The organism is Methylobacterium soli (assembly GCF_008806385.1).
Lineage (GTDB): Bacteria > Pseudomonadota > Alphaproteobacteria > Rhizobiales > Beijerinckiaceae > Methylobacterium > Methylobacterium soli.
Genome location: NZ_VZZK01000010.1, coordinates 110,550 through 165,404, shown reverse-complemented (window position 1 = coordinate 165,404; position 54,855 = coordinate 110,550). Strand labels below are relative to the sequence as shown.

At 70.8% G+C, this 54,855-nt stretch carries 54 protein-coding genes (2 of these 54 running past the window's edge); 24 read left to right on the top strand and 30 right to left on the bottom strand.

The genetic code is table 11. The annotated features are described in order from the left end of the window. From F6X53_RS12350 to F6X53_RS33670, 3 genes are all read right to left on the bottom strand, one after another. Positions 1 to 1,516: the 5' end (the start) of an MdtB/MuxB family multidrug efflux RND transporter permease subunit gene (locus tag F6X53_RS12350; protein WP_151000315.1), read on the bottom strand. The gene continues 1,610 nt to the left of window position 1, outside the view; only the first 1,516 of its 3,126 coding nucleotides appear in the window; its start codon is at positions 1,514 to 1,516; its stop codon lies off the left edge, out of view. Positions 1,517 to 1,697: 181 nt separating this feature from the next. Then, entirely contained in the window at positions 1,698 to 3,125 is a 1,428-nt protein-coding gene (locus F6X53_RS12345) for an MdtA/MuxA family multidrug efflux RND transporter periplasmic adaptor subunit (RefSeq protein WP_151000314.1), read from the bottom strand. 356 nt (positions 3,126 to 3,481) lie between these two features. Beyond that, positions 3,482 to 3,616, bottom strand: coding sequence for a hypothetical protein (locus tag F6X53_RS33670; protein ID WP_280526024.1), 135 nt, complete (start codon positions 3,614 to 3,616; stop codon positions 3,482 to 3,484). Positions 3,617 to 3,995: 379 nt separating this feature from the next. On the opposite strand from F6X53_RS33670, the gene F6X53_RS12335 reads away from it, so the two are divergent. From F6X53_RS12335 to F6X53_RS12325, 3 genes are all read left to right on the top strand, one after another. Beyond that, positions 3,996 to 5,150 carry an aminotransferase gene (locus tag F6X53_RS12335; protein WP_151000313.1) on the top strand — a complete coding sequence of 385 codons (1,155 nt, stop codon included), beginning with the start codon at positions 3,996 to 3,998 and terminating at the stop codon, positions 5,148 to 5,150. Between the two features lie 171 nt (positions 5,151 to 5,321). Next, positions 5,322 to 5,777, top strand: coding sequence for a DUF4112 domain-containing protein (locus F6X53_RS12330; protein WP_151000312.1), 456 nt, complete (start codon positions 5,322 to 5,324; stop codon positions 5,775 to 5,777). A gap of 31 nt (positions 5,778 to 5,808) precedes the next feature. Further along, positions 5,809 to 6,996, top strand: a complete 1,188-nt coding sequence (locus F6X53_RS12325) for an ABC transporter permease (protein ID WP_151000311.1) — start codon at positions 5,809 to 5,811, stop codon at positions 6,994 to 6,996. Between the two features lie 63 nt (positions 6,997 to 7,059). On the opposite strand, the gene F6X53_RS32360 is transcribed toward F6X53_RS12325, so the two are convergent. Then, the gene (locus tag F6X53_RS32360) at positions 7,060 to 7,221 is read right to left on the bottom strand and encodes a hypothetical protein (RefSeq protein WP_191970811.1); all 162 of its coding nucleotides are present in this window, start codon (positions 7,219 to 7,221) and stop codon (positions 7,060 to 7,062) included. A 687-nt stretch (positions 7,222 to 7,908) separates the two neighbouring features. On the opposite strand from F6X53_RS32360, the gene F6X53_RS12320 reads away from it, so the two are divergent. Beyond that, positions 7,909 to 8,454 carry a Ros/MucR family transcriptional regulator gene (locus F6X53_RS12320; protein ID WP_151000310.1) on the top strand — a complete coding sequence of 182 codons (546 nt, stop codon included), beginning with the start codon at positions 7,909 to 7,911 and terminating at the stop codon, positions 8,452 to 8,454. Positions 8,455 to 8,653: 199 nt separating this feature from the next. Here the strand turns inward: F6X53_RS12320 and F6X53_RS12315 are convergent, their stop codons facing one another. From F6X53_RS12315 to pedF, 6 genes are all read right to left on the bottom strand, one after another. Beyond that, positions 8,654 to 8,983: a hypothetical protein gene (locus tag F6X53_RS12315; RefSeq protein WP_151000309.1), complete on the bottom strand. Its 330-nt coding sequence runs from the start codon at positions 8,981 to 8,983 to the stop codon at positions 8,654 to 8,656. Positions 8,984 to 9,077: 94 nt separating this feature from the next. Continuing rightward, positions 9,078 to 9,746, bottom strand: coding sequence for a transglutaminase-like cysteine peptidase (locus tag F6X53_RS12310; protein ID WP_151000308.1), 669 nt, complete (start codon positions 9,744 to 9,746; stop codon positions 9,078 to 9,080). Between the two features lie 276 nt (positions 9,747 to 10,022). Continuing rightward, positions 10,023 to 10,676: a response regulator gene (locus tag F6X53_RS12305; RefSeq protein WP_151000307.1), complete on the bottom strand. Its 654-nt coding sequence runs from the start codon at positions 10,674 to 10,676 to the stop codon at positions 10,023 to 10,025. Between the two features lie 317 nt (positions 10,677 to 10,993). Continuing rightward, positions 10,994 to 12,763: a PQQ-dependent methanol/ethanol family dehydrogenase gene (locus F6X53_RS12300; protein ID WP_151000306.1), complete on the bottom strand. Its 1,770-nt coding sequence runs from the start codon at positions 12,761 to 12,763 to the stop codon at positions 10,994 to 10,996. Positions 12,764 to 13,069: 306 nt separating this feature from the next. After that, entirely contained in the window at positions 13,070 to 13,948 is an 879-nt protein-coding gene (locus F6X53_RS12295; protein ID WP_151000305.1) for a substrate-binding periplasmic protein, read from the bottom strand. A 27-nt stretch (positions 13,949 to 13,975) separates the two neighbouring features. Beyond that, positions 13,976 to 14,404, bottom strand: a complete 429-nt coding sequence (pedF, locus tag F6X53_RS12290; protein ID WP_373875919.1) for a cytochrome c-550 PedF — start codon at positions 14,402 to 14,404, stop codon at positions 13,976 to 13,978. A gap of 204 nt (positions 14,405 to 14,608) precedes the next feature. On the opposite strand from pedF, the gene F6X53_RS12285 reads away from it, so the two are divergent. The 7 genes from F6X53_RS12285 (at position 14,609) to F6X53_RS12255 (ending at position 23,343) form a co-directional block, all read left to right on the top strand. Then, positions 14,609 to 15,925: an ABC transporter substrate-binding protein gene (locus tag F6X53_RS12285; protein WP_151000304.1), complete on the top strand. Its 1,317-nt coding sequence runs from the start codon at positions 14,609 to 14,611 to the stop codon at positions 15,923 to 15,925. A gap of 32 nt (positions 15,926 to 15,957) precedes the next feature. Continuing rightward, positions 15,958 to 16,962: a YVTN family beta-propeller repeat protein gene (locus F6X53_RS12280; RefSeq protein WP_151000303.1), complete on the top strand. Its 1,005-nt coding sequence runs from the start codon at positions 15,958 to 15,960 to the stop codon at positions 16,960 to 16,962. Continuing rightward, complete coding sequence (locus F6X53_RS12275; RefSeq protein WP_238296755.1) at positions 16,959 to 19,073, top strand: 4Fe-4S binding protein; 2,115 nt, start codon at positions 16,959 to 16,961, stop codon at positions 19,071 to 19,073. Before F6X53_RS12280 ends, F6X53_RS12275 begins: the two co-directional genes overlap by 4 nt. A gap of 17 nt (positions 19,074 to 19,090) precedes the next feature. Continuing rightward, the gene (locus F6X53_RS12270; protein WP_151000302.1) at positions 19,091 to 20,056 is read left to right on the top strand and encodes an FAD:protein FMN transferase; all 966 of its coding nucleotides are present in this window, start codon (positions 19,091 to 19,093) and stop codon (positions 20,054 to 20,056) included. Positions 20,057 to 20,235: 179 nt separating this feature from the next. After that, entirely contained in the window at positions 20,236 to 21,408 is a 1,173-nt protein-coding gene (locus F6X53_RS12265) for an FIST N-terminal domain-containing protein (protein WP_191970814.1), read from the top strand. 11 nt (positions 21,409 to 21,419) lie between these two features. Beyond that, positions 21,420 to 22,745, top strand: coding sequence for an ATP-binding response regulator (locus F6X53_RS12260; RefSeq protein ID WP_151000300.1), 1,326 nt, complete (start codon positions 21,420 to 21,422; stop codon positions 22,743 to 22,745). Between the two features lie 229 nt (positions 22,746 to 22,974). Further along, the gene (locus F6X53_RS12255; protein ID WP_373875920.1) at positions 22,975 to 23,343 is read left to right on the top strand and encodes a phospholipase A2 family protein; all 369 of its coding nucleotides are present in this window, start codon (positions 22,975 to 22,977) and stop codon (positions 23,341 to 23,343) included. A gap of 54 nt (positions 23,344 to 23,397) precedes the next feature. Here F6X53_RS12255 and grpE read toward each other — a convergent pair whose 3' ends face one another. Both grpE and F6X53_RS12245 read right to left on the bottom strand, forming a co-directional pair. Next, complete coding sequence (grpE, locus tag F6X53_RS12250) at positions 23,398 to 24,018, bottom strand: nucleotide exchange factor GrpE (RefSeq protein WP_151000299.1); 621 nt, start codon at positions 24,016 to 24,018, stop codon at positions 23,398 to 23,400. A gap of 158 nt (positions 24,019 to 24,176) precedes the next feature. Next, entirely contained in the window at positions 24,177 to 26,969 is a 2,793-nt protein-coding gene (locus tag F6X53_RS12245) for a [protein-PII] uridylyltransferase (RefSeq protein ID WP_151000298.1), read from the bottom strand. A 179-nt stretch (positions 26,970 to 27,148) separates the two neighbouring features. On the opposite strand from F6X53_RS12245, the gene F6X53_RS12240 reads away from it, so the two are divergent. Both F6X53_RS12240 and F6X53_RS12235 read left to right on the top strand, forming a co-directional pair. Then, on the top strand, positions 27,149 to 28,141 hold the full coding sequence (locus F6X53_RS12240) for an aliphatic sulfonate ABC transporter substrate-binding protein (protein ID WP_151000297.1): 993 nt from the start codon (positions 27,149 to 27,151) through the stop codon (positions 28,139 to 28,141). 49 nt (positions 28,142 to 28,190) lie between these two features. Further along, entirely contained in the window at positions 28,191 to 29,015 is an 825-nt protein-coding gene (locus tag F6X53_RS12235) for an ABC transporter permease (RefSeq protein ID WP_151000350.1), read from the top strand. 14 nt (positions 29,016 to 29,029) lie between these two features. Here F6X53_RS12235 and F6X53_RS32355 read toward each other — a convergent pair whose 3' ends face one another. After that, positions 29,030 to 29,206, bottom strand: coding sequence for a hypothetical protein (locus F6X53_RS32355; protein WP_191970810.1), 177 nt, complete (start codon positions 29,204 to 29,206; stop codon positions 29,030 to 29,032). Positions 29,207 to 29,354: 148 nt separating this feature from the next. Beyond that, on the bottom strand, positions 29,355 to 29,675 hold the full coding sequence (locus F6X53_RS12230) for a hypothetical protein (RefSeq protein ID WP_238296756.1): 321 nt from the start codon (positions 29,673 to 29,675) through the stop codon (positions 29,355 to 29,357). 95 nt (positions 29,676 to 29,770) lie between these two features. Here F6X53_RS12230 and F6X53_RS12225 point away from each other — a divergent pair, with 95 nt between their 5' ends. Next, entirely contained in the window at positions 29,771 to 30,538 is a 768-nt protein-coding gene (locus F6X53_RS12225) for an ABC transporter ATP-binding protein (RefSeq protein ID WP_151000296.1), read from the top strand. 6 nt (positions 30,539 to 30,544) lie between these two features. Here the strand turns inward: F6X53_RS12225 and F6X53_RS12220 are convergent, their stop codons facing one another. Further along, positions 30,545 to 31,048, bottom strand: a complete 504-nt coding sequence (locus F6X53_RS12220; RefSeq protein WP_244965558.1) for a hypothetical protein — start codon at positions 31,046 to 31,048, stop codon at positions 30,545 to 30,547. Between the two features lie 124 nt (positions 31,049 to 31,172). Then, the gene (locus F6X53_RS12215; RefSeq protein WP_151000295.1) at positions 31,173 to 31,979 is read right to left on the bottom strand and encodes a YfdX family protein; all 807 of its coding nucleotides are present in this window, start codon (positions 31,977 to 31,979) and stop codon (positions 31,173 to 31,175) included. 334 nt (positions 31,980 to 32,313) lie between these two features. On the opposite strand from F6X53_RS12215, the gene F6X53_RS12210 reads away from it, so the two are divergent. Then, positions 32,314 to 32,823 carry an OsmC family protein gene (locus F6X53_RS12210; RefSeq protein WP_151000294.1) on the top strand — a complete coding sequence of 170 codons (510 nt, stop codon included), beginning with the start codon at positions 32,314 to 32,316 and terminating at the stop codon, positions 32,821 to 32,823. Between the two features lie 100 nt (positions 32,824 to 32,923). Here F6X53_RS12210 and oxlT read toward each other — a convergent pair whose 3' ends face one another. Both oxlT and F6X53_RS12200 read right to left on the bottom strand, forming a co-directional pair. Then, positions 32,924 to 34,207, bottom strand: coding sequence for an oxalate/formate MFS antiporter (oxlT, locus tag F6X53_RS12205; protein ID WP_151000293.1), 1,284 nt, complete (start codon positions 34,205 to 34,207; stop codon positions 32,924 to 32,926). Between the two features lie 579 nt (positions 34,208 to 34,786). Then, positions 34,787 to 36,385, bottom strand: a complete 1,599-nt coding sequence (locus F6X53_RS12200; RefSeq protein WP_151000292.1) for a gamma-glutamyltransferase family protein — start codon at positions 36,383 to 36,385, stop codon at positions 34,787 to 34,789. Positions 36,386 to 36,637: 252 nt separating this feature from the next. Here F6X53_RS12200 and F6X53_RS12195 point away from each other — a divergent pair, with 252 nt between their 5' ends. Both F6X53_RS12195 and F6X53_RS12190 read left to right on the top strand, forming a co-directional pair. Beyond that, complete coding sequence (locus F6X53_RS12195) at positions 36,638 to 38,230, top strand: DNA methyltransferase (RefSeq protein ID WP_151000291.1); 1,593 nt, start codon at positions 36,638 to 36,640, stop codon at positions 38,228 to 38,230. A 50-nt stretch (positions 38,231 to 38,280) separates the two neighbouring features. Continuing rightward, entirely contained in the window at positions 38,281 to 39,888 is a 1,608-nt protein-coding gene (locus F6X53_RS12190) for a cation:proton antiporter (protein ID WP_151000290.1), read from the top strand. A gap of 7 nt (positions 39,889 to 39,895) precedes the next feature. Here F6X53_RS12190 and gshB read toward each other — a convergent pair whose 3' ends face one another. Both gshB and F6X53_RS12180 read right to left on the bottom strand, forming a co-directional pair. Next, positions 39,896 to 40,846: a glutathione synthase gene (gene gshB / locus F6X53_RS12185; RefSeq protein WP_151000347.1), complete on the bottom strand. Its 951-nt coding sequence runs from the start codon at positions 40,844 to 40,846 to the stop codon at positions 39,896 to 39,898. A 123-nt stretch (positions 40,847 to 40,969) separates the two neighbouring features. Then, the gene (locus F6X53_RS12180; RefSeq protein WP_151000289.1) at positions 40,970 to 41,269 is read right to left on the bottom strand and encodes a hypothetical protein; all 300 of its coding nucleotides are present in this window, start codon (positions 41,267 to 41,269) and stop codon (positions 40,970 to 40,972) included. Between the two features lie 445 nt (positions 41,270 to 41,714). Here F6X53_RS12180 and F6X53_RS12175 point away from each other — a divergent pair, with 445 nt between their 5' ends. Together F6X53_RS12175 and F6X53_RS12170 are read left to right on the top strand one after the other, a co-directional pair. Further along, the gene (locus F6X53_RS12175; protein WP_151000288.1) at positions 41,715 to 41,927 is read left to right on the top strand and encodes a hypothetical protein; all 213 of its coding nucleotides are present in this window, start codon (positions 41,715 to 41,717) and stop codon (positions 41,925 to 41,927) included. A gap of 121 nt (positions 41,928 to 42,048) precedes the next feature. Continuing rightward, positions 42,049 to 42,837, top strand: a complete 789-nt coding sequence (locus F6X53_RS12170; protein ID WP_151000287.1) for a hypothetical protein — start codon at positions 42,049 to 42,051, stop codon at positions 42,835 to 42,837. A gap of 27 nt (positions 42,838 to 42,864) precedes the next feature. Here the strand turns inward: F6X53_RS12170 and F6X53_RS12165 are convergent, their stop codons facing one another. The 3 genes from F6X53_RS12165 to F6X53_RS12155 all read right to left on the bottom strand — a co-directional run bounded on the left by F6X53_RS12165 (position 42,865) and on the right by F6X53_RS12155 (position 46,473). Beyond that, a complete protein-coding gene (locus F6X53_RS12165; protein ID WP_151000286.1) occupies positions 42,865 to 43,461 on the bottom strand; it encodes a DUF1254 domain-containing protein in 597 nt (198 codons plus the stop codon). Then, the gene (locus F6X53_RS12160; protein WP_191970813.1) at positions 43,458 to 44,087 is read right to left on the bottom strand and encodes a DUF1214 domain-containing protein; all 630 of its coding nucleotides are present in this window, start codon (positions 44,085 to 44,087) and stop codon (positions 43,458 to 43,460) included. Before F6X53_RS12160 ends, F6X53_RS12165 begins: the two co-directional genes overlap by 4 nt. Positions 44,088 to 44,199: 112 nt before the next feature. Continuing rightward, a complete protein-coding gene (locus F6X53_RS12155; protein WP_151000284.1) occupies positions 44,200 to 46,473 on the bottom strand; it encodes a transglycosylase domain-containing protein in 2,274 nt (757 codons plus the stop codon). Positions 46,474 to 46,820: 347 nt separating this feature from the next. Here F6X53_RS12155 and F6X53_RS12150 point away from each other — a divergent pair, with 347 nt between their 5' ends. After that, positions 46,821 to 47,315, top strand: coding sequence for a YcgN family cysteine cluster protein (locus tag F6X53_RS12150; protein ID WP_151000283.1), 495 nt, complete (start codon positions 46,821 to 46,823; stop codon positions 47,313 to 47,315). A gap of 168 nt (positions 47,316 to 47,483) precedes the next feature. Beyond that, positions 47,484 to 47,987, top strand: coding sequence for a YciE/YciF ferroxidase family protein (locus tag F6X53_RS12145; RefSeq protein WP_151000282.1), 504 nt, complete (start codon positions 47,484 to 47,486; stop codon positions 47,985 to 47,987). 129 nt (positions 47,988 to 48,116) lie between these two features. Here the strand turns inward: F6X53_RS12145 and F6X53_RS12140 are convergent, their stop codons facing one another. The 7 genes from F6X53_RS12140 to F6X53_RS12110 all read right to left on the bottom strand — a co-directional run bounded on the left by F6X53_RS12140 (position 48,117) and on the right by F6X53_RS12110 (position 52,317). Beyond that, entirely contained in the window at positions 48,117 to 48,806 is a 690-nt protein-coding gene (locus tag F6X53_RS12140; RefSeq protein WP_151000281.1) for an NrsF family protein, read from the bottom strand. Further along, entirely contained in the window at positions 48,793 to 49,332 is a 540-nt protein-coding gene (locus F6X53_RS12135; protein ID WP_151000346.1) for an RNA polymerase sigma factor, read from the bottom strand. The genes F6X53_RS12140 and F6X53_RS12135 overlap by 14 nt, the downstream gene beginning before the upstream one ends. 226 nt (positions 49,333 to 49,558) lie before the next feature. Then, on the bottom strand, positions 49,559 to 49,819 hold the full coding sequence (locus tag F6X53_RS12130) for a pentapeptide MXKDX repeat protein (protein WP_151000280.1): 261 nt from the start codon (positions 49,817 to 49,819) through the stop codon (positions 49,559 to 49,561). A 76-nt stretch (positions 49,820 to 49,895) separates the two neighbouring features. Further along, entirely contained in the window at positions 49,896 to 50,594 is a 699-nt protein-coding gene (locus tag F6X53_RS12125) for a DUF1223 domain-containing protein (protein WP_151000279.1), read from the bottom strand. A gap of 60 nt (positions 50,595 to 50,654) precedes the next feature. Then, positions 50,655 to 51,449 carry a creatininase family protein gene (locus F6X53_RS12120; RefSeq protein WP_151000278.1) on the bottom strand — a complete coding sequence of 265 codons (795 nt, stop codon included), beginning with the start codon at positions 51,447 to 51,449 and terminating at the stop codon, positions 50,655 to 50,657. A gap of 117 nt (positions 51,450 to 51,566) precedes the next feature. Next, positions 51,567 to 51,950 carry a CsbD family protein gene (locus F6X53_RS12115; protein WP_151000277.1) on the bottom strand — a complete coding sequence of 128 codons (384 nt, stop codon included), beginning with the start codon at positions 51,948 to 51,950 and terminating at the stop codon, positions 51,567 to 51,569. 154 nt (positions 51,951 to 52,104) lie between these two features. Then, positions 52,105 to 52,317, bottom strand: a complete 213-nt coding sequence (locus F6X53_RS12110) for a CsbD family protein (protein WP_151000276.1) — start codon at positions 52,315 to 52,317, stop codon at positions 52,105 to 52,107. Positions 52,318 to 52,647: 330 nt separating this feature from the next. Here F6X53_RS12110 and F6X53_RS12105 point away from each other — a divergent pair, with 330 nt between their 5' ends. The 3 genes from F6X53_RS12105 to F6X53_RS12095 form a co-directional block, all read left to right on the top strand. Further along, on the top strand, positions 52,648 to 53,115 hold the full coding sequence (locus F6X53_RS12105; protein ID WP_306426585.1) for a fumarylacetoacetate hydrolase family protein: 468 nt from the start codon (positions 52,648 to 52,650) through the stop codon (positions 53,113 to 53,115). Positions 53,116 to 53,204: 89 nt separating this feature from the next. Then, entirely contained in the window at positions 53,205 to 54,215 is a 1,011-nt protein-coding gene (locus F6X53_RS12100) for a 2-dehydropantoate 2-reductase (RefSeq protein WP_151000274.1), read from the top strand. A 125-nt stretch (positions 54,216 to 54,340) separates the two neighbouring features. Further along, a protein-coding gene (locus F6X53_RS12095; protein WP_151000273.1) for an acyl--CoA ligase crosses the window boundary here: on the top strand, positions 54,341 to 54,855 show its 5' end (the start). 1,021 nt of this gene lie beyond the right edge of the window; 515 of the gene's 1,536 nt are visible here — the first part of the coding sequence; it begins with the start codon at positions 54,341 to 54,343; its stop codon lies off the right edge, out of view.

Sequence of the window (54,855 nt, the reverse complement as noted above, 5' to 3'; positions counted from 1 at the left end):
ACAGGAAGCCCTCGCGGCTGCGGAGCTGATCCGCCGGCACGTGCTTGAGGAGGCGCGCGCACAGCATCGGCACTAGGGTGAGGGAGACCACCGCCGAGATCACGATCGTGGCCGCGAGCGTGATGGCGAATTCGTGGAACAGGCGCCCGACCACGTCGCCCATGAACAGGAGCGGGATCAGCACCGCGATCAGCGAGACGGTCAGCGAGATGATGGTGAACCCGATCTCGCGCGAGCCCTTGAGCGCCGCCTCCAGCGGGGCGTCGCCCTCCTCCACGTGGCGGGCGATGTTCTCGATCACCACGATGGCGTCGTCGACCACGAAGCCCGTCGCGATGGTGAGCGCCATCAGCGACAGGTTGTCGAGAGAGAAGCCGTAGAGGTCCATCACGGCGAGCGCGCCGATCAGGGAGAGCGGCACCGACAGGCTCGGGATCAGGGTCGCCGAGAGGCTGCGGAGGAACAGGAAGATCACCAGCACCACGAGGGCGATGGCGAGGCCGAGCTCGAACTGCACGTCCTCGACGGAGGCCCGGATCGTGGTGGTGCGGTCGGTGAGCGGCGTCACCGTGATGGCCGCCGGCAGGGTCGCCTGGAGCTGGGGCAGCAGCGCCTTGATCTTGTCGACGGTGGCGATGACGTTGGCGCCGGGCTGGCGCTGGATGTTCAGGATGACGGCGGGCGTCTCGTCCATCCAGGCGCCGAGCTTGGTGTTCTCCGGCCCGTCCACCACGTCGGCGACGTCCGAGAGCCGCACCGGGGCGCCGTTCTTGTAGGCGATGATCGCGTCGTTATAGGCGCGCGGGTCGCGGATCTGGTCGTTGGCGTTGATGGCGTAGGATTGCTTGGGGCCGTCGATATTGCCCTTGGGCGTGTTGACGTTGAGATTCGTGATCGTGGTGCGCAGGTCGTCGATGTTGAGGCCGTAGGCCGCGAGCGCGCGCGAATTGAAGCGCACCCGCACGGCCGGCCGCTGGCCGCCGCCCATGCTGACGAGGCCGACGCCGGCCACCTGGGAGATCTTCTGGGCGAGGCGCGTCTCGGCGAGGTCGCGCACCTGCGTCAGCGCGAGCGTCTTCGAGGTGAGCCCGAGCGTCAGGATCGGCGCGTCGGCCGGGTTCACCTTGGCGTAGATCGGGGGCGCCGGGAGGTCCGAGGGCAGGAGGTTGCCGGCCGCGTTGATCGCGGCCTGCACCTGCTGCTCGGCGATGTCGAGGGACAGGTCCAGGCTGAATTGCAGGGTGATGACGGAGGCCCCGGCCGAGCTCTGCGAGGTCATCTGGTTGAGGTTGGCGAGCTGGCCGAATTGCCGCTCCAGCGGCGCGGTGACGGCCGAGGTCATCACCTCCGGGCTGGCGCCCGGGTAGAAGGTCTGGACCTGGATCGTCGGGTAATCGACGGCCGGCAGCGCCGAGACCGGCAGGTTGAGATACGACACCATGCCGACGATCAGGATCGCCAGCATCAGGAGCGTCGTGGCCACCGGCCGCAGGATGAAGAGGCGCGACGGGTTCATGGGCTGAGCCTCGCCAAGACACCCACCAAGACCCCTGCCAAGAGCCCTGCCAAGACTTGGCCGCCGGCAAGCCCCGTCCGACCGGCTCCCTCATCCCGAGCGGCCGCCGCACGCGCTGCGAAGGCCGGCGCGCAGCTCCGCATGCGGTGGCCGGGTCGGAGCGGAAGCGGGCGGGGCGTGCTCACGGGGCCTGCTGCCGCTCGCGGCGGCCCTGCCTGCGCTCCCGGGGCGGCGCCTCGCCGGCCGCGGCCCTGTCAGCCGCCGTCTTGTCACCGGAAGCCTTGTCACCGGAAGCCTTGTCGCCCGAAGCCTTGTCGCCGGACGCCGTGTCGCCCGCCGGGGCCTCCGGGGAGGCCGCGGGTCCGCCGGTGATGCGCACGCTGGCGCCGTCGCGCAGGCGGTCGGTGCCGTCGGTCACGACGCGGTCGCCGACCTTGAGGCCCTCGGTGACGGCGGTGCGGGTTCCGTCGGTCTCGCCGACCTTGATCGGGCGCACCACGACCTTGTCGTTCCCGTCCATCAGGTAGACGTAGGTGCCCGGCGTGCCGCGCAGGATCGCGGCCGTCGGGACGACGGGGGCGTTGCGCACCGTGTCGACCGTGAGCTTGGCGTTGACGAACTGGTTCGGGAACAGCGCCTCGTCGTCGTTCTGGAAGATCGCGCGCAGCTTCACGGTGCCGGTCGTCGTGTCGATCTGGTTGTCGACGGTGTCGAGCACGCCGGTGGCGATCTCGTTGGCGTCGCCCCGGTCGTAGGCGCGCACCACCAGCTTCGCGCCCGCCCGCACCTGCCGCATCACCCGCGAGACGTCGTCCTCCGGGAGGGTGAACAGCACCGAGATCGGGTGAAGCTGCGTCACCACCACGATGCTGGTCGAGGCGGCCGTGATGTAGTTGCCGAGATCCACCTGCCGCAGGCCGACGCGGCCGTCGACCGGCGAGACGATGCGCGTGTAGGCGACGTTGAGCTTCTGCTGGTCGACGAGGGCCTGGTCGGCCGCGACCGTGCCCTCGTTCTGCTTCACCAGGGCCCCTTGTGTGTCGACGTTCTGCTTCGAGATCGAGTCCTGCTGCACCAGCCGCTGGAAGCGGGCGAGGTCGAGCTTCGAGTTCTGAAGCAGCGCCTGGTCGCGGGCGAGCTGGCCCTGGTACTGCGCCAGCAGCGCCTCGTAGGGCCGCGGGTCGATCTGGGCGAGGAAGTCGCCCTTCTTGACCATCTGGCCCTCCCGGTAGCCGATCTCGGTGAGATAGCCGCTGATCTGCGAGCGGATCGTCACGGTGGCGAGCGGCGTCACCGTGCCGAGGCCCTGGAGCACCACCGGGATGTCGCCCGCGGTCACGCTCGCGATGCCGACGGCCTGGGCCGGCTCGCCGCCGCCGCCCTGCCGCCCGCCGCGCCCGGCGCCCCGGCCCTTGGTGGCGCCGGGCTCGCCGGCCGTCTGGGTCTTCGAGCCGTCGTACCAGCGATGTCCGACAGCGCCCGCGCCCATGAGGAGGAGGAGCACCAGCAGCCAGCGGCCGAGGCGGCTGCGCCGCCGCGTGCGGGCAGGCGGGGGCGCCGCGTGAATCTCGCGCGCCGTCTCCGTCCGGATGGGTGAACTCTCGTTCATACCTGCTTAACCTGAACACCTGCCGGTGGACGATCCCGAAGCCTTGCCCGAAGCCTTGCCCAAAGCCTTGCGGAGGCTTGGCTGCGGTCCGCTCCGCATCAGCGCCCGCATCTCCGCAGCCCGGCCCCGGCCTTGTCCACCCCGCATCGGGAGCGGGGGCCGGTTGTCCGTCGAAATATCCTTCCGATCAGACGTCGTGAGCATTTCGTCCTGTACAAGGTTCCCCGTGCGAGCGCGCGTGCGGCATCTTCGTGAGGGAGCCCGGCGCGCGATTCCGCAGGGTCCGGCCAATGCCCGCGCAATGCGTCGTCAGTACGGCACCGACGTTTCCGGGGTGTTGCTGGTGCGAGGGCCTCTCAGGGGCGCTCAAGGGAGCGATAAAGCTGCAAGACCTCGCGAAACGACGCGTCCGCCGGCGCGACCGGGACGGCGAAGCGCAGGGCCACCCCGAGGGCGCCGAACGCGAGGGCGAGGGCGAGGCAGGTTCGCATGGGGAGGCAGAGGCTGCGCGCGGTGAGTTCAGGGTCGCGCGCCCCCCTCTAGCGGATTTCCGGTGGAGCGCACGCGAAAAGGGCCGCCAACGGGGTTGGCGGCCCTCTCCACGACCGGAACGGCACTGTCACTTGGATTGAACGAGGGGGCGGAGTTCCGTCCAGGCGAAGGCCGTTCCAGCCGTGTTCCCAAGAGTTATCTCACGAGTGATGAATGTCAACATTCGTCACTCGATCGGCGCCGGGCGGGGGGCTGCCCGCGTGCGCAAGCGCACGCTTCGCCGCGTGGGAGCGCCGTGATACTGGCAGGCGGGGCGATCCGCGGCACGGCGCCGGCGCTCATTTTCCAAACGCCTGATGCGGAAGTAGAATTCCAGACATGAACCCGGTCTTCGCCGATCTTCCGACCTCGGTGTTCGAGGTGATGTCGCGCCTCGCCCGCGAGACCGGGGCGATCAATCTCGGCCAGGGCTTCCCCGACGATCCGGGCCCCGCCGACATCCGGGCCCGGGGGGCGGAGGCCCTGCGCGACGGCTTCAACCAATACCCGCCGATGATGGGCCTGCCGGCCCTGCGCCGGGCCATCGCGGCGCATTACGCCCATCATCAGGGCCTCATCCTCGACCCCGAGACCGAGGTGATGGTGACCTCGGGCGCCACCGAGGCGCTCGCCGGCGCGCTGCTCGCCCTGATCGAGCCCGGCGACGAGGTCGTGCTGTTCGAGCCCCTCTACGACGCCTACCTGCCCCTGGTGCGCCGGGCCGGCGGCGTGCCGCGCATCGTCACCCTGCGCCCGCCCGCCTTCCGGCTCGACGCGGAGGCCCTGGCGGAGGCCTTCTCGGCGCGGACCCGGGTGGTCCTCCTCAACAATCCCCTGAATCCCAGCGCCACCCTGTTCGGTGCGGAGGATCTCGCGCTGCTGGCCGGGTTCTGCCAGCGCTTCGACGCGGTCGCGGTCTGCGACGAGGTCTGGGAGCACGTCGTCTTCGACGGAAGGCATCACCAATCCCTGATCGCCCTGCCGGGCATGCGCGAGCGCACGGTGAAGATCGGCTCGGCCGGCAAGATCTTCAGCCTGACGGGCTGGAAGGTCGGCTTCGTGATGGCGGAGGCGCGGCTGATGCGCGGGCTCGCCAAGGCGCACCAGTACCTCACCTTCACGACGCCCCCGAACCTGCAGGAGGCCGTCGCCTACGGGTTGGCCAGGGAGGACGCCTATTTCACCGGGATGCGCCGGGACTTCGCCCGCGCCCGCGACCGGCTCGCGGCAGGCTTGGGCGCCCTCGGGGTGACGGTGCTGCCCTCGCAGGCCACCTACTTCCTCAACATCGACATCGCGGATCTCGGCTGGGGCGACGACGTCGCGTTCTGCGAGGCCCTGGTCCGCCGCCACGGCGTCGCGGCGATCCCCGTGAGCGCCTTCTATGCCGCGAGCCCGGTGCGCAACCTCGTGCGCCTGTGCTTTGCCAAGGCGGATGCGACCCTCGACACGGCCTTGGAGCGGATGTCCGTCCTGGCCCGGAGGGCCGCGTGAGGGGGCCGGGCCATCCCGGCAGGCCGTGGCTCGATCGGGCAAGCCCGAATCGCGCGTCCCTCGATCGCGCGGGGTCTGATCGGGCAGGTCTGGATCGGGCAGGTCTGGATCAGGCAGGTCCTGATCGCGCGCGTCTTGCCGCGGCGCCGCGGCGGGGCCACATCCCTCCCCATGACCGCATACGAGTCCTTCCGCGCCGCCCCCCGGGACCCCGCGACGGCCTTCCGCGTGGCCGACACGAGCCGCGAGGCGAGCCTCGCGCGCCTCGAGAAGCTGGCCCATCTCCTGGATTCGGCCTTCCTGATCCCCGGCACCAACCGCCGCGTCGGCATCGACGCGGTGATCGGCCTCGTGCCGATCGTCGGCGATTTCGCCGGCATGCTGATGTCGTCCTACATCCTCTACGAGGCGCGCCGCCTCGGCGTGCCGCGCTGGCTCCTCGCCCGCATGGCGCTCAACGTCGCCTTCGACGGGATGGTCGGCGCGGTGCCGCTGGCGGGCGACCTGTTCGACGCGGCCTTCAAGGCCAACCGGCGCAACGTGCGCCTGTTGCGCCGCCACCTGGAGCGCCACGGCGGCTTGCGTCCGAGCGAGATCGAGGGCACGGCCATCCGCATCGACGGTTGAGCGCGTGGTCGGGGACCGGGGGGCGGAGACGATGAACGAGGTCGCCCGCCCCGCGGAGGCCGAGGCGGAGGCCCTCTCGGCGCCGATGCCGGGTGCCGCGCCGATCGTGCTGGCGCCCACGACCCGGCGCGGGCTCTCGCCCCTCAACCGGCGCCGGCTCGCCAATTTCCGGCGCAACCGGCTCGGCTTCTGGTCCTTCGTGATCTTCGTCGGGCTGTTCGGGCTCAGCCTGTTCGCGGAGTTCATCGCCAACGACAAGCCGATCATCGCCTCCTACAAGGGCGAGATCCTGTTTCCCGTCCTGATCGACTACCCGGACGAGAAGTTCGGCGGCTTCCTGGCGCGGACCGATTACCGCGCCGCGGAGACCCGCAAGGAGATCGCCGAGAACGGCTGGGCGATCTGGCCGCCGATCCCCTATTCCTACGACACCATCCTGACCGGGCTGCCGACGCCCTCCCCCTCTCCACCGACCTGGCTTCTCACCGACGCGCAGTGCAGGCCCGTCGCCGAGGCGACCGGGGGCACCGGGTGCCGCGACATCGAGTGGCACTGGCTCGGCACCGACAACACCACCCGCGACGTCCTCGCCCGCGTGATCTACGGCTTCCGGATCTCGGTGCTGTTCGGGCTGACCCTCGCGCTGATCTCGTCCGTCATCGGCGTCGTCGCGGGGGCGGTGCAGGGCTATTTCGGCGGCTGGGTCGACCTCGCCTTCCAGCGCTTCATCGAGGTCTGGAGCGGCATCCCGACCCTCTACCTCATCATCATCATCTCGGCCTTCATCGCGCCGGGCTTCTTCGTGCTGCTCGGCATCCTGCTGCTGTTCTCCTGGGTGGCGCTCGTCGGCGTGGTACGGGCGGAATTCCTGCGCGCGCGCAATTTCGAGTACGTGCGGGCGGCCCGCGCCCTCGGGCTGTCGAACATCCGCATCATGGCGGTGCACCTGCTGCCGAACGCCATGGTGGCGACGCTGACCTTCCTGCCCTTCATCCTGAACGGCTCGATCACGACCCTGACCTCGCTGGACTTCCTCGGCTTCGGGCTGCCGCCCGGCTCGCCGTCGCTGGGGGAGCTGCTCGCCCAGGGCAAGGACAACATCCAGGCGCCCTGGCTCGGGCTGACGGGCTTTGCCGTCGTCGCCACGATGCTCAGCCTGCTGATCTTCGCGGGCGAGGCGGTGCGGGACGCCTTCGACCCCCGCAAGACCTTCCGCTAGCCGGTCGACCGGAGGCCGGCCACGCCGAACCTTGGCGTGGCCCGCCGGTCCGGGCTTCGGCCCTTACCGGCCGCTGGCGCCGCCCCCCGCGCTGTTCGATTGCGGCTTGTTGTTCTGCTCGGCATTGCCGGCCGCGCCCGAGGAGCTGTGCGGGTCACGGCCCTGGGCCAGGACCGGTGTTGCCAGCAGAAGGGCGATCGCACTGGCGGCAGCAAGGATCTTCATGGAAGTTCTCCTCCGAACGGCCCCGCTCGCTCCGACCGAGCGAGACTGATGATGGGCGCGTGAACACAACCACTGATCGAATTGATGGGTTGCTTTCGAGCATCGGCTAAAAAATTCACAGCCGAATGCTGCCACGTCTCGGTCCGATACGCGGGTGGGCCGAACAGGAGCAGGAGCGTTATTGCGAGAAACGCGCGACTCCGCGCGAAGCGGAACCCAACGGTATCAGAATGCTCATCACGGTTCTATTTGAGCATTTTCTGTTCAGACGTCCTGATCCTGCCAAGACCGAAGACCAAGCCGGAGCGTCGATCATTGGATTGCAGGGGTGCCGCTGGCATCTTCTCGATCGAATGCTGTGGAAGCATCGGCCTCGGCAGGCTAGCGCGGATCAGAACAGGCTCCATCTCCGAGAGAGGCCTGTCTCCGCGTGCCGGCACGGGCGCCTGGGCACTATTGTGGCAGATCCATGGGTCCAAATTCATACATAGAACAACATTGCGGGCATTTTCTTCCAAGCTTTGCTGATACTTTTGAGGAATTTAAGACCGCCCAGCAGGCTGGAAAGCGAGCATTTCAGCGATCAATCCTGCCTTGCATCAAGCTGTTGTCGGTTCCGTGCTTGCATTCCTTCGACAGTGTCATAACTTCTCGCCGGAGGGGAAGTCAGGCAGAGGATGATGGAAAATGTCGGATAATGAACAAACACAGCATGACACGCATATCGAGCGCACGGTCGATGTCGTCTCGGCTTATGTTGCGAACAACTCGATTCCGACGGCCGATCTGCCGGCCCTGATCACCAGTGTCCACGAAGCGCTCCACGGACTTGCTGCCGGCACGGCGCGCCCCGAGGTCGACGCGGTCGAGAAGCCGTCGCCCGCCCAGGTCCGCAAGTCGATCCGGCCGGATGGACTGGTCAGCTTCATCGACGGCAAGTCCTACAAGACCCTCAAGCGCCACCTGACGAAGCACGGCCTCGATCCGCACAGCTACCGCGAGCGCTTCGGCCTGCCGAACGATTATCCGACGACCTCCGCGAACTACTCGGCCCAGCGCTCGGCCCTCGCCAAGAGCCTCGGCCTCGGCCAGCCCGGCCGCAGCGCCGCCGAGGCGGAGGAGCCGGAGGTCGCCCCCGAAGCGAAGGAGACGAGCGGCCGGCGCCGGAGCGGAACCAGCGGCGGCACGGCCGGCAAGGGACGCGGAAACCGCAAGACCGCAGCGGCCGCCTGATCCCGGCCCGTTCGGCCGCCGGCACGGCCCGGCGCGGGCCAGGCGGCCGATCAGATTCGCGTGACCCAGTGTCCCCGGTGCTGTCCCCGGTGGCCGCCGCGGGCCATTCCCGATCGCCTAGCCATCGGAAACGGCCCTGAGCCTTCGAGGTGACGCGCGCTCTTGGGCCGAACCGGGATCCCATCCGGCGGGGAGCGCTCTAGATCGGCGAGGTCCGACGGCCGAGAAGCCAGTCCTTGGCCCGCATCAGCAGGGCCGGACGCACCCGCCCGACATCCTCGGCGTCGAGGAGAGGCGAGGTCGACAGGGCGGCCAGATAGGCTTCCTCGGCCTCGCGGCACTGGCGCAGGGCCGCGTCGGCGGCGATCATGCGGCCAGAAAGGGAGGCCTGGAGGCCGAAGCTGCGATGCAGGCAGCCGCGCCACGTCCCGTGCAGCTCCGCGACCCCGGCGGCGGCGGGCAGGGGGACAAGGCCGGGCAGCGTGCCGGCCAGGACGAGGCCGGCCAGGGCCAGAGGACGGATCGTCATGCGCGGGCGGCTCCGGAAGAGCCGCATCCTCCCGCCCACAGGCCTAATATTCCCTGAATGACGCGCGCCCGGCCTCGTGCCGGAATGGGACGGCTCAGCGATTGGCCGTCGTCACCGGCGAGAGGCTGCGGCCGAGGGCGACCCAGGCCACGCTGTCCTGGCTCTCGCGCTTGATGAAGGTGTAGCCGGTGCGCCGCCAGGGCAGGATCGTGTTGGTCTTGTTGTCGAGGATCAGGTCGCCCCGGTCGGTGATCAGGGTGAGCACGGCGTGGCCCTCGCCCTTCTCGTCGATCACCACGGTCATCCGCATGGCGCGGCGCGGCAGGCCGGCCTCGGCCAGGAGATGGCGCTTCAGGAGCTGGAAATCCTCGCAATCGCCGATGCCGTCCTCGGCGAGGTCCCAGCGGTCCGGAACATGGAGGTGGTCCATGTCGGTCATGGCCTGCACGGCCTTGTTCACCCGCTTGTTCACCGCCACGATGGTGTTCCAGAGGGCGGGCGTCAGGGTGATGCTGGTCGGCTCGTTGCGGCCGATCGCGCACTCGGCCGCGTAGGCCTGGCAGAAGGTGACCCAGGCCGAGATCGGCTTGGCCTCGCCGGAGGCGGTGGCGGCGCTCGGCATGCTCGGCAGCGCCGCGAAGGTCTGGGCCCCGGCGGGGGCGGCCATGAGGCCGGCCGCGAGGGCGAGCCCGGCGACAACCTTGCGCAGGTGCGGGCCCAGGCCCGAAACCGCATCCCGACCTGTGGAAATCGCGAACCGCATCGCCGTGGCCCAACCCGTTAAGCTTTCGTTAACGAAGCTCTCACGGCCGGGCTCCCACCGCAATCGGGGTGATTCAGATTGGGTTAACGCTGTGCGCAACTGCCAAGGTTGTCCCGAGGTCGATGACCGGGCCTCCCCGTCACCGCTGGCCCGCGAAGGCCAGGGCCGGGGGAGCGCAGCCGTCGACGCGCCGGAAACATCATCCGGGCCGGCGGATGGCCGAGCGGGGGCGGGGTTCAGACGCGGGACGGACGGAGGGCGGCCGCGCGGCGGGCCTCAGCCCGCATGCGTGTTGTGGATCTGGTCGAAATCGAGGAGCGCGGTCTCGATGACGATCTGCGTACGGCTGATGACCTCGAGCTTGCGCAGGATCTCCGAGACATGGGCCTTCACGGTCGAGTCGCCGACCTGCAATTCGTGGGCGATCTGCTTGTTGAGCTTGCCCTGGCGGATCATCATCAAGACCCGCAATTGCTGCGGCGTCAGCCGCGCGACCCGTTCGGCGAGCGCCGATTTCTTGGAGGCTGCCGGGCCCGGCTGCGACAGCTCGGGCGGGATCGCGAGGGCGCCGCTGAGAACCACCGCGATGGCGCGCGTCAGGGTGGCCTTGTCGACGGCCTTGGGCACGAAGCCCGCCGCGCCGTGATGCAGGGCCTCGCGCATGATGCGCGGATCCTCGTGACCCGAGACGATCAGGATCGGCACGCGGGGAAAGCGCGTGCGGATGGTGACGAGGCCGTCGAAGCCGCTGACCCCCTGCATCGAGAGATCCAGGAGGGTGAGGTCGATGCCGCGATGGGCGGCCAGGACCCGGCAGGCGCCCTCGATGCCGTCGGCCTCGTGCAGGGTCGCGTCCGGGTAGGTGAGACGGATGGTGCTGGCGAGCGCGTCGCGGAACAGCGGGTGGTCGTCGACGATCAAGAGCTGCATGGCCGCTCCCAGGACCGCGCCGCGGGCGGCCTCCGCGCCCGAAGCCCCGACGCCCACCGGGGCGGATTCCTGTCGGGCGGAGCCTTGCCGGGCGCAGCTTCGGTCCAACACAACACGGGCTCCTGTCGGCACGGATCGGGGCGGGCCCGGTCCGTGCGAAAATCCGGCCGGGGACCATCCCGCGAGGCGAAATCTGGCGGGGCCAGCGGTCGCGGAACGCGAGCGGGCGTTGAGATACCGACCGCGTTCCGCGACCTTAGCATATCCGCCGCCGGAGGGCTGCCCCGGCGGCGGATCGCTATGGCGGAAGAATTGCCTCAGCGCGAGGCCACGGTCTTCGGCAGCTTGAAGGCCCAGAAGCTGCCGCCCTGGTTGATGCCGGCGGTGGTCTTGGCGACCTCGCCGCCCCAGAGCGGAACCGCGCCGCCCCAGCCGGCCGCGACGCCGACCCATTGCTCGCCGTCCTGCTCCCAGGTGATCGGCGAGGCGACGACGCCGGTGCCGACCTGGAACTTCCAGACCTCCTCGCCGGTCTTGGCGTCGAAGGCCTTGAGGAAGCCCTCGGGCGTGCCCGTGAAGACAAGGTTGCCGCCGGTGGTGAGGACGCCGGCCCAGAGCGGAGCCTTGTTCTTGTACTCCCAGGCGACCTTGCCGGTGGCCGGGTCGATGGCCTTGAGCGAGCCGATATGGTCCTCGAAGACCGGCTTGATGGTGAAGCCGGCCCCGAGATAGGCGGCGCCCTTCTTGTAGTTCACCGGCTCGTTCCAGATATCCATGCCCCACTCGTTCGAGGGCACGTAGAACAGCTTGGTGTCGGGGCTGTAGGCCATCGGCATCCAGTTCTTGGCGCCGAGGAAGCCCGGCACCGCGAACACGGTCTTGCCCTTCTTGCCGTCCTCCGATTTCGACGGATCACCGGGCCGGAAGGCGTCGTCGTAGATCGGCCGGCCGTTGTCGTCGATGCCCTTGGCCCAGTTGATCTTGCTGACGAAGGGCGTGCCCGAGACGAACTTCCCGTTGGTGCGGTCGAGGACGTAGAAGAAGCCGTTGCGGTCGGCGGTGGCACCGGCCTTGATGGTCTTGCCGCCCTTGTTGAGCTCGAAGGGCACGAACTCGTTGACGCCGTCGAAGTCCCAGCCGTCATGCGGCGTGGTCTGGAAGCCCCAGACGATCTCGCCGTTCTCGGGGTTGAGGGCGATGCGCGAGGCCGACCACTTGTTGTCGCCCGGGCGCAGGGCCGAGTTCCACGGGCCCGGATTGCCGGTGCCGAAATAGATCAGGTTGGTGTCCGGGTCGTAGGTGCCGCCGAGCCAGGTGGCGCCGCCGCCGAACTTCCACATGTCGCCGGGCCAGGTCTCGTTGACCTTGCCGGTCATGGTCGAGGGCTTGCCGTTGAGGGTGCCCACGTGGCCCTCGATGACCGGGCGCTGCCAGACCAGCTCGCCCGTGTCGGCGTCGCGCGCCTCGACCCGGCCGACGACGCCGAACTCGCCGCCCGACACGCCGGTGATGACCTTGCCCTTCACGATGATCGGCGCGGCCGTGTAGCTGTAGCCGGCCTTGAAGTCGTCGATGTCCTTCTTCCACACGACCTTGCCGGTCTTCTGGTCGAGGGCGACGAGCTTGGCGTCGAGGGTGCCGAAGATCACCTTGTCCTTGTAGAGCGCGGCGCCGCGGTTCACGACGTCGCAGCAGGGCAGGATGCCCTCGGGCAGGCGCGCGTTGTATTCCCAGAGCTTCTCGCCGGTGCGGGAATTGATCGCGTAGAGGCGCGAATACGAGCCCGTGACGTAGAGGACGCCATCCTTCACGAGCGCCTGGCTCTCCTGGCCGCGCTGCTTCTCGCCGCCGAAGGAGAACGAGTAGGCCGGCACCAGGCCCTTGATGGTGTCGCGGTTGAGCGTCTTCAGGGGGCTGTAGCGCTGGGCCTGCGGCCCGAGGCCGTAGGTGACAACGTCGTTGGTGGTCTTGGCGTCGTTGAGGATGTCCTGCTCGCTCACGCCCTCCGCGAAGGCGGGCGTCGCGGCCGCGCCGGCGAGGAGCGCCATCGCTCCCACAGCCGTCAGGAACCGGTGTCTCAATCTCATGGCATGTCCTCCGACTTGGTCGCGCAGCCCGATGTTTCGGCGCCGTCGGGGCCTGTTTCCCCCGATTCGAAGGAGCCCCTTAGGAAGAACTTATGGCCAAGCGAGGCGATGTCTTATTGGCCTTTGGTCGAAGTTCTTCGCTTTTTCATAGAAATCCGTGCCCGCGACCGAGGTCGAGCGAGTTGATCCGGCGGGGATGCAGCCGCATCGGGCGCGTTTTATCAGTCGATCGCGGCGGATCGACGAACCTTCGCGGATGGCCGGGCCCCGCCTCAGACCGGGGGCCCTTGCGCGTCCTGTGCCGGCTCAGTAGCCCTTCGGGGGCGTGAAGCCGACGCCGTAGGCCGCGCAGATCGCCGCCAGCCGGCCCTCGGCGATCAGCGCCGCGATGGCGTCGCCGACCGCGTAGGCGAGGTCGCGGGAATCGGTGCGCACGGCGCCCCCGATCTCCCACCGGGTCTTGACCAGGCCCGGCACCGCGATCTCCACGACGGGGTTCTCCTCCGGGGAGGCGCCGGCCGCCTTGAGCGCCGCCTCGATATGGGCGCGGGTGCCGGCGAGGATCGTGGCCTCGCCGGCCAGATAGGCCTTGGCCGCCTCGTCGAAGGCGCGGAAATGCCTGAGGCCCTGGCGGTAGCGGCCGCCCTCGGCGGTGAGCAGCATCAGGTCGGAGGCGCTGGCGCCCTCCAGGGCAACCGGCTGGCCCTCGAGATCCGCGAGGGTGTCGACGCCCTCCAGCTTGCCCTTGCGGTAGGCGAAGGCGAGGTGCTGATCGAAATACGGATTGGTCAGGAAGATTTGCTCGTTGCGGAGCGCGAGGTCCCGGTCGTGGGGCACGTTCAGCATCAGGTCCGCGAGGCTGGACCCCGCGAGGTCGCCCTTCCAGAGGTTGAGGCGGAAATCCCCATCCACGTTCTCGCCCGCATCGACGATGCGCAGGTCGAGGCTCACCCCGAGCTTCTCGGCGATGGCCTTGGCGAGATCGACGTCGATCCCGCGCGGGCGGCCCGCCTCCTCGCTCGAGAAGGGCGCGTTGTCGCCGTAGAGCGCCACCCGGACGCTGCCGGAGGCGACGACCGCGTCGAGGGGCCGGGCCAGCGCCGGCGCGGCGAGCAGCAGGCCGCAGGCCGCGAGCGCGAGGCGCCGGAGGGCGCCTGGGGCGCCGATATGTGGTTTCGCGTGCATCGCGTCAGCCCATCCGCCCCGAAGACCTCAATCCTCGTGCTTGGATTCGATGTAGCTGCGGATCGCCCAGAGGGCCTCCTGCGAGAGCGTGCCCTCGAAGGCCGGCATCTTGGTGACGCCGTTGATGATGGCGCCGTGGCGCACGCGCTCCTGGAACCAGGTATCGCCCTCCTGACCCTTGTCGAGGTAGCGCAGGTCCGGCGCGAGCCCGCCCGAGATCAGCTGCAGGCCGTGGCAGCGGGCGCAGTTCTGGTTGTAGCCGGAATCGCCGATCGCGATGGCCTTGGGGTTGCCCCGGTAGGGGTTCTCGCCGCGCCAATCGTCGCCGAGGGCGTCGAGGCCGGTGGTGTCGACGGGCTGGGGCTGGACGTCGCCGTGGGCGCGAACGGCCGGCGCCGACAGCACGAGGCCGAGCGCGACGAGCGCGCCCCCCGCCAGCATGGGGACCTTCGACATACCGTTTCCTCCTGTTCTTGCGAGGACGGTAGCAAGCGGGCCCGCTCAAACCCATTGTGCTTTGGTATACTGCCCAGCGCCGCGCCGAATCCGGCTCTTCGCCCGGACACGCGAAGGTGCACCTTCGTCCAATATCGGCGCCCCCCGCTCCCCCCTATCGTCGCCGCAACGACGAAGGACGGGGCGGAAGTGAGAACGGCCGCGATGCGGGCTGCGAGACAGCGTGGACACGGCCCGGCCGAGCGGCACGTGGCCTCGACGCGGCATTTTTCGACGCGCCATTTTTCGACGCACACTGCCTCGCGCGCGGCAACCCGCTTCGGCCCGGCTCTCCTGAGCCTGGCTCTCCTGGGCCTGGCCCTCCTGAGCCTGGCGCTTCCGGGCGGGGAGGCGCGGGCCGATCCTACCCCGCACCTCGCCATCCATTATCTCGAGCGCCGCATCGAGCGGCCGACGCCCCTCAACAACGAGGATCCGATCCCCGACGACGAGGGCGCCCGGGGGGCCGAGCTCGGGCTCAAGGATTCGAACGCCACCGGCCGCTTCGTCTCCCTGGGCTTCAGCCTCGCGACCAAGCGGGTGGAGCCCGGCGCGGATGTGGCGGCGGCCTTCCGGGCGCTCGGCAACCCGCGCTTCCTCGTCGTCAACGCGCCGGTCGAGGACGTGCTGGCGCTGGCCGACCTGCCCGAGGCCCGCGACACCCTCCTCCTCAATATCGGCGCGCCCGATACCCGCCTGCGCGACGGCGATTGCCGGGCGCGGCTCCTGCACGTCCTGCCCTCGCGGGCGATGCTCGCCGACGCCCTCGTCGAGTTCCTGGTGTTCAAGCGCTGGACCCGGCTCCTCCTCGTCTCGGGCCCGGAGCCGGCCGATGCGCTCTACGCCGAGGCCTTGCGGCGCAGCGCGAAGAAGTTCGGCGCGCGGGTCGTCGCCGAGTCGCGCTTCGACGTGCACGGGGCCGATATCCGCGATTCGGCGCTCCGGGAATTCGCCCTCGTCACGCGCGGGCCCGAGCACGACGTGGTGGCGGTGGCCGACGAGGCCAACAGCTTCGGGACGAACCTCGTCCACAACACCGCCTCGCCCCGGCCCGTGGTCGGGACGCAGGGGCTGAGCCCCGCCGCCTGGGGCCGCCCGGTCGAGGCCTGGGCGGCGGTGCAGTTGCAGGGCCGCTTCCGCAAGCTCGCGGGCCGGGCCATGCGCCCGATCGATTATGCCGGCTGGCTCGCCGTTCACGCGATCGGGGAGGCGGCGGTGCAGCTGAGGACGCGCGACCCGGATGCGATCCGGGCCCTGATGCTCTCGCCGCGCTTCGAGGTCGGCGGCTTCAAGGGCCGCCCCTTGAGCTTCCGGCCCTGGAACGGGCAGCTGCGCCAGCCCGTCTTCCTGCTCTGGCCCGGCGCCGTGGTGGCGAGCGCGCCGCTGGAGGGCTTCCTGCACCACCGCACCGATCTCGACACCCTCGGCCTCGACGCGCCGGAGAGCGCCTGCCGGGCCTTCGCGGGAGGCGGCGCAGGATGACCCCTTCACGGACAGGACGCGGCAGGCCCCCGATGCGACCGCTCCCCTTCGCCCTGCTCCTGATCATCGGGCTCGTCCTCGCCGCAGGCCCCGCCCCGGCGGAGGAGATCTTCGTCTCGAACGAGCGCGACAACACCGTCTCGGTGATCGACACCGGCAGCTTCGAGGTGGTCCGCACCTTCCCGGTGGGGCGGCGCCCGCGCGGCATCGTGTTCTCGCGCGACGGGCGCCAGCTCTTCGTCTGCGCGAGCGATTCCGACGCCGTGCAGGTGATCGATCCGGAGACCGGCCGGCTCCTGCACAACCTGCCCTCGGGGGAGGACCCGGAGCAATTCGCGCTGGCGCCGGATAACCGCACGCTCTTCATCGCCAACGAGGAGAACGCCACCACCACCGTGGTCGATGCCGAGACCCGCACGGTGCTGGCCCAGATCGATGTCGGGATCGAGCCGGAGGGCATGGCGGTGAGCCCGGACGGCAAGACGGCGGTGACCACCTCCGAGACCACCAACATGGTCCACTGGATCGACGTGCCCTCCCTCAAGGCGGTGGACGCCACCCCGGTCGGCCAGCGCCCGCGCCACGCCGAGTTCAGCCGGGACGGCAGCAAGCTCTGGGTCTCCTCCGAGATCGGCGGCACGGTGGCGGTGATCGACGTCGCCACCCGCACGGTCGCGCAGACCATCGCGTTCGAGATCAAGGGCATCGCGGGCGACCGGATCCAGCCGGTGGGCATCACCCTGACCCGGGATGGGCGCTTCGCCTTCGTGGCGCTCGGCCCCTCCGACCGCGTCGCGGTGATCGATGCCCGGACCTACAAGGTCCTGAACTACATCCTGGTCGGGCGCCGGGTCTGGCACCTCGCCTTCACGTCGGACGAGAGCCGGCTCCTGACCACGAACGGCGCCTCGGGCGACGTCACCGTCATCGACGTCGCGGCCCTGAAGGCGATCAAGAGCATCAAGGTCGGGCGCTTCCCCTGGGGCGCCGCCGTGCGGCCGAGCGCGGGCCACCGATCCGCCGGCGCCGCCCCGTGAGGCCGGACTCGTCGGGGGCCTTCGCCGGCGGCGTGGCGGGCCTCCTGGCCGTCCTCGTCCTCCTCTGGGTCCTCCCCGCCGCCGCCGGCACCCTCGACCGGGCCGGCATGGAGCGATACTTCCCCGCGCCCCTCGTCGTCGGCCAGAAGGACGAGGCGGCACCGGTCTGGCCGATCCTGAAGCAGGAGGCCGGCGCCTACGAGGTCTTCGCCTACGCCTTCGAATCGATCGACCTCGCGCCGATCCCGGGCTTCGGCGGCACGCCGCCCGATCTCCTGATCGCCCTCGCGCCCGACGGGAGCTTCCGGGACGTGCGGGTGATCGCGCAGCACGAGCCCGTCTTCCTCGAAGGCCTCGGCGAGGCGCCGCTCTTCGCCTTCGTGGAGCAATATGTCGGCCTCTCGGCCCGCCGCGCCATCCGGGTCGGGCGACCGAACGCGCGGGCGAACGGCGCCGCGCCGCAGGCGGTGGTGGACGGGGTCTCGATGGCGACCGCCTCGACGCGGGTGATCAACGAGACGATCCTCGCCGCCTCCCTGGCGGTGGCCCGCCGGAAGCTCGGCTTCGGGGCCCCCGCCCAGGTCGGCCTCAAGGTCGAGGCCAGGGCGGACCTGTTCGAGCCCTTGCGCTTCTCGCAGCTCCTCGCGCGCGGCTACGTCGCGCGCTTCACGGTGACGAACGGGGAGGCGGAGGCCGCGTTCAAGGGCAGCGCCGTCGAGGGTCAGTCGGAAAGCCCCCCGGAGGCGGCCCTCACCGACCTCGTCATCGCCTATCTCAACGCCCCCGCGATCGGGCGCAATCTCCTGGGCGAGGCGCGCCACGCCGCCCTGATGCGCGAGCTCGGCCCGGGCGACCACGCCGTCATGGTCGTGAGCGCCGGCCCCCTCAACCCGCTCGGGGACGACTTCGTGCTCGGCTCGGTCCCGGATCGCCTCTCGATCCAGCAGGAGGGCCTGACGATCAACGCCCGCGACATGGCGATCGAGCGCCGGGGCGCGGGCATGGACGGCCTGCCGGCGGGGCCCTGGACCATCCTGCGGATCGGCAGCCAGGCGGGCTTCGATCCGGCTGCCCTCTGGAGCCTCAGCGAGAAGATCGTGCGCGAGCGGGGCCAGATCCTGGTCGAGCGCGTCGCCCGGGATTTCGCGACGCGCTACGCCCTGCCGGCGGCTCTGTTCACCCGCGAGAGCCCGGATGCGGGCCCGAGCTGGACCGAATCCTGGCGGGCGCGGAGCGTCGAACTCGGGCTGATCGCTGCCTCCCTCGGCCTGCTCGTGCCGGTGCTGGTGCGCCAGCGCGGGCTCGTCGCCGACCAGCCCCGCTTCGGGGCCTTCCGGCTCGCCTTCCTGGCCTTCACGCTCCTGTTCATCGGCTGGTACGCGCAGGCGCAGCTCTCGATCGTGACGCTCGTCGGCCTCGTGCGCGCCGCGGCGGCGACGCACGACCTCAGCTTCCTCCTCTACGACCCGCCCTCGCTCCTGCTCTGGGGCTTCGTGCTGGTGAGCCTCGTCCTCTGGGGCCGCGGCACCTTCTGCGGCTGGCTCTGCCCGTTCGGCGCCCTGCAGGAACTCGCCGCCTGGCTCGCCCGGCCGCTCCGCCTCCGCCAGATCGCGGTGCCGCCGCGGATCGACCGCGCGCTGCGCCTCGTGAAATACGCCCTGTTGGCCGCGATCCTCGGCGCCGCCGCCCTCGCCTCCCCGCTCGCCGACAGCCTCGCGGAGGCCGAGCCCTTCAAGACGGCCATCACCCTCTACTTCCTGCGCGCCACCCCCTTCGTGGTCTACGGGATCGGCCTGATCATCCTCAACCTCTTCGTCTACAAGGGCTTCTGCCGCTATCTCTGCCCGCTCGGCGCGGGCCTCGCGCTCGCCGGGCGCCTGCGCATGCTCGACTGGATCCCGCGCCGGGCCGAGTGCGGCTCGCCCTGCCAGCTCTGCAAGGTGCGCTGCCGCTACGGCGCCATCGCGCCCTCGGGGGCGGTCGATTACGCCGAGTGCTTCCAGTGCATGGATTGCGTCACGATCATCCACGATCCAGGCCAGTGCGTGCCGCAGGTCGTCGCGCGCAAGCGCGGCCGGGTGCTGGTGCCGCAAGCGGTGGCGGCGGAATGAGGGGGCAGCTTCCTCGGATGCGGCGGCGCAAGCTTCTCCTCGGCGCGGCCGGCACCCTCGCGGCGGCGGCGCTCGCCGGGGGCCTCCCGGCCTTCCGGAGCCTCGCCGCCGCGCAGGGGCTCGCCACGCGCCGGCGCGCGGGCCTCGCCCTCGGCACCACCGTGGCGCTGACCGCCGCCGGGCAGGACGCGGCCCGGCTCGACACCGCCCTCGACGAGGCCTTCCGGGCGATCCGCGCCGTCGAGGCCGCCGCGAGCCTGTTCCGGCCCGACAGCGCGCTGGCACGCCTCAACCGCGACGGGATCCTGCTGGCGCCCGACCCGCTCCTCCTGACGCAGCTGCGCTTCGCCCTCGACCTCGCGGCGGCGAGCGGGGGCGCCTTCGACCCGACGGTGCAGCCCCTCTGGACCCTCTGGGCCGCGGCGGCGGCCCGGGGCGAGCGCCCGGCAAACCCGGATCTGCGCGAGACCGTCCGGCGCGTCGACTGGCGCCGCGTCCGGGTGGAGGATGCCGCGATCCGCCTCGAACCCGGCATGGGCCTGACCCTGAACGGCCTCGTGCAGGGCTTTGCGGCCGACCGGGTGATGGCCGTCCTCGATCAGCACAGCATCGCGGATGCCTTCGTCGACACCGGCGAGTTCGGCGCCCGCGGGCAGCATCCCGACGGCACGCCCTGGCGCCTCGGCCTCGCCGACCCGCGCGAGCCGCACCGGATCGCCGCGGTGCTCGCCCCGTTCTCGGGCTTTGCCGCGACCTCCGGCGACTATGCCACGAGCTTCTCGCCGGACCATGCCGACCACCACATCTTCGATCCCGCCACCGGCCGCTCGCCGGCCGGCCTGTCCGCCGTCACGGTGACGGCCCCGACCGGCCTCCTCGCCGACGGCCTCTCGACGGCCGCGATGGTGCTCGGGGCGGAGGCCGGGCAGCGCCTCGTCGCGGGGTTTCCGGGCTGCGCGGCGCGGTTCACCGCGAAGCCCTGATCATTACCGCTGCGCCGCCGGGCGCGGTCCGGCCGCCGGGGGCACGATCGGGACGCCGATCCCGCTCGCGCGGCGTCGAGTTGCGCGCAACCGCTTCGCCCGACATAATCCCGTTCATAAGAGAACGGGCGCAGAAGCCCGGCGCTGGACGGGAGCGGAACGTGGATCAGGGCACGCAGATGCGCGCGCATCTGTGCGGGATCAGGACGGCATGGACCGAGGCGACGGACGCCGCGCGGGCCGTCGCCGAGATCGCGGACGCGATCGGCGGGGCCGAGATCGCGCAGCTCGTCGTGTTCTTCTCCCCCGATTACGAGCCTGCCGCCCTCAATCGGGCGCTCGGCGCGCATTTCCCCGACGCGGCGACCGCCGGCTGCACCATGTCGGGCGGGTTCTCGCCCGCGGGCGGCCTCGACCGGGGGCTCGTCGTCATCGCCTTCCCGGCCAAGGGCTTCCGCATCGTCTCGACGGTGCTCGACGCCATCGGGCATCTCGACGTCGAGCGCACGGCCTCCGCCGTCCGCGCGCTCCGGCGCACCCTGGAGCCGCACGGGCCGGACCATCTGCGGGAGCGGCGCTTCGCCCTCTCGCTGATCGACGGCCTCACGGACGCGGAGGAGACGGTGGTCTCGGCCATCGCCTGGGCCCTGGACGGAATTCCCCTCGTGGGCGGCTCGGCCGGCGACGATCTCACCTTCCGGGACACGGTGCTGCTGCATGGCGGCGCGATCCACCGCGACGCCGCGGTGCTGCTCCTCGTCGAGACGGATTTCCCGGTCCAGATCTTCAAGAGCGACAATTTCGAGCCGACCCAGACCAAGTTCGTGGTCACGGCCTCCGACAACGAGGGGCGCATCGTCCACGAGCTGAACGCCGAGCCCGCCGCCCACGAATACGCCATGGCGGTTGGGCTCGACCCCGAGGGCCTCTCGCCGATGAGCTTTGCCGCCTACCCGCTCGCGGTGAAGATCGGCGGCGAGTATTTCTGCCGCTCGATCCGGCGGATGAACCCGGACGGCTCGCTCAGCTTCTTCTGCGCCGTCGACGAGGGCGTGGTGCTGACCCTGGCCCAGCCCTGCGACATCGTCGCGGCGACGCGCGCCGAGCTCTCGCGCCTCGACGAGGCGCTCGGGGGGATCGACCTCGTGATCGGCTTCGAATGCGTGCTGCGCCGGCTCGATGCGGAGAGCCGGCAGGTCCGCCACGGGATCGCCGAGCTCTATCGGCGCTTCAACGTCGTCGGCTTCGAGACCTATGGCGAGCAATACCGGGCGATGCATCTCAACCAGACCTTCACGGGCATCGCGATCGGCCGGCAACCGGCCCCCATCGCCGTGCAGGCCGCCTCCTGACCGGCGCCGGCATGCTCGCATCCCCCCTCGAGCGGCGCATCGAGAAGCTCGAGCGCATCAACGCCGCCCTGATGGCCCATGTCGAGCGCAATATGGACCAGCAGGGCGGCGCCTACGCGCTGTTCCAGACCGCCATCACCCTCGAAGGCCGCGTCCGCACCCGCACCGAGGAGCTGACGGGGCTGATGCACCGGCTGGAGCGCTCGAACGCGGCGCTCGCGGCCGCCAAGGAGGAGGCCGAGACCGCCAACCGCTCGAAGACCCGCTTCCTCGCGGCCGCGAGCCATGACCTGCTCCAGCCCCTCAACGCCGCCCGCCTCTCGGTCTCGGCGCTGGCCGACCTGCCCTTGGGGCCGGAGGCCGCCATCATCGCGAACCAGGTGGAGCGCGGGCTTCAGACCATCGAGGACCTGATCAAGACCCTCCTGGACATCTCGAAGCTCGATGCCGGCATCGTCCGGCCGGAGGTGAAGCCCTTCCGGCTGCACGAGCTTTTCGCGACGATCGCGGGCAGCTTCAAGCCCTTCGCCGCGCGCAAGGGCCTGCGCCTGCGGGTGCGCGGGCCGGACCTCGTGGTGATGAGCGACGCCGCCCTCCTGCAGCGCATCCTGCAGAACCTCGTCTCGAACGCGATCCGCTACACCGAGAGCGGCGGCGTGCTCCTCGCCGCGCGGCGGCAAGGGGATGGCTGCCGGATCGAGGTGGTGGATTCCGGCCGCGGCATCGGGGCGGGCGAGCGCGATCTCGTCTTCGAGGAATTCTACCGGGGCGGCGCCGGGCGAGGGATGCCGGAGGAGCCCGGCCTCGGGCTCGGCCTCTCGATCGTGCGGCGCCTGGCGCAGGCCCTCGACCACCCCCTGATTCTGGCCTCCCGCACCGGCCACGGCACCCGGGTCTCCCTCGGGCTGGCGCTGGGGTCGGCCGAGGCCGAGCCGCCGGCCCGCGCGGTGCCGGTGGCGACGCGGCTGACCGGAGCCCGCATCCTCCTCGTCGAGAACGACCAGGCGACCGCCGACGCCCTGAAGCGCCTCCTGCAGAACTGGGACGCGCAGGTCAGCGCCTATCGCGACCTCGCGGAGGTGGCGGCGGGGATGGCCGGGGGCAGCGTCGCCCCGGACCTCCTCATCCTCGATTACCACCTCGACGACGGAGCCTGCGGCCTCGACGTCGCCGCCTACCTGCGCAACCTGACGAAGGCACCCCTGCCGGTGATCGTCACCACGGCCGATTACGCCCCCGAGATCGAGCGGCGCGTCGCCGGGATCGGGGCGGAGCTGATGCACAAGCCGGTCAAGCCGGCGCAGCTCCGCTCCCTCCTGACCTACATGCTGACCTGAGGCGCGGGACCTCGGCGGCGCCCGCCGAAGCCCCCGGGGGCGCCGCCCGGCCCCCCACCTCGGCCGGATCGATTCCGGCTTCCCGGTGGCGCGGGCGGGCCTGAAGGACCGGTTCTGAGGGCGACGGCCAGGCTTTGGGTGCGATGCAGGGCGGATCGGTTGCCGCGTCGCGGCGGCGACCCATCTTGGCGGGCGAAGGGGCGTCTCAACGATCCCGGAAGGACCTGACTTGACTGCAAACCCTCTGGGCCGCCTGCGGGCGGCCACCCTCGCCGCGGCCATCGCGGTCGTCGCGCCGGCCGCGGCGCAGGAACCGATCCGGATCGATGCCGCGCGCGGCGCCCTGCTGATCCACGGCAATTTCTGCGGTCCGGGCAATCGCGGCCCGGGATACCCGCCGGTGGATGCCCTCGATGCCGCCTGCATGCATCACGATGCCTGCACCCCGCCCCCCGGCGATCTTCCGCATTGTGCCTGCCACGACCGCCTGCACGCGGAAGCGGGCCGCGTGGCTCAGAACCTCGCGGCGCCGCGGGCGATCCGCGACAAGGCGAAGTTCATCTCGGATGGGGCCCTGCTGCTGCCCTGCCTCGACTGAGGCGGGGCGGCCCCGAGGACGGCGCGCGACGCGGCCCTCGGGACGAGCGCCGGATCAGCCCGGGTCGGACGGGTTGGCGGCAGCCGGCTTCGGCCCGCCCTTGGCGACGCCCACGAGGGCGGGGCGCAGGACCCGGTCGCCGATGACGTAGCCGGACTGCACCACCTGCACCACGGTGCCGGTCGGCACCTCGGCATTCGGCACCTCGAACATGGCCTGATGCCGGTTCGGGTCGAAGCGCTGGCCCTGCGGCTCGATCAGCTTCACCCCGTGGCGCTCCAGCGTCTTGGTCAGGTCGCGCTCGGTCAGCTCGATGCCGTCCAGGAGACCCTTGAAGGCGCCGTCCGCGCCCGAGCGGGTCTCGGCCGGCACGCTCTCCACGGCGCGGCGCACGTTGTCGGCCACGTTGAGCATGTCGCGGGCGAAGTTCGTCACCGCGTAGGTGCGGGCATCGGCCACCTCGCGCTCCGTGCGGCGACGCAGGTTCTCCATCTCGGCGAGCGTGCGCAGGACCCGGTCCTTGAGCTCGTCCCGCTCGGCCGTGAGCGCGGCCAGGGCCTCGGCGCCCGGCGGCGGCTCGGATGCGGCGCCGTTCTGCGCGGCGCCGTTCACGCCGCCGCGGTCCTCCCGCTGCTCCTCGCGCCGGTCGTCATGCTCCATGTCGTTGCCCATCATCGCGATTCTGTCGTCCGGAATGGTTCGGGGGTCGGCGCTGATATCAGACGGCGGAGCCGTGAAATCAACCCGCGCCGCGCGCCGGAACCGGTCCGCACGGCGGCTGCCGGGCGTAGCCGCCGGCGAATTGGCCGGACCGGCCCGAAGGCACGGGCGGGTCACGCCTCCCGCGGGGGGGGCGCGATCACGAGGGCTTCGAGGCCCTCCGCCTTCAGGGCGGCGACGTCGCCCGCGAACACCTCCATCACCGTGCTGCGGATCGTGGCCTGCCGGTCGGGCTGGGTCACGCGCGTGCCCGTGAGGTCGGTGACGTAGAAGACGTCCACCGCCCGCTCGCCGAAGGTCGCCACATGGGCCGAGGTGATGTTGAGGGAGAGGCGGCTCAGCGCCGTCGTCAGCTCGTAGAGGAGGCCCGGCCGATCGAGGCCGGTGATCTCGATCACGGTCTCGCGGCTCGACAGGGCGTTGTCGATGAAGACGTCGGGCGGGACCGGGAAGGTCTTGGCGCGCGTGCTCGTCGGGGGGTGCTTGTCGGCGACGAGCTCGGCGATCTTGATCTCGCCCTTGAGCGCCTTCTCGATCGCCGCCGTGATGCGCCGGGCGCGGCGCATCTCGTCCTCGTCGCGGTCGAAGGCGCGCGAGACGAAGATGGAATCGAGGGCGAAGCCGTCCGTCGTGGTGTAGATCTGCGCGTCCACGATATTGCCGCCGGCCGCCGCGCAGGCGCCCGTCACGATGGCGAGCAGCCGCGGGTGGTCGGGGGAATAGACCGTCAGCTCGGTGACGCCCCGCACCGGGTCGGTCTCGACCTCGGTGCCGACGGTGCGGCCATCCGCGATCAGGCGCTTGATGAAGTTCGCATTCTTGAACTGGCGCACCGCCTCGACCTTGAGCCAGTAGGCCTGGTTGTGGCGGGACGCGTAGGCATCGAAATCCGCCGAGGCCCAGTCGGTGAGCTGCTCGCGCAGCGCCATCTGGATCAGGCGCACCCGGTCGGTGCGGGCGATCTCAGAATGACCGCCCGAGAGCACCACCTCGGTTTCGTCGTAGAGCGTGCGGATCAGCGTGCCCTTCCAGGCGGTCCAGACGCCCGGCCCCACCGCCGTGATGTCGGCCACCGTCAGGATGGTGAGGAGGCGCAGCCGCTCCAGCGTCTGCACGACATCCGCGAACTTCTCGATGGTCTTCGGGTCCGAGAGGTCGCGGCTCTGCGCCGTCATCGACATCAGGAGGTGGTGCTCCACGAGCCAGGCCACCGTCTCGATCTCGGATTGGCTGAGGCCGAAGCGCGGTCCGAGCCGCTCGGCGATCGCCGCGCCCGCGATCGAGTGGTCCTCCGGGCGCCCCTTGGCGATGTCGTGCAGGAGGATCGCGACGTAGAGCGCCGTGCGGTTGTGGATCGTGCCGACGAGGCGCGAGACGAGCGGAAACTCCTCGTCGACGCGGCCGGAATCGATCGCCGCCAGCACGCCGAGCGCGCGCAGCAGGTGCTCGTCCACCGTGAAGTGGTGGTACATGTTGAACTGCATCATCGCGACGATGCGGCCGAAATCCGGGATGAAGCGGCCGAGCACGCCGGCCTCGTTCATCTGCCGCAGGATCGTCTCGGGCGAGTTCTTCGAGGTCAGGATCTCGAGAAAGAGGCGGTTCGCCTCGGCATCGGAGCGCAGCGAGTGCCCGATCAGCCGCAGGCTCCGGTTGGCGAGGCGCTTGGCGTCCGGGTGGATCGCGAGATTGTGCCGGTCGGCGAGCCAGAACAGCCGGATCAGGTTGACGGGGTCGCGCTCGAAGGCGTCCTCGGCCCGCAGGTTCACCCGGCCGTGGTCGAGCCAGAAATCCTCCGCCTCGATGGCGGTGGCGCGGAAGCGGTCGCGGAAGCGGCCGATCCAGCGGTCGAGCACGGGGGTGCGCTTGGCGTGGCGCGCCTCGAGCTCCGAGCAGACGATGGCGGTGAGGTCGCCCACATCCTTGGCGATCAGGAAATAGGCCTTCATGAAGCGCTCGACGCCGGACAGGCCGCCCCGCGCCCCGTAGCCGATGCGCTCCGCGATCCGGGGCTGCAGACCGAAGGACAGGCGCTCCTCGGCCCGCCCCGTGACGAAGTGCATGTGGCAGCGCACCCGCCACAGGAACTCGTCGCAGCGCTCGAACAGGCGGTACTCCTCCGCGGTGAACAGCCCCGCCGCCACGAGCTCCATCTGATCGCGCACCCGGTAGGTGTATTTCGCGATCCAGAACAGGGTGTTGAGGTCGCGAAGCCCGCCCTTGCCGTCCTTGACGTTGGGCTCGACGAGGTAGCGCGAGGCCCCGGCCTTGGCGACGCGCGCATCGCGCTCGCGCAGCTTCGCCTCGACGAATTCGTGGGCCGTCCCGATCACGAGCTCCATGTCGAAGCGCGTCACCAGCTCCTCGAACAGGATTCGGGTGCCGAAGACGAAGCGGGCTTCCAGCAGCGCGGTGCGGATCGTCATGTCCGCGCGCGCCTCGCGCAGGCACTCCTCCACCGAGCGGGTGGCGTGCCCGACCTTCACCTTGAGGTCCCACAACACGTAAAGCATCGCCTCGACGACGCTCTCCGACCAGGCGGTCTGCTTGTAGGGCAGCAGGAACAGGAGATCGATGTCGGAGCCCGGCGCCATCGTGCCCCGGCCGTAGCCGCCCGTCGCCACGACGGCGAGCTGCTCGCCCGTGGAGGGATTGTCGTTCGGGTAGAGGCGCCAGACCACCGCGTCGTGGATCGCCTTGACGAGCGCATCCGTGAGGTTGCTGATCGCGCGCGCGCAGGCGATGCCGTCGCGGTCCTTCAGCAGGCGCTTCTCGGCCTCCTTGTGGCCGCGCTCCAGAACCTTGCGCAGTTCCGGCACCAGCACGGCACGGAGCTTCGTCGGCTCGCGGGCTTCCCGGTCGAGATTGTCCAGAACCTTGTCGAAGGCTGCTACGGCGTCAAACATGCTTCCCCCGTAGCATGTTACGCCCACGCTGCCAGCGGGCCGGGGCGACACACGCCCGTGACCGGCCATAGCCCGTCCGAAGCGTTCTCTTCCGCGGAAAAATTGTTTGACTTAAAGAACGCGTCTGCCTAGCTGATACGCGCGCGCCCCTCCGGGGCGACGGCTGACGGAGGGATTTCATGACGCTGCGCCTCGATCGCCGGACCTTGGCGAGGACCGCCCTCGGAGCCATCGCCTGCGGCGTGCTGGCGCTCGCCGGAGCCCCGGCTCGCGCGGCGGACGTCAAGGAGGTCCGCCTCGACTGGGCGACCTACAACCCCGTCAGCCTCGTCCTGAAGGAGAAGGGCTACCTCGAGGAGGCGCTGAAGCCGCAGGGCATCAAGGTGCGCTGGACCCAGTCCCTCGGCTCCAACAAGGCGCTCGAATTCCTGAATGGCGGCGCCATCGATTTCGGCTCCTCGGCGGGGGCCGCCGCGCTGCTCGCGCGCATCAACGGCAACCCGATCAAGGCCGTCTACGCCTATTCGCGGCCGGAATGGACCGCCCTCGTCACCCGCAAGGAGACCGGCATCGCCAAGGTCGCCGACCTGAAGGGCAAGCGCATCGCGGTGACGCGCGGCACCGATCCGCACATCTTCCTGATCCGCGCGCTCCAGGGGGCCGGGCTCACCGAGAAGGACGCCAAGCTCGTCCTGCTGCAGCACGCGGACGGCCGCACGGCCCTCGACCGGGGCGACGTCGATGCCTGGGCGGGCCTCGACCCGATGATGGCCGCGGCCGAGATCGAAAACGACGACGTGCTGTTCTTCCGCGATCCGGCGGCCAACACCTGGGGCGTCCTCGACGTGCGCGAGGATTTCGCCAAGGCGAATCCCGACCTCGTCCGGGCGGTGATCGCCGCCTACGAGGAGGCCCGCGCCTACGCGCTCAAGAATCCGGAGGCGCTGAAGGCCGCTTTGGTGGCGGCCACGAAGCTGCCCGATCCCGTGATCGCCCGCCAGATCGAGCGCACGGATCTCAGCCAGCCCGCCATCGGCCCGACCCAGGCCGAGGCGATCCGGGCGGCGGGCATCGCCCTGCAGCAGGCCGGGGTGATCCCGGCCGACACCAACGTGCAGGCCGCCGTCGACGGGCTGATCGACCCGCAATTCAACCCGGCGCCCGCGCGCTGACGCGGTGGCGGCCGGCCGCATGAGCGCACGGACCCTCACGGAGGCGGCGATGGCCGCTCCGGCCGCGGAGGCATCCCCAAAGGCGTCCCGCCGCGCGGCCGGCCTCGGCCGGGGCTGGCGCCTCGCCCTCGGGCTGGTTCTGCCGCTGCTGCTCGCCATCGGCTGGGAAGCGGCGGTGCGCTACGGCGTCGCGCCGGGGCGCCTGCTGCCGCCGCCGAGCCGGATCGGCGCCACGCTCTACGGCCTCGCGGCCTCGGGCGAACTCGCGACGCATGTGGGGGCGACGCTCCTGCGGGTCGGGCTCGGCTTCGCCTTCGGGGCGCTCGCCGGCATCCTCGTCGGGGCGCTCACCGGCACCCTCCCCCTGGCGCGCGACCTCCTCGATCCGAGCCTGCAGGCGCTGCGGGCGGTGCCGTCCCTCGCCTGGGTTCCCCTGTTCATCCTCTGGCTCGGCATCCTGGAAACCCCGAAGGTGACGCTGATCGCCGTCGGGGTGTTCTTCCCCGTCTATGTCGGGGTGGCGGGCGCCATCGCGTCGGTCGACCGCAAGCTCGTCGAGGTGGGGCGCATCTTCCGCCTGTCGCGGACGGCGCTCGCGCGGCGCATCCTGCTGCCGGCCGTGCTGCCCGCGACCCTGGTGGCCCTGCGCACGGGCCTCGGCCTCGGCTTCCTGTTCGTGGTGGCGGCGGAATTGATGGGCGCGTCCGAGGGGCTCGGCTACCTGCTCGTCGACGGCCAGCAATTCAGCAAGCCGGACCAGATCCTGGCCGCCATCATCGCCTTCGCGGTCCTGGGCAAGCTCGCCGACGCGCTCCTGGTGGCCCTGACCCGGCCCCTCGCGCGCTGGCAGGATACGGCCCGGGAGACCCTCTAGGCGGTGATGCCTCCTCAGGCCTCCCGCTCGTCGGCCTCCTGGTCGGCCTCGGGCTTCGCCTCGGCCTCACGCCGGGAGCGGCGCGCGCCCTCCACCGGCGGGAACAGCTCCGCGAGCCCGGCGGCGATCCCGTACAGGACCGGGTCCGAGGCCGGCCCCGAACGGAGTGGGTCGAGATCGCTCCGAAACATGGCCCCGAATCCTTCCCCCGCGGCTTGCTTGCCTCGTTGCCGCCCATTGCGGGTCACCCGAGGGGCGGCCCTCGGGCCGCCATGCAAGGGTGTTAATGCGTTGCGGACGTTTTCGTTTCACAGCAATGTCGCAGGCCGGCTGATCGCCTCAGCGGCGCCCGTGCAGGACCGCGCGGGGGTGCGGAATCAGGCAGGAGGCGGGCTCGACGCGCAGCACGACGGCGCTCGGGCAGAGGGCCTGGCAGCCCAGCGCGGCGTCGATCTGGTCCCGCCCGCAGCCTTGCGCGAAGCAGAGCCGGCCGAGATCCTCGCAGACGGCCGCGAAGCGCCCCGGCACCGGGCCGCCGAGATCGGCGGCGCGCGTCGGAAACGGGATCGCGGACAGGGCGAGCCCCAGCGCGGCGAGGCCGCCGAGGCCCCGGATCGATCTCACCAGAAGGGTCACGGCCGCCATCTCTCCGGTCGACATCCGCCCAAGCCTGTAGCATCGGGCGGCGCCGAACCCCTATGCCATTCCCGTGACACGCCTTCGCCGGATGCGGAGCGCCGTGCGGAGCCCAACGCGTGCTGACGATCAAGGACCTCTCCAAGACCTACGCGGACGGCACGCAGGCGCTCTCCGGCATCGGCCTCGACGTGCCGGCCGGCGAGATCGTCGCCCTGATCGGCGGGTCCGGCTGCGGCAAGACCACCCTGCTGCGCCTCGTGGCCGGGCTCGACCGGGCGAGCGCGGGCGAGATCCGCCTCGACGGCGAGCCGATCTCGGCGCCCCATCCGGGCGTCGGCCTCGTCTTCCAGGAGCCGCGCCTGCTGCCCTGGCTGAGCGTGTCCGACAATGTCGCCTTCGGGCTCGCCGACCTGCCGCGGGGCGAGCGGCGCGCCCGGGTCGCCCACGCGCTGGAGCGGGTGGGCCTCGCCGAGCATGCGGGCCGCTGGCCGCGGGAGCTCTCGGGCGGGCAGCAGCAGCGGGTCTCGATCGCCCGCGCCTTCGTGGCCAACCCCCGGGTGCTTCTCCTCGACGAGCCGTTCTCGGCCCTCGACGCCTTCACGCGGCGCGATCTTCACGGCCACCTGCTGGCCCTCTGGGCGGAATCGCGCCCGACCGTGCTCATCGTCACGCACGATGTCGGCGAGGCGGTGGCGCTCGCCGACCGGGCGGTGGTGATGCGCCCGAAGCCCGGCCGCCTCGACGACACGGTCGCGCTGGCGCTGCCCCGCCCGCGCGACCCGGCGGCGCCGCAGAGCGAGGCCGCCACGCGGACGATCCTGGCGGCCCTCGACCGCTCGCTGCGCCGGGCCGAGGCGGCGCCCATCAACGCGAATTGGTGGTAGCGGGCCTCACCGCCCCGCGAGGCCGGCCTCGATCGCCCCCAGGATCCAGCCGTCGCGGGTCGTCTTCGCCCGCGCGGCGGCGGCGTCGACCCGCTCGACGAGAGAGGGCGCGAGCGGCAGCGCCAGGATCACGGCGCTGTCCTGGCCCGGGTCGTAGAGGCTGGCCGTGACCTCGGCGGCGAAGCGCCGGACGGCCTCGCGCTTCCGGTCGAGGGGCAGGATGCCATCCGCCGCGACGAGGGGGCAATAGGCCGCCACCGCGTGGTCGACGATCGTTCCGTTCGACACCCCGTCCCGGCGCAGCCGGGCGATGGCCGCCCGCAGCGCGCCGGGATCGGGATGGGCGGAGGTGATGACCCCCGTGAGGGCGGCGTCCGCGGCCGGGTGCCCGGCCGGCGGCGCGCCGCATTCGAGCCCGGCGGCCGAGGCGCTGGTGGCGAGGAGCACGGCGAGGACGAGGGCGCCGCCGCCCGTCCGGAGGGCGCGACCGACGGGAAACGAGGGCATCATGGCGGGATCTCCCGAGCGTGAGACGGGCCGCCCCAGAGGAGGCGGCCCGGACGAGGCCAATCTTGCCTTGACCTGACTTGACTTGACCAATCCTGACTTGGCCGATCTGTGAATTGGCCGACGCCTACTTGGCCGGCTTGGTGGAGGCGGTGGTGCTCGCCGCATCGTGGCCGTGATCCGCGCTCGAGGCGGCCGCCGCGGCCTTCTGGGGCAGCGCGATCACGTCGATCATGTCGAAGCGCATGCCGTCCTCAGCCTGTTTCAGGACGGCGTTGGCCTCATAATACTTGCTCGCGTCGATCAGCTTGGCGGCCTGGTCCACGTCCGCCGTGGTCTTGGCGAGCGGCAGGACCGCCAGGGTGAAGTTCACGTCGACATGGGCGAGCTTCAGCTTCTCCAGGGCGCCCTTCCGGTCCCCCTTCGCCAGGCTCTTGTTGGCGTCGGCCACTGCGCTGGCCTTGGCGGGCGTCGCCACGAAATCCTCGCCGAGCAGGAGTTGGCCGTCGACCGGCAGCCAGGCCACGGGCTTCGTCATGTCGCCCTTGCTCGTGTCCCCCTTGCTCGTGTCCCCTTTGGCGGCGGCCGCCTTGTCGGAGGATGCGGTCCCGGTGGTGGCCGGCGGATGGAGGTCGGCCTCCGCCTTCAGGAACACGGTCTCGTCCGTCTTGGCCTTGTCGAGGGCGGCCTGCGCCTTGCCGATCAGGGTCTTGGCCTGGGACGGATCGGCGCCGAAGATGGCGATCCGGGCCAGGTGAAGGTCGCGGAAGGCCTGCGCGCCGTCCTTGGAGAGCTTGCCGACGTCCCGGTCGGCCGCCTTCTGCGCCGCGGTCTCCTGCGGAACCGACGGCGCGGCCTGATCGGCCGCGTAGGCGGCGCCGGCTAGGATCGTGGTCGCCGCGAGGGCGGCGGTGAACATGCGGAATCGATTCATGGCGAAGTCTCCTGCTCGCTGCTGGTTTGTCGAGACATCGGGCCTGTCTGCCGCCGCCTGTCTCGACGCTGATCGGAGAACTCGCCATCGCTGCCGGCGTTGCGTGAATTTCCTGTCATGATCTCTAAACATTCTCGTTATTATTGAAGAGCTCAAGAATTAATATCGTTCTCCGCTAATGTTTTCCAGTCTACAACTTCGGCGAGAGACAGTACGTCTCGGTTCCTTGGGAACGCGCCGGTCCCGGCCCGGCGCCGGCCCGCCCGGGGCCGGCTGGCGGAGGCCGGCGCGGCAGGCTAGACCGCCCTCGATCGACCCGAACGAGGAAACTCCCATGGACGCCACCGCCCTGCGCGCACTCCAGGCCCCCTTGAAGGACCAGTACCGCAGCACCCCCGATTCCGCCGTCATCACCCTGAAGGCCAAGGGCTCCCTCGACGACACCAGCATCGCCTGCAAGGTCGAGACCGGGCGGGCGCTGGCGGTCGCGGGTCTGCATCCGGCCACCGGCGGCTCGGGCGCGGAGCTGTGCTCGGGCGACATGCTGCTCGAGGCCCTCGTCGCCTGCGCGGGCGTGACCCTCAAGGCGGTCGCGACGGCGCTCGAGATTCCGCTGCGCGCCGGCACCGTCTCGGCCGAGGGCGATCTCGATTTCCGCGGCACCCTCGGGGTCGACAAGGAGGCGCCGGTGGGCTTCCGCGCCATCCGCCTCGCCTTCGCGCTCGAGACCGATGCCCCCCAGGAGAAGCTCGACCAGCTCCTCAAGCTCACCGAGCGCTACTGCGTGGTGTTCCAGACCCTCAACCACAAGCCGGAACTCGCGGTCAGCGCCAGCAAGGGCTGAGCCGTCCCGGAACGCGAAGGGGCGGAGATGCGCGCATCTCCGCCCCTTCGGGGATCCCGCGCGCCGCCGAGGCGGCAGGCGGGCTCTGTCGGCGGCGCTGTCAGACCATCGCCGGCTTGGCGAGGGCCACGTCCGGCCGCGCCGCCGCGCCGGCGCCGAGCCAGTTGCGCCGCATCGGCTTCAGCACGAAATAGGCGAGGATCGCCGTCAGCAGGTCGAGCCCGATCGCGATCGAGAAGACCGGGACCCAATTGCCCGCCGAATCGTGGATCAGCGCCGCGACCGGGCCGCCGAGCAGCGAGCCCACGCCCTGCGCCATGTAGAGGAAGCCGTAATTCGTCGTGGCGTGCTTGGTCCCGAAGGTGTCGGTGAGGATCGACGGGAACAGCGAGAAGATCTCGCCCCAGGCGAAGAACACCACCCCCGACAGGAGCGCGAACGCGTAGGCGTTCTGGCGGTAATAGAGCAGCAGGCAGATCGCGAGCGCTTCGAGGGTGAAGGCGATCGCCATGGTGTTCTCGCGGCCGATATTGTCCGAGACCCAGCCGAAGAAGGGCCGCGTCAGGCCGTTGGTGATGCGGTCGAAGGTGAGCGCGAAGGGCAGGGCCGCGAAGCCGAACACGATCGCGTCGGCGACGCCGAACTCGCGGGCAAAGCTCGCGAAGTTGGCCACCACCATCAGGCCGCCCGTCGACATCATCGCCATCATGGCAAACATCAGCCAGAACAGGGGCGTGCGCAGCATCGCCCGCGGGGCCGTATCCTGGGCCGCGGAGAGCACCTTGGCCTCGGGCAGGTTCGGCAGCTCGCCCGCCTGCGGGGCGCGCAGGCCGAGCGCCGCCAGGACGCCGACGACGCCCAGGATGCAGCCGAACACGAGCAGCGTGTGGCGGAAATCCGTCGCCGCCATCAGATCGGTGATCGGGAAGGTGGTGATCATCGCGCCCATGCCGTAGCCGGCCGCGACCACGCCCACCGCGAAGCCCCGGCGATCCGGGAACCAGCGCACCATCAGGCCGACGATGCCCACGTAGACGATGCCCGTGCCGAGGCCGCAGAGCAGGCCGTAGGTGGCGTAGAGGGCGAACAGGCTCTCGGCCTTCGAGGCCGCGATCCAGCCGAGCCCGCTCAGCGCGGCGCCGATCGCGATCATGAGCTTCGGGCTGAACCGGTCGATCAGCCAGCCCTGGACCGGCGAGAAGAAGGTCTGGAGCACGATGACCAGCGTGAAGGTCACCTGCACGGCGGCGAGCGAGGCGCCGGTGGTGGTCTGGAAGGGTTTGACGAACAGCGTCCAGACATATTGCGGGCTCGAGATCGTCATCATGACGACGAGCCCGAGCAGAAGCTGCACCCAGCGCTGCTTCGGGTTTTCGGTATCCATGCGGCACTCCCCTCTTGGTGGCATGCCAATGGCAACATCCATGCCATGGTTGTGAATACCCACGACCGAGCAACGTGCGGCGCTCGGTCACGTAACGCTTGAGCATCGAGCGGCGCCGGCAGCGTCATCGGCCTGCACGCGCATCTCACACAAAAGATCTTGCCCATGCCACGGCCAAACCGCAGGGCATTCGAGACCATTTCTGATCACGAACTCTATGATTGACAGATCTTTTATGCCGATCCCAGAAGATTTTGTGATTTCAAACTGGAAAATCCTGCATGCCGGCTGCGCGACGTGTCGGCCCCCGCCAGACCTGCGAGAGCGCCAACATCAGGATCGGGTAATCGATACCGATTGCTGCTGATCCTGCGGGACCCGAACAATCCCGGCAGCGGCCCGTTCTCGGAGCGTCAGCCCCTGGTCCCGCCCCACGCGGCGCGGATCGCCCCGCACCTTTCGGGCCTGCGCCTCGCCGGGCCGCGGAGGTCTCCGACGGCGCCTCGATCGACGCGGGGCGCGCCCGGATGCTCGACCGGACGACGCCGCAGGCGCGGCTCAGAGGAAAGCTGCGAACGCTCAGAGGCCGAGCGCGCCGCCATCCGAGCGGGGATCATGCACCGCCTCGATGCGGCCGTTGCCCGGGTGGCGCACCAGGATCCCGGCATGGCCGAGCGAATCGATATAGGCGCCCCCGAGTTCCTCGATCTCGTGGTCCATCCGCCGGAGCGCCGCGATGCAGGCCGGGTCGAAGCGGTCCTCGACCTTCACGGTCAGGGATTCCGCGCCCCAGGTCCGGCCGTAGAGCAGGCGCGGGGCGTCCACGGCCGCCGCCGGGCTCATCCCGTAATCCGCATAGCGCGTGAACACCTGTGCCTGAAATTGAGGCTGCCCGTCGCCGCCCATGCTGCCATAGGCCGTCACCCTGCCGTCATCGAAGGCAGCCAGCGCCGGAATCAGGGTGTGGAACGGCCGCCGCCCCGGCTCGAGCGGGTTCACGGCCTTGGGATCGAGGCTGAACGACATGCCCCGGTTCTGCCAATGGACCCCGGTCGCCGGCAGGACCGTGCCGGAGCCGTATTCCCAGTAGATCGACTGGATGTAGGAGACCGCGAGGCCGTCGCGGTCGATCGCCCCCATCCAGACCGTGTCGCCCTCGCCCGGGTTGCGCAGGGGCAGGCTCGCGGCGCGGGTCATGTCGATGGCCGCCGCCTCGCGGGCGAGGCGATCGGGCGCGAGGAAGGAGGCCGGATCGACGCTGAGCCGGTCGAAATCGGTCACCACCCGGTCGCGGATCGCGAAGGCCCGCTTCGTCGCCTCGATCAGCCCGTGATAATGCGCGGCCGTCTCCGGCTCGCGGATGTTCAGCCGGTCGACGATGCCGAGGATCAGGAGGGCGGCGAGCCCCTGGGTCGGCGGCGGGAAGTTGTAGATCGTCGCGTCGCGCCGGCGGAGCGACAGGGCCTGGCGCTCGCGCGGGCGGTAGGATGCGAGGTCGGCCCGGGTCACGGGGGCATCGAGGCGCTCGAGGTCGGCGGCGATTTCGCGGCCGATATCGCCCCGGTAGAAATCGTCGAGACCCGCATGGGCGAGCTGCTCCAGGGTCGCGGCCAGGGCCGGCAGCCGGCGGGTCTCGCCGGCGGGCCAGGGCTTGCCGTCCTTCAGGAAGGCGGCGGCGAAGTTCGGGGCATCGTGCAGCGTGTCGAGTTCCTTGGGGACGTAGCGCGCCTCCGAGGGCGAGACCGGGCAGCCCTCGCGGGCATGCCGGATCGCGTCGGCCAGGAGCACCCCGAGGGGCAGGCGCCCGCCGAGCGCCTGCGCGAGATCGCGCGCGAGGCTCCAGCCGCCGATGGCGCCCGCCACCGTCAGGGCCGCGTCGGGCCCGCGGGCGGGAATCGCGTCGTAGCCCTTCTGGCGGTAGCGCTCCCGCGTCGCCAGGCGCCCGGCCGGGCCGCAAGCCTCGATGCCGCGCACCCGCCCGCTCTTCTCGCGCACCAGCCAGAAGCCGTCGCCGCCGATGCCGTTCATGTGCGGGTAGACCACCGCGATCGCCGCCGCCATGGCGATCATCGCCTCGATCGCGTTGCCGCCCTGTGCCAGCACGCTCTGGCCGGCCTGCGCCGCGAGGCTGTGGGGCGCGGCGACGGCGGCGGAGGCGAAGATCGGGGTCTCGGGCATGGGGGATCCGCTGACTGGCTCGAACCCGGATGGCTTACGGGACGGATCGCCGTCTGCAAAGGCGGGGCCCCGCGGAGGCGCCGCATCCGGGATCGGGAAGATCCGCGGCCTTGCCCGGACTTCGTCGGACTCACAAGTGCGTGAGAGCGATCTGTATCCCGCAAAAATAAACCTAGAGGAAATTTCTACGGATTACCGCGATCTCAGGTATGCGCCAGATTGCCCGGACCTCACCGCACACGAAGGTCGGCCATGTCCGGGACGCTCTATTTCGGCGACAATCTCGATGTCCTGCGCGAGCATGTCGCCGATGAGAGCGTCGATCTGATCTATCTCGATCCGCCCTTCAACTCGAAAGCCACCTACGCGATCCTGTTCCGCTCCCCGGACGGCAGCAAGAGTTCCTCGCAGATCAAGGCCTTCGAGGACACCTGGTCGTGGAATGACAGTTCGGAGCAGGCCTTCGACGACGTCATGGGCGCGGGCCGAACCGATGTGGCAAACCTGCTCCGGTCCATGCGCCAGTTCCTCGGCGACAACGACATGATGGCCTACCTCGCCATGATGTCGGTGCGCTGCCTCGAGATGCACCGGGTCCTGAAGGGAACCGGATCGCTCTACCTGCACTGCGATCCCACCGCGAGCCACTACCTGAAGTTGATCCTCGACGCGGTGTTCGGGGTGAAGCAGTTCCGCAACGAGATCGTCTGGCGCCGCGCCCGCGGGCATTACGACCGCAAGCTCGCCAAGTTCGGCGCCATCCACGACACCATCCTGTACTACAGCAAGTCGGATGCGCGCCGGTTCAACCCGACTCTGCTGGAGCGGGAGGGGAATGCTCCGGCGACCCACGACCTCTACGTCCATACGGACGGCAAGCTGTACCGGAAGGACAATTGCCGCGCCCCCGGCAACCGCGGTCCGCTCTACGATTGGAACGGGCACAGCTTCCACTGGCGCTTCTCGCCGGAGGAGCGGGACCGGCTGATCGCCGAGGGCCGCATCGTCTACACCCGCAACGGCATGCCGCGGGTGCTGCGCCCCGTCGACCGCGCGCGCGGGACGCCGCTTCAGGACATCTGGACGGACATCGACGCCCTCAATGCGGGCTCGGCCGAGATCCTTGGCTACCCGACGCAGAAGCCGGTGGCGCTCCTGGAGCGCATCATCGCCTCCTCCACCGCGCCCGGGGACGTGGTGCTGGATCCGTTCTGCGGGTGCGGCACGGCGGTCCACGCCGCGCAGGCGCTGCGCCGGCAATGGATCGGCATCGACGTGACGCCGCTCGCCGTCAACCTGATCGCCCGGCGCCTCGGCGAGGCCTTCCCGGCGGTCCTGTTCAATGTCCGGGGCATCCCGCGCGACATGGACGGGGCCCGGGAGCTCGCATTGCGCGACAAGCACCTGTTCCAGCTCTGGTGCGTCGACCTCGTCGACGCGCAGCCCTACCGCGACGGCCGGAAGGGCGCCGACGGGGGCATCGACGGGCTGATCTACTTCAAGCCGGACGGGGGAGCGACGCGGGCCGTGATCGTCTCGGTGAAGGGGGGCGCGCATGTGGGCGTCGGGCAGATCAAGGACCTGCACGCCACCCTGATCCGCACCCAGGAGCCGATGGGGCTGTTCGTGACTCTGACGCCCCCGACCCGGCCGATGGAGCGCGAGGCCGCCGCCGCGGGCCTCTACGATGCCGGGCATCACCGGGTGCCGCGCATCCAGATCCTCACGGTCGAGCAGCTGCTGCGGGGCCTGCGCCCGAAAATCCCCTTCGGCCACACGATGAGCTACAAGCGCACCGCGCGCGAGCGCGACCGCGCGGCGCAGCCGCGCCTCGATCTTGACTGAGCACGATTGCCGCAGGCCAGATACGGGCGCCGCCCTATCTCGTCTGGCAGATGCTGATTTTCGAGTGGGTCGTGGGCGTCCTCCTGGGCGCCGTATTGCTGGCAGCGCTGGCGCGGCGGGTGGGGGCTCCCTACCCGGCCTTCCTGGCGCTCGGCGGCGTGGCGCTGGCCTTCGTGCCCGGCGTGCCGAACCTGAAGCTCGACCCGGAACTGGCGCTTGCCCTGTTCCTCGCCCCCGTTCTGCTCGATGCCGGCTACGACACCTCGCTGCGCGACCTCAAGGCGAATTGGCGCCCGATCGCCGGCCTCGCCTTCGGGGCGGTGGCGGTCACCACGGTGGCGGTGGCTTTGGTGGCCAAGGCGCTGGTGCCCGACATGCCGTTCGCCGCCTGCATCGTGCTCGGCGCCGTGGTGGCGCCCCCCGACGCGGTCGCGGCCCTCTCGGTCCTGCGGCACGTCCCGCTGCCGCACCGACTCAGCACGATCCTGCGCGGCGAGAGCCTGCTCAACGATGCGGGCTCGCTCCTGATCTACCGGCTCGGGGTCGCGGCCGCGATCACCGGGTCCTTCAACCCGGCCGAGATCGCCCCGACCTTCCTGATCGGCGTCGTCGGCAGCCTCGTGGCGGGGCCGCTCCTCGCCTTCGCGTATGTCGCCCTGACGCGCCGCTTCCAGGATGCGGCGAGCATCATCGTGCTGCAATTCGTGGCGGCCTTCGGCATCTGGATCGCCGCGGAGGGGCTGGAGCTCTCCGGCGTCCTCACCATCGTGACCTTCGCCATCACGGTGGCGCGCTACTCCCCCGGCATCACGGCGCCCCGCACCCGCATCCTGTCCTACGCCGTCTGGGACACCTCGGTGTTCGTCCTCAACGTCCTGGCCTTCGTGCTGATCGGCATCCAGATCGCGCCGATCCTCGACCGGCTGAACCAGGCCGAGCAGGTCTCCGCGATGCTGCTCGCCGGGATGGTCTTCCTCACGGTGGTCCTCACCCGCATCGCCTGGGTCCTGCCGGCGAGCGGCATCGACCGGCTCGAATTCACCGGGCCGCGCAAGGGCCGGCACCCCGCCCGCGCGGCCGACGAGGACGCGCAGACGCCGGGCCTCGGCCTCCGGGCCGCGGTGGCGGTGTCGTGGTCGGGGATGCGCGGCATCGTCACCATCGCGACCGCCCTCGCCCTGCCGCAGGGCGGGCCGGACGGGGGCTTCCCCTATCGCGATCTCATCGTGTTCACGGCCTTCTGCGTCGTCATCGGCACCCTGGTGGTGCAGGGCCTGACGCTCGGGCCCCTGCTCGCGCGGCTCGGGCTCCAGGACGACGATCCCGTCGGCCGGGAGGTGGGGCGGGCGCGGGCCGAGGCCTACGCGGCGGCCCTCAAGAGCCTCGATGCCACCGAGATCGAGGATCAGGAAGCTGCGGCGACCGAGGCGCTGCGCGCGGAATTCGTGGCGGCCCTCGACGAGGCCAAGTCCCATGACGAGGGCCTCGCCCCCGAGACCCTGCCCTCCGACGCGGTCCGGCGCCGGGCCATCGCGGCCGCCCGCGACACGGTGCTCCGCCTGCGCCGGGAGGGCCGCATCGGCGACGACGCCTATTACGTCCTGGAAGAGGAGTTCGACTGGGCGGAGCTCAACGCCACCCCCCGCGCCGAGACCTGAGCGCGGGTCAGGCGGAGCGCCCGAGCCGTCCCTCGATCGCGTCCCAGACCGACACCGCGAGATCGGGCCCGCCGAGGCGCTTGATCGCCCGGATGCCGGTGGGCGAGGTCACGTTGATCTCGGTGAGGTGGCCGTCGATCACGTCGATGCCGACGAGGATCAGGCCGCGCCGCCGGAGTTCGGGCCCGATCGCCGCGCAGATCTCGCGTTCGCGCGCGCTGAGGTCGGAGGCCGCCGCCGCCCCGCCCCGCACCATGTTGGAGCGGATGTCGTTGAGGGCGGGAACCCGGTTGATCGCCCCCATCGGCTCGCCGTCGACCAGGATGATGCGCTTGTCGCCCTCGGTGATCTTCTCGAGGAAGCGCTGCACCACCCATTGCTCGCGGAAGGTCGCGCTGAACAGATCGAACATCGAGCCGAAATTCGGATCCTGCTCCGAGACCCGGAACACGGCCGCGCCGCCATGCCCGTGCAGCGGCTTCATCGCGATGGTGCCGTGCTCGCGCCGGAATTCCTCGATCTCCGCCTTGTCGCGGGTGATCAGCGTCGGCGGCATCAGCTCGGGGAAATCGAGGACGAACAACTTCTCGGGGGCGTTGCGGACCTCCGAGGGGTTGTTCACCACCAGCGTCCCCGGATGGACGTGTTCGAGGATGTGGGTGGCCGTGATGTAGGCCATGTCGAAGGGTGGATCCTGGCGCATCAGCACCACGTCGACCTCCGAGAGGTCGATCCGCGCGCTGGCGCCGAGGCTCGCATGCGCGCCCTCGACGTCCTGCACGGTCAGGGGCTCGACCCGCGCCGTGGCGCGCCGGCCCTGCAGGGAGAGCCGGTCCGGCGTGTAGTAGAGGAGCCGGTGCCCCCTCGCCTGCGCTTCGAGGAGCAGGGCGAAGGTGGTGTCTCCGGCGATCCGGATCGCCTGGATCGGGTCCATCTGGACCGCCACGGTGAGGGCCATGCGCGTCATCTACCTCGGTGCAACGGGATGCGAGGGCCGCCCCCTCCGGTCACCCTCGGCAGCCTTGGCCGGATGGCCCGGGCCGGTCTACGCGGCGCGGTCCCTCGGCCCGGGCGTCTCGGATCAGTTGTTCGGCATCGACTTCGCGCCGGTGCGGCGGTCGTAATCGCCGATCGCGGAGCGGCACTCGGGGGAGAGGCGCTTGCGGTTGCGCGTCATGCACTTCTCCGCGTCGTCGCTGTTGGGATCGACCCCCGCGCAGAGGCGGAAATAGTCGTTCGCGCAGCCGAGCTGAAGCCCCTGATCCTCGCGCTGCGCGAGAGCGGGGCTCGCGGCCAGCATCAGGAAGGCGAGCGGAGCGACCTTCAGGGCGGCCGAGCCGAGCCGCGCGGCGCGCGGGCGTCGTGACGTATCCAGTCGCATCCAGCTGTGTCCTTCAGTGTCGGATGAGAGAGACGGCATATCGAGGATGCCGGTGGCTAGGCAAGCGTCGTCGCCCGTTGCGGTTCCGCTCGGGCCTGTCACGAATCCAAGCCTGTTGCGAAACGGCGCCAGTCCGGGAACCGGGCCTCCCGAAACAAAAGGGCCCCGTTCGCCGGGCGAACGGGGCCGAGTGCAAGGGAGGAAACGCCCGCCATGGGCTTCTGGGGTGATGCAAGGCGCACGCCAGCCCGCCCCGATTGCTCCCCAATCGATATCTCGACCGGCGGTTGAACCCGCCGCAAGGCCGGACGGACAGCCGGAAACCCTCCGTTAACCATGCCGTGCTGATGTCGGCTTACGCCCTTGTCGATGGAGCCGAGCGGCGAACGAGACGCGCCGGCCTCATCCCGGCCCCGAAGCCGGGGACACCGCCAGGAAACCTGCCATGACCAGAACCCAAGAGACCGCGCCGAGCGAGGCCAGACCGCCACGGACCACCGGAACCATCCTGGCCTTTCCGGGCGCCCAGCGCCCCCGGCGCGAGGGCCCGGCCGCGGACGAGCCCCGCGGCGAGATCCTGCTGTTCCTCGGCGTGCGCTACGAGCGCATGGCCGAGCCGGAGGCCGTCCCGGCCGCCCCGCGCCGCCGCCGCTCCTGACCACCCGCGCCGCGTCGCCGCGACCGTCGGGCGGCCGGCTGCCGATCGGAGGACCCGTCCGGCCGTCATGAGACCGACCCGCTCCCGTTCCGCCGAACCCTCGCGCCGCGCGCCTGCGGCGATGCCGCGCAGGCTCGCCGGCCTCGGCTTCCTGGTCCTGCTCGGCTCCTGCGCCCAGGAGGGCGATTTCGGCCGGCCGAAGGCGGGCGCCTGGAACAGCCTCGTGGCGACCACCGGCGCCCTCGCGGCCCGCGAGCGCGGCGAGCCGTCCTCCCAATTTCCCCTCACCGACGAGGAACGCACCCTGCGCGACCGCGCCTGGCGCTTCCTGATGCCGGCCGCGGGCCACGACGCCTTCCTGGACGTGCTCGCCAACCTGACGCGCACCCGCGTGCTGCCGCCGGCCTGGCGCGTGCCGGATATCGCGGCCTACCACGACACCCTGATCTCGGAGAGCTTCCGCTCGCCGGTCTCGCGCTACCGCCGCCTCTCGAACGACGCGACCGCGGATGGGCGCCTGATCCCGGGTTTCGCCGCGGTGGCGGCGCGGGTGAACGATGCCGACGCCCTGCGCCTGCGCAGCCTCCCCTTCGTCAAGGTCCTGGACGATTTCGACGTGCGCAACGCCGCCATGCGGGTGGCCGAGAACCGCTGCCTGATCGCCTGGGTCCGCCTGGAGATGGGCGAGCGGCTGGCGCGCTACCGCTACGCCCTGGAGCATCTCGTCATCGAGGTGCCGGGTCCGGAGGCGGTCGGCGTCGAGCGCGTTCTCACGGGGCTCGACGGCCGCCGCGCCCTCCTCGAACCCCTGTTGCCCCCCGACGCGGCCCTGCGCTGCGGCCTGTCCGGGATCGAGGCGCCCGTGACGGTGCTGGTCCCGGCCGAGGGGCCCCGCGTCACCAAGGATTGACCGGGCGCGCTCAGCCGTTGGGCTTGCTCAGCCGTTGGGCTTGGCCGCGTCCTCGTTCGGGCTGTCGATGGTGCAGGAGACCGCCTGGACGGCGTCGTTGGCGGCGGGACGCTGGCTCGGCAGGGCGGCGATCACCCGCACCACCACGTAGCCCTGGCGCTCGGGCGCGATGATGCGGACATCGCGGCTCGGCTCGTTCTCGTCGTCATTGGCGAGCGCCTCGTCGTACTGGGCCCGGGTCAGGATCACGAGGTCGAGGGCGCCGCGCACGGCCGCCTGGTCGGTGACGGCGTAGAAGGCGCCCCGGCGCCCATGCACCGCCAGGGACAGCATCTGGGGCCCGGTGCGGGCCGAGACCCGCATCGGCCCGTCATCGAGATTGTAGGCGCAGACGCCCACCGCCACGGAGGGATCGGGAATCGGCAGCCAGGCCTCGGCCGGGGCCGGGTTGTCGCCGGTCGAGAGCGTGTAGATGCGCTGCGGGTGGTCGAGGCTCTCGCTGGTGCCCGAGCGGGTGAGCGCGTCGGATTCCGAGAGCGCCGGGATCGCCAGCACGGTGACGATGTGGACGAGGCCGGCGAGAACCAGCCCGCACAGGGTCGCGAAGAGGAAGCGGAGCCTCATCGGCGGCACCCGAGGCGCGTGATGGCGGGCAGCGAATCGCGGTCGAGGGAGCCGGTGCTCGCGGCCACGGGGGTGTCGTAGAGGCGCAGCGCCAGCCGCACCGGGCCGCTCGCGCGCGGGCTCGGCAGCCAGTTGCCGGGCTCGACCTCGGGGCCGACCATGATGACGAAGCGGCCGTCCCGCTCGCGCAGGATCTCGGTCGAGGTGAAGCCCTCGCGCATCGGCGGGCGGGCGGGGTCGCGGGCGCCGCGGCCCGCGATCGTCAGGGTCCAGGCGCGGGCCGGCGGGGTGATTCCGGCGAGCCGGTAGGTGCAGGTGGCGTCCAGCGTCTCGCCGGCATCGTCGGTCGCGGCCGTGACCAGCATGCCCTCGCCCACCGCCAGGGGGATCTCGCCCCGGCGCGCGTTGACCGCGCGGGCATAGGGGTCGGCCCCGAGGGAGCCGGTGCGCGGCCAGGCCGTCCAGGCGCCGATGGCGACGCCGCCGAAGGGATAGCCGCCCCGCGTCGCCCAATCGGCGCTGGCGAGGCCGAGCACGGCCCCGAGCGCCAGAGCGTAGAGGACGAGGCCGACCTGCGAGGTTTTGTGCAGGAACCGGCCGACCGATGCGCCGACCGACCGGCCGATCGCGCCGCCCGCGGGTCCGGCGGCTCCGGGGCCTGGCCCCTCCGGCGCCCGGGCGCGCGGCGCCCAGAGCCGCCCCAAGGTCTCGCTCACGTTTGCCACAGCCCGCAGCGCCTCACGGAATCCCGATGCGGCCGCCGACGGAGCGGCTGCCCTCGGCAACGGTGCCGGTCGGCGCGTTGCTGGCCGCCGGCTTGACCACGCTCGCCGCGGGCTTGGGGCCCGGCTTCGGCGCGTTGGCGGCGGTGGCCGGCTCGACGGTGCGGAACAGCCCGTTCAGGCTGCCGATGACCTCGAAGGAACGCCGCGAGATCTTACCCGCCGCGCTCGCCGCCGCGTTGACGGGGGCGCCCGCCGCGCTGCTCGCCTGCACGGCCGGGCGGTTGCCGTCCTTGAGGCCGGGCATCGGCTTCAGTTCGATGCCCTGGTGGGCGGTCTCCATCACGTCGTGCCAGGTCATGGCGGGCAGCGATCCGCCGGTCATCTTGTTCGTCGAGGTGTGGTCGTCGTTGCCGTACCAGACGGCCCCCACGTAATTGCCCGTATAGGCCACGAACCACGCGTCCCGGTAGGCGTTCGTGGTGCCGGACTTGCCCGCGACCTTGATGCCCTCGAGCTGGGCCCGCTTGCCGGTGCCCTCCTCCACCACCTTGTTCAGCATGAAGTTCATGTCGGCGACGACCTGGGTCGAGAGCACCTGCTCGGGCTTCTCGTCGTCGTGGCGGTAGATCACCTCGCCGGCGGAGTTCTTCACCTCCATGGCGGCATAGGGCTTGGCCCGCTTGCCGCCGTTGGCGAAGACCGCGTAGGCCGCGGCCTGGTCGATCACGTTCACCTCGGCCGAGCCGATCGGCAGCGACACCGAATCGGTGAGCGGCGTGGTGATGCCCATGGCATGGGCCGTCTCGATGATCTTGGCGCGCCCGGCCTTGGCGGCCCGCGCCTCGTGGCTGATGCCCATGGCCTTGCCGAGCGCGATCGAGACCTTGATGGGAATCGTGTTGATCGACTTCGCCACCGCGAGCCACATGGGCTGGCGGCCCGAGAAGGAGCGCCCGTAGTTCTGCGGGCACCAATTGCCGATGCAGACGGGGGAATCGACCACGGTCGTGTCCGGCCGGAACTGCCCGGAGGCGAGCGCCGCCGCGTAGACGTAGGGCTTGAACGAGGAGCCGGGCTGGCGCAGCGCGTCGGTGGCGCGGTTGAACTGGCTCTCGCCGTAATCGGCACCGCCCACCATGGCCCGCAGCGCGCCGTCCGGATCGAGGATCACCATCGCGGCCTCGTCGACGTCGTACTGGTCGCCGAACTTGCGCAGCACGCCCTCGACGACCTCGTCGGCCTTCTTCTGGATGCCGATATCCAGCGGCGTCTTCACGGTGAGGACCCGGTCGTTGCGGAGCTTGCCCGCATCCGCCATGCCCTTGATCTCGCCGAAGGCCCAGTCGAGGTAGTAATCGGCCGTGATGTCGCGGGTGCGCGTCACCGGCGTCGCCGGGTTGCGCAGGGCCGTCTGGATCTGGCCTTCCGTGACGAAGCCCGCCTCGACCATGTTGTGCAGCACGTCCACCGCGCGGGCGCGCGCCGCCGGCAGGTTCACGTGGGGGGCGTATTTCGTCGGCGCCTTGAACAGGCCGGCCAGCATGGCCGCCTCCGCGAGGCTGATATCCCGGAGGGGCTTGCCGAAATAGTAATCGGCCGCCGCCACGGCCCCGAAGGTGCCGCCGCCCATATAGGCGCGGTCGAGATAGAGCTTCAGGATCTCGTTCTTGGTCAGGTGGCTCTCGAGCCAGAGCGCCAGGAAGGCCTCGTTGACCTTGCGCTCCAGCGAGCGCTCGTTCGTGAGGAACAGGTTCTTGGCGAGCTGCTGCGTGATCGAGGAGCCGCCCTGGGTGTTGCCGCCGCCCCGCGAGTTCGAGACCACGGCCCGCAGGGTCCCGATCGGGTCGATGCCCCAATGCTCGTAGAAGCGCCGGTCCTCGGTGGAGACCAGCGCCTTGATCATGATGTCGGGGAAGTCGTCGAGCTTCAGCGAATCGTCGTGCTTGATGCCCCGGCGCCCGACCTCCGTGCCGTAGCGGTCGAGGAAGGTGACGGCGAGATCCTGCTGCTTCAGCCAGTTGTCGCTCGTCAGGTTGAAGGCGGGTTGCGCCAGCGCCAGCATCAGGATGGCGCCGCCTGTGCCGATGGTGACGCCCTCGCTGGTGAGATCGAGGACGACGCGCTTCCAGCCGCGCACCGACAGGGCGCTCATGCGCTCCTGGAAGCGCCCATAGGCCTCGCCCGTGGAGCGGCCGCCATCGTACAGGCTCGCATTGACCCAGGCATCGAAGGCGAGGGCCGCGTGCCGGATCCGCGTCGCGAGGGAGGTGAGGTTCGGCAGGCGCACGATCTGATCCGGTTCCTCGGGCACCCAGGGTTGTGGCGGGCCGCGGCCTTCCGCCTGCGCCCCTCCGGCCCATCTCTACCAAGCCCCGCGCCCGACCGCGAGGCTTAACCCGCCGCGAACGCGGCGACATCCCAGGAACCGTTCGGGCCCGGGTCCTGCCCCCAAGACAACGCGCCAGGGTCGCTTCCGCCCCGGCGCCCCTCGGCAAGGTTGTGTTAACCTTGACGCCGGATTGGGGCGCGCCGGTGGCGGGGCGACCGGCTCCGCTTGCTCCGCCGGCCGCCTTGCGGCAGAGGGGGGCCGATCCGCAACTCCTTGTCGACGAGGCCCTCCCGATGGGAGACCGCATGGCGGGGCGCCGCACGGGCGCCCCCGCATCCGAGCCGTTCTGGCGCACCAAGACCCTCGACGCGATGACGCCGTCCGAGTGGGAGAGCCTGTGCGACGGCTGCGGGCGCTGCTGCCTGCTGAAGCTCGAGGACGAGGATACGGGCGAGGTCCACCACACCGATGTCGGCTGCACCCTGCTCGACGGGCTCGGCTGCCGGTGCCGCGACTATGCCAACCGCCAGAAGCGCGTCCCCGACTGCGTGCGCCTGACCCCCGAAGCCGTGCGGACGATCCCCTGGCTGCCCCCGACCTGCGCCTATCGTCTCGTGCGCGACGGCGAGGATCTGTTCGACTGGCACCCTCTGGTCTCGGGCCGAGCCGCGAGCGTGCACGAGGCCGGCATCTCGGTGCGCGGGCGTCTCTCGGGCAACGAGGAGGAATTCACCGAGGACGAGTTGCCGGAGCGCATCGTCGCATGGCCGGGTGAGCCGCCGCGGGCGCGCAAGGCGTAGATCCGGACGCGGCCGAACGCGCAGCGACGATCAGACGCGCGCAGACAAAGCCAAGCTCAGCCCCGGTCGCGGACAGGAACCGCGCGACCCTCCCCCGGTTTCCCGTGCAGGCAACCGGCGCAGATCCCGCTGCGGCCCGGTCAAGCTCAAACAGACAGGGAGGGAGAGATGGGCCTTTTCACCACACCGATCAAAACGATGGATGACCTGTTCACGCATATGCTGCAGGACATCTATTACGCCGAGCAGCAGATCACCAAAGCGCTGCCGAAGATGATCGACAAGGCCGGCGAGCCGCAGCTGAAACAGAGCTTCGAGAAGCACCTGCGCGAGACCGAGGGCCAGATCAAGCGCCTCGACCAAGCCTTCGAACAGCTCGGCAAGCCCGCCAAGGGCGTCGAGTGCGCGGCGATCAACGGCATCATTTCCGAGACCAAGGAGATCATGAGCGATGTCGGCGACCAGAAGGTGCTCGATGCGGCCCTGATCGCGGGCGCTCAGGCGGTCGAGCATTACGAGATCACCCGCTACGGCACCATCATCGCCTATGCCAAGCAGCTCGGGCACGACAACGTCGCGACCCTGCTCGGTCAGACCCTCGACGAGGAGCGGGCGACGGACAAGATCCTGACGGACCTGGCGGAGGCGAACGTCAACCGCAAGGCCGCCTGATCCCTCGGCCGACCCGGCGCGGTTCCGTGAGGACGGGATCGGGCCGGCCTCCAGCCGGGCCGGCTTCCGGCCTCTGATGTGACGCACGCTCTGGCGCCGAACCGGTCTCCGGTTCGGCCTCAGAGCGCTCTAACGCGGCGGCGCGCCCTTGCCAGTGAGCAGGCGCCCGCCCGCGAGGCTGTTCAGGCCGATGACGGCGCCGACCGCGAGCATATGGATCAGGAGGTCGGTCACCGTCGTGTCGTGGGGGTGAAACGGCACCAGGAGCGCGGCCGCCGCCGCCGCCGCCGCGAGGCCGCCCAGAGCCGCCGTGAGGTTCGGGCGCAGCGGGCAGGCCCGGCGCAACATCACCACGAGCAGCACCGAGAGCGGCAGCGACACGCCGATCAGGAAGACGAAGCAGCTCTCGACCTCCCGGGGCCCGGGGATGTCGGTGGTCGGCGCCACGATGCCGCGCAGGCAACCGAGGCCGCTCGCGCCGATCCAGAGGATCGCGGGCACCACCGGCAGCAGGACCCAGCGCAGGGAGCGGCCGGGCACGCTGATCTGGAAGGCCGCGAGGGCGGCCGTCGCCGCGGTCAGCACGGCCGCGAGGGCGGCGACCCGCAGGTCGGGCACGCTCATGCGCGTGCGCATCCCCTCCATGTCGGCCATCGGCATGAGGAGGATCCCGAGGCCGAGGGCGGCGGCGAACCACGCGACGGCCCGCAGGCTCGGGGGCGGCAGGCGCCGCACCGGCGCGAGGCCTCCGACGAGGCTCTCGACCAGATGATCGTGCTTCCCGCCGCGATCTTGCCCGTACGACTCAGACACCGCCATCCCCCTTCTCGCCCGACAGCGTCGCACGCAGAGCCTTGAGGGCCCGGTGCAGGTTGACCTTGAGGGCGCCCTTGCTGCGCCCGGTGAGCGCCGCGGCCTCGTCGAGGGAGCGCTCCTGGAAGGCGAGTTGCTCGACGGCCTGGCGCTGACCCTCGGGCAGGCCCGCCACGGCCTCGGCGAGCCGCGCATCGCGCTCGCGAACCTCGAGGCGCGCGCCGGGCCCGGGCGCGGCATCGGCGTGGGTCTCGTAGGCGAAGGGGTCGTGCACCTCCTGCAGGCGCCGGCCCGCACGGCGCAGGCGGTCGATGGCACGGCGCTGGGTGATGGCGCGCAGCCACGGCAGGAAAGGTCGGGCCGGATCGTAGGTGGCCCGCGCCTTGTGGATCGTCAGGAGCGTCTCCTGCACCACGTCGTCCACCGCCTCGCCCCGAACCCCCTGCGCCCGCGCCATGCTGGCGATCACGGGCAGACACTCCCGCAGGAGCAGGCGATAGGCCGCCGCATCCCCGGATTGCGCCGCCGCCATGGCGGCCGAGAGCCTCGCCTCGATCACTGTCCGCGCCCTGTCGCCGCCCCGTGCCGCGCCCCCTCTTACGCCCGCCAGAGCGTCGGTGAAACGCGGTTCGGCTCGCGTTTTCGCGAGGGAACTGGCGGGTCCGAGGGTCGCGGGTCCGAAGGCTGGGGCGAGGATCATGGCGGGCTCCGGGGAGAGGCGGATGGGGCGGCTCGAGCGGCCGCCCGGGCACCGGCCGTCAGTGCTTGCCCATCTCGTCCTTCTTCATCGCGTCACCCTTCATGGCGTCGGACTTCATGGAATCGCCCTTCATCGCATCGGGCTTCATGGCGTCCTTCTTCATGGAATCGGACTTCATGGAATCAGACTTCATGGAGTCGTGGGACATGGTTTCCTTGGCCATCGGATCCTTCTTCATCGGCTCCTCCGCGGCGGATGCGGGGGCGCCGGCCGCGGCGAGCACGAGGAGAGCGGAGGCGGCGAGGAGGGCGTTGCGCATGGTTCGATGTCCCTGGATTGTGAGCACCGGGCCAACACCGCGGTGACGATTCCTATTCGCGGTTTCCCGCAAGCGGTTACGAGCGGCCCGCACCGAGGATGCGCCCGTCCGCCGCCTGGACGATCACCGCGGCCTCGCTGCCGGCGGGCCAGGGCTCGGACAGGGTCCGGGCCTTGCCGTCCCAGCGGCCGAGGCTGCGCACCGAGCGCACCACGTTGGCCTGCACGAGGGTGCGGCCGGCATTCTCGCCGCGGGCGACCCGCGTCTCGTGCCGAGCATCGAAGCCGACCAGGAGGATGTCGGCGGCGCCCGAGCCCGCGCCGAGATGGACCACGAGGTTGCCGTCGGCGCGGCTGAGGCTGACGGGCAAGGCCGCGGATGCCTCCCCGCGCGCCTGCCCGATCGCGGTGCTCACCTCGCCCCGGCGGGAGCCCACGACGCTGCGGCGCCCATCGACCACGATCTGCGGCGTGAAATTGCCGTCGCCGAGGCGCTCGGCATAGGCCTGCTGGCGCGCGGTGGCGGCGGGGAGCGAGAAGGTGTCGCGCCAGTCCAGGCGGTTCCAGTAGGTGACGTGGAAGGCGAGCGGCAACAGGCCGTCGGGCTTCTCCGCGAGTTCCCCGAGGAGAGCCTCCGCGGGCGGGCAGGAGGAGCAGCTCTGCGAGGTGAAGAGCTCGACGACGACGGGCCGCTCCGCGGCGGCGGCGGGGCTCGCCACCTTCGTGGCCGCGAGGGGAACGAGGAGAGGCAGGACGAGGAAGGCGACGTAGCGCATGGGTCTCGAGGCTCCGGAACGGTCCGATGCCGGAGCCTTTCGGCGGGCGCGGGCCCGCGGTTACGCGCCGCCGGGCGTCTCCAGCCGGAACCGGTCGACGTCGCACAGGAGTTCGGCGAAGGCGCGGGCGCCGTGGTCGAGGGCGGCCCGGCCCGCCTCCGCGCTGCCGAGGCGCGCGTCGCCCATCGCGCCGGAGGGGTGGAGATCCTCGGCCTTCCAGGCGAAGGCCGCCGGGCGCCCGGCGCGCAGATGGCGGAAGTCGCGCTCCATCGCCACCGTGCGGGGGGTGAAGTCCGCGATCTCGGCCTCGCGCACGAGATCCGGCCGCAAGGCTCGCATCAGGGCGGTCTCGATGCCGCCCGCATGGATGCCGTGGCGGATCTCGGCTTCCGGGAACAAGCCCGCCGGATAGCCGAGCCGGCTCCACGACGTCGTCACCGCCACCATGCGGTGGCGCCCGCGCAAAGCCCCTGCCACGAGGTCGATCAGGGCGCTGTTGCCCCCGTGCGAGGTCACGATCACGAGCTTGTTGCAGCCGGCGGCGGCGAGGCCGGCGCCGATCTCGGTCCAGGCCCGCAGCGCCGTCTCCGTCGTGAGGCTGAGGGTCCCGGCAAACGCGTCGTGCTCGTCCGACTTGCCGATGCTCTGCACGGGCAGCAGCAGCACGCCGAGATCGTCCGGAACGAAGGGCGCGAGGCGCGCGAGGTAGCCCTCGGCGATGATCGCGTCGGTGGCCAGCGGCAGGTGGGGACCGTGCTGCTCGATCGCCGCGACGGGCAGGACCGCGATGGTGCGGTCCCGGTCGCGCGCGCCGAGTTCCCGCGTCGTCAGCTCACCCCAGGACCGGACCGGCATGGCATCGCGCCTCCGCGCCCGCATTGCGGGCCCGTCCGCCCTGTACGGGATCGCGCCCCGCAAAAAAAGGCGCCCCGGCGGACCGGGACGCCCTGTCGCGTCGCGGATGCGACCGGCTCAGTGGGTCCTGCGCGCCAGCCAGCCGAAGCTGAAGGCCGCGGCCGCCACGAGCAGCAGCGTCGCGGTCTTGTTGTCCTCGGCCCGCCGCACCACGGCCCGGCCGCGCTGCACGGCCTCGTCGCGGTAGCGCTGGCCGCGCTCGCGGGTCTCGTCGGCGAGCGCCCGGCCGCGGCCGCGCGCCTCGTCGATCAGGTGCTCGCCATCGCGGCGCAGGTCGCGCGCGGTGTCGCGCGCCTGCCCGTAAGCGTACTGAGCCGCGCCCGCGACTTGGTCGATGGCGCCGTCGACCTGGGACATCGGATGCCCGGTCACCGCGCCGACGGCGGTCTTGGCGCGCCCGCGAATATGGCGGAATCCGCCTTCGATCCGATCCCTGTTCATGCTGGAAACCTTTCTGTGGAACCGGAAGGCCGGCATCTCCGGCTTTCCTGGTCCGGCCCGCGGGCCGGGCACGACGCCCGCCGCCCGCAAGCCCGTCCTCATCGTCATGCGACCCTGCCGGGTCGGCGCGGATCGCCTCGATCAGATCTCCTTGTCAGATCTTCTTGACGGCGTCGGCCGCGCTCTGGGCCGCGTTCTTCACGCCGTCCTTGGCGTCGCCGACGGTCTTCTGGGCCTCGCCCTTCAGCTCCTGGGCCTTGCCCTCGGCCTGAAGCTTCTCGTTGCCGGTGGCGCTGCCGATGCCCTGCTTGACGTTGCCGATGGCCTCGTTGGCCAGGCCCTTGATCTTGTCGGTGGTGCTGCTCATCGGAACTCTCCTTGCATCGGTCGGGAAGCGTCCGCGGCCACGAAGCGTGACCGCTCGCTCTCGGCAAGGCTGAACGGTGATCCGTTCCGAATGTTCCGATGCTCACGAAGGCTTGAGCCGAGCAACGCCCGGGACTGATCCTGTATGCTGCAGCGCAATACAACCATTGCGGGAAACGATCGGCGCAATAGGCTCAAATTTTTCCTGAGATCACCCCAAAAATTTTGCGCAGGACTTGAGGGATCGCTTCCTGCAATGGTCCCTGAATTCAAAATAAGCCCGTGGCATATTGGGTACCACCATGAAGACGCGATCCGAGGAATCCGCCGAATGAGCGTGGGCCGCGTGCTCTGCGAGGGCGAGCTCGGGATCGTGATCGGCCGGCGCAGCCGCGACCTGACGCCCGAGACGGCGGCCGCGCACATCTTCGGCTACACCTGCCTCAACGACGTGACCTCCCTCGATATCCTGCGGGCGGATCCGAGCTTCCTGCAATGGACCCGCTCGAAGGGCCTCGACGGCGTCTCGCCGTTCGGCCCCGTGATCGCCACCGACCTCGACCCGGCGGAGGCGAGCGTGGTGGTGCGGGTCACCGGGCGCGAGCGCCAGAACTACCCGCTCGCCGACATGATCCACGATCCCCGGGCGATCGTCGCGATGATCTCGCAGGGCCTGACCCTGGAGCCCGGCGACATCATCGCCTGCGGCACGGCCAACGGCGCCGGCACGATCCCGAAGGGCGCGACCGTCGAGGTCGAGATCGCCGGAATCGGCGTCCTGGTGAACCGCTTCGAATAGGACCCGGCGGGCGGCCCACCGCCCGGCGGAGCAGCAAGCGTCCGGAGCCCGCGCGCCACCGCCGGGCTCCCCAGAGGAGGAGGTATCCCATGAGCATCGCGATCGTCGGCGCCGGCGCCATCGGCGGCCAACTCGGCGTGAAGCTCGCCCATGCGGGCGAGCAGGTCACCTTCATCGCCCGCGGCGCCAATCTCGCGGCCATCAAGGCCAACGGGATGCGCCTCGTCGACGAGGACGGGACCGCCTACCACGCCCGGAACGTGCGGGCCACGAGCTCGATGAAGGAGGCGGGCGTCCACGAGATCGTGATGCTCACCGTCAAGGCGCATCAGGTCGGGCCGATCGCCGAGGATCTGCGCCACATGATCGGGCCGGACACGATCGTGCTGCCTCTGCAGAACGGCATCCCGTGGTGGTACTTCACGCGGGGCCATGGCGGCGTCCATGCCGGCACGCAGCTCGAGACGGCCGATCCGGGCGGCCTCATCGCTCGCAACCTCGATCCGGCCCAGGTCATCGGCACCGTTGTGTACCCGGCCGCGATCCTGACCGAGCCGGGCGTCGTCGAGGTGGTGGAGGGCCAGCGCTACGGCCTCGGCGAGCTCGACGGCTCGAAGAGCGAGCGCGTGCTCAAGCTCGCCGGGCGCCTGACCAAGGCCGGCTTCAAGGCTCCGGTCTTCGAGGACATCCGGGCCGAGATCTGGCTCAAGCTCTGGGGCAATCTCAGCTTCAACCCGATCTCCGCGCTCACCCACGCGACCCTCGTGGACATCTGCCAGTTTCCCGACACCCGGGCACTCGCGCAATCGATGATGGAGGAGGCGCAGGCGATCGCGAACGCCCTCGGCATCACCTTCCGGGTCGGCATCGACCGCCGCATCGCGGGCGCCGAGAAGGTCGGGGCGCACAAGACCTCGATGCTGCAGGATGTCGAGGCCGGCCGGGCCATCGAGCTGGAAGCCCTGGTCGGCTCGGTGATCGAGCTCGGCCGCCTGACCGGGACGGCGACGCCGCATATCGACACCGTCTACGCCCTGATGCGGCTCCTCTCCCGCAGCCTCGAGAGGCAGAACGGCCGGCTGGCGATCCAGCCGGGCTGACGCCGCCCGACCGACATTCGGGCGGCCGCGCCGCCCGTTCCCCCTTCCCGAGCCGACCGGATCCCGCGCGCCCAGAGCGGCGCGGGCCCGGCCGCGCTTTGCCCCGACCTTTCGGAAGACGCTTGATGGCCGCGACCATTGCCCAGACCCTGAACGACCTGATCCGGACCGGCGCGGACGACGCGACCGCCCTGTCGAGCCCCGGCGGCGTGCCGCTCACCTTCGCGGCCCTTCGGGCGCTGACCGCCCGCACGGTCGCGGACCTCAACGCGCACGGGACCGGCCGCGGGGCGCGCATCGCCATCGTGCTCCCGAATGGCCCGGACATGGCCGCGGCCTTCATCGCGCTCGCGGCCGGCGCCGTCGCGGCGCCCCTGAACCCGGCCTACACGGCCGAGGAATTCACGTTCTACCTGCGCGATCTTGGCGCCACGCTCCTGGTGGCGGCCGAGGGCGACGAGACCCCGGCGGTGCGCGTCGCCGAGCGCCTCGGCATCGCGGTGGTGCGCCTGAGCCCGACGCCGGAGCAGGGCGCCGGCAGCTTCACGCTGCGCTTCCCCGAGGGCGCGGCCGCCCCGGCCCCGCAGGGCGGTCCCTCCGCGCCCGGCGACCTCGCGCTCGTGCTCCACACCTCCGGCAC

Excerpts from the sequence above, each read along its gene's own strand:
- F6X53_RS12345 (WP_151000314.1), bottom strand. The coding sequence starts at position 3,125 with ATGAACGAGAGTTCACCCATCCGGACGGAGACGGCGCGCGAGATTCAC.
- F6X53_RS33670 (WP_280526024.1), bottom strand. The coding sequence starts at position 3,616 with ATGCGAACCTGCCTCGCCCTCGCCCTCGCGTTCGGCGCCCTCGGGGTG.
- F6X53_RS12335 (WP_151000313.1), top strand. The coding sequence starts at position 3,996 with ATGAACCCGGTCTTCGCCGATCTTCCGACCTCGGTGTTCGAGGTGATG.
- F6X53_RS12330 (WP_151000312.1), top strand. The coding sequence starts at position 5,322 with ATGACCGCATACGAGTCCTTCCGCGCCGCCCCCCGGGACCCCGCGACG.
- F6X53_RS12325 (WP_151000311.1), top strand. The coding sequence starts at position 5,809 with ATGAACGAGGTCGCCCGCCCCGCGGAGGCCGAGGCGGAGGCCCTCTCG.
- F6X53_RS32360 (WP_191970811.1), bottom strand. The coding sequence starts at position 7,221 with ATGAAGATCCTTGCTGCCGCCAGTGCGATCGCCCTTCTGCTGGCAACA.
- F6X53_RS12320 (WP_151000310.1), top strand. The coding sequence starts at position 7,909 with ATGTCGGATAATGAACAAACACAGCATGACACGCATATCGAGCGCACG.
- F6X53_RS12315 (WP_151000309.1), bottom strand. The coding sequence starts at position 8,983 with ATGACGATCCGTCCTCTGGCCCTGGCCGGCCTCGTCCTGGCCGGCACG.
- F6X53_RS12310 (WP_151000308.1), bottom strand. The coding sequence starts at position 9,746 with ATGCGGTTCGCGATTTCCACAGGTCGGGATGCGGTTTCGGGCCTGGGC.
- F6X53_RS12305 (WP_151000307.1), bottom strand. The coding sequence starts at position 10,676 with ATGCAGCTCTTGATCGTCGACGACCACCCGCTGTTCCGCGACGCGCTC.
- F6X53_RS12300 (WP_151000306.1), bottom strand. The coding sequence starts at position 12,763 with ATGAGATTGAGACACCGGTTCCTGACGGCTGTGGGAGCGATGGCGCTC.
- F6X53_RS12295 (WP_151000305.1), bottom strand. The coding sequence starts at position 13,948 with ATGCACGCGAAACCACATATCGGCGCCCCAGGCGCCCTCCGGCGCCTC.
- pedF (WP_373875919.1), bottom strand. The coding sequence starts at position 14,404 with ATGTCGAAGGTCCCCATGCTGGCGGGGGGCGCGCTCGTCGCGCTCGGC.
- F6X53_RS12285 (WP_151000304.1), top strand. The coding sequence starts at position 14,609 with ATGCGGGCTGCGAGACAGCGTGGACACGGCCCGGCCGAGCGGCACGTG.
- F6X53_RS12280 (WP_151000303.1), top strand. The coding sequence starts at position 15,958 with ATGCGACCGCTCCCCTTCGCCCTGCTCCTGATCATCGGGCTCGTCCTC.
- F6X53_RS12270 (WP_151000302.1), top strand. The coding sequence starts at position 19,091 with ATGCGGCGGCGCAAGCTTCTCCTCGGCGCGGCCGGCACCCTCGCGGCG.
- F6X53_RS12265 (WP_191970814.1), top strand. The coding sequence starts at position 20,236 with ATGCGCGCGCATCTGTGCGGGATCAGGACGGCATGGACCGAGGCGACG.
- F6X53_RS12260 (WP_151000300.1), top strand. The coding sequence starts at position 21,420 with ATGCTCGCATCCCCCCTCGAGCGGCGCATCGAGAAGCTCGAGCGCATC.
- grpE (WP_151000299.1), bottom strand. The coding sequence starts at position 24,018 with ATGATGGGCAACGACATGGAGCATGACGACCGGCGCGAGGAGCAGCGG.
- F6X53_RS12245 (WP_151000298.1), bottom strand. The coding sequence starts at position 26,969 with ATGTTTGACGCCGTAGCAGCCTTCGACAAGGTTCTGGACAATCTCGAC.
- F6X53_RS12240 (WP_151000297.1), top strand. The coding sequence starts at position 27,149 with ATGACGCTGCGCCTCGATCGCCGGACCTTGGCGAGGACCGCCCTCGGA.
- F6X53_RS12235 (WP_151000350.1), top strand. The coding sequence starts at position 28,191 with ATGGCCGCTCCGGCCGCGGAGGCATCCCCAAAGGCGTCCCGCCGCGCG.
- F6X53_RS32355 (WP_191970810.1), bottom strand. The coding sequence starts at position 29,206 with ATGTTTCGGAGCGATCTCGACCCACTCCGTTCGGGGCCGGCCTCGGAC.
- F6X53_RS12230 (WP_238296756.1), bottom strand. The coding sequence starts at position 29,675 with ATGTCGACCGGAGAGATGGCGGCCGTGACCCTTCTGGTGAGATCGATC.
- F6X53_RS12220 (WP_244965558.1), bottom strand. The coding sequence starts at position 31,048 with ATGATGCCCTCGTTTCCCGTCGGTCGCGCCCTCCGGACGGGCGGCGGC.
- F6X53_RS12215 (WP_151000295.1), bottom strand. The coding sequence starts at position 31,979 with ATGAATCGATTCCGCATGTTCACCGCCGCCCTCGCGGCGACCACGATC.
- F6X53_RS12210 (WP_151000294.1), top strand. The coding sequence starts at position 32,314 with ATGGACGCCACCGCCCTGCGCGCACTCCAGGCCCCCTTGAAGGACCAG.
- oxlT (WP_151000293.1), bottom strand. The coding sequence starts at position 34,207 with ATGGATACCGAAAACCCGAAGCAGCGCTGGGTGCAGCTTCTGCTCGGG.
- F6X53_RS12200 (WP_151000292.1), bottom strand. The coding sequence starts at position 36,385 with ATGCCCGAGACCCCGATCTTCGCCTCCGCCGCCGTCGCCGCGCCCCAC.
- F6X53_RS12195 (WP_151000291.1), top strand. The coding sequence starts at position 36,638 with ATGTCCGGGACGCTCTATTTCGGCGACAATCTCGATGTCCTGCGCGAG.
- F6X53_RS12190 (WP_151000290.1), top strand. The coding sequence starts at position 38,281 with ATGCTGATTTTCGAGTGGGTCGTGGGCGTCCTCCTGGGCGCCGTATTG.
- gshB (WP_151000347.1), bottom strand. The coding sequence starts at position 40,846 with ATGGCCCTCACCGTGGCGGTCCAGATGGACCCGATCCAGGCGATCCGG.
- F6X53_RS12180 (WP_151000289.1), bottom strand. The coding sequence starts at position 41,269 with ATGCGACTGGATACGTCACGACGCCCGCGCGCCGCGCGGCTCGGCTCG.
- F6X53_RS12175 (WP_151000288.1), top strand. The coding sequence starts at position 41,715 with ATGACCAGAACCCAAGAGACCGCGCCGAGCGAGGCCAGACCGCCACGG.
- F6X53_RS12170 (WP_151000287.1), top strand. The coding sequence starts at position 42,049 with ATGCCGCGCAGGCTCGCCGGCCTCGGCTTCCTGGTCCTGCTCGGCTCC.
- F6X53_RS12165 (WP_151000286.1), bottom strand. The coding sequence starts at position 43,461 with ATGAGGCTCCGCTTCCTCTTCGCGACCCTGTGCGGGCTGGTTCTCGCC.
- F6X53_RS12150 (WP_151000283.1), top strand. The coding sequence starts at position 46,821 with ATGGCGGGGCGCCGCACGGGCGCCCCCGCATCCGAGCCGTTCTGGCGC.
- F6X53_RS12145 (WP_151000282.1), top strand. The coding sequence starts at position 47,484 with ATGGGCCTTTTCACCACACCGATCAAAACGATGGATGACCTGTTCACG.
- F6X53_RS12140 (WP_151000281.1), bottom strand. The coding sequence starts at position 48,806 with ATGGCGGTGTCTGAGTCGTACGGGCAAGATCGCGGCGGGAAGCACGAT.
- F6X53_RS12135 (WP_151000346.1), bottom strand. The coding sequence starts at position 49,332 with ATGGCGGCGGCGCAATCCGGGGATGCGGCGGCCTATCGCCTGCTCCTG.
- F6X53_RS12130 (WP_151000280.1), bottom strand. The coding sequence starts at position 49,819 with ATGCGCAACGCCCTCCTCGCCGCCTCCGCTCTCCTCGTGCTCGCCGCG.
- F6X53_RS12125 (WP_151000279.1), bottom strand. The coding sequence starts at position 50,594 with ATGCGCTACGTCGCCTTCCTCGTCCTGCCTCTCCTCGTTCCCCTCGCG.
- F6X53_RS12120 (WP_151000278.1), bottom strand. The coding sequence starts at position 51,449 with ATGCCGGTCCGGTCCTGGGGTGAGCTGACGACGCGGGAACTCGGCGCG.
- F6X53_RS12115 (WP_151000277.1), bottom strand. The coding sequence starts at position 51,950 with ATGAACAGGGATCGGATCGAAGGCGGATTCCGCCATATTCGCGGGCGC.
- F6X53_RS12110 (WP_151000276.1), bottom strand. The coding sequence starts at position 52,317 with ATGAGCAGCACCACCGACAAGATCAAGGGCCTGGCCAACGAGGCCATC.
- F6X53_RS12105 (WP_306426585.1), top strand. The coding sequence starts at position 52,648 with ATGAGCGTGGGCCGCGTGCTCTGCGAGGGCGAGCTCGGGATCGTGATC.
- F6X53_RS12100 (WP_151000274.1), top strand. The coding sequence starts at position 53,205 with ATGAGCATCGCGATCGTCGGCGCCGGCGCCATCGGCGGCCAACTCGGC.